General features: G+C 64.7%; 55 protein-coding genes, 4 tRNA genes and 1 pseudogene (1 of these 60 only partly in view). 36 read left to right on the top strand and 24 right to left on the bottom strand.

Translation table 11 applies throughout. The features are described 5' to 3' along the window. Window positions 1–632: the 3' portion of a GAP family protein gene (locus B4400_RS22850; protein WP_078312935.1), read on the top strand. It extends 43 nt beyond the left edge of the window; the window shows 632 of its 675 coding nt (coding positions 44–675); its start codon lies off the left edge, out of view; it ends in the stop codon at window positions 630–632. A 9-nt stretch (window positions 633–641) separates the two neighbouring features. Here B4400_RS22850 and B4400_RS22845 read toward each other — a convergent pair whose 3' ends face one another. Next, a complete protein-coding gene (locus B4400_RS22845; RefSeq protein ID WP_078312925.1) occupies window positions 642–1,499 on the bottom strand; it encodes an SDR family NAD(P)-dependent oxidoreductase in 858 nt (285 codons plus the stop codon). Window positions 1,500–1,538: 39 nt separating this feature from the next. Further along, complete coding sequence (locus B4400_RS22840) at window positions 1,539–2,036, bottom strand: anthrone oxygenase family protein (protein WP_078312924.1); 498 nt, start codon at window positions 2,034–2,036, stop codon at window positions 1,539–1,541. A 102-nt stretch (window positions 2,037–2,138) separates the two neighbouring features. On the opposite strand from B4400_RS22840, the gene B4400_RS22835 reads away from it, so the two are divergent. Beyond that, window positions 2,139–2,603 carry a DUF2269 family protein gene (locus tag B4400_RS22835; RefSeq protein ID WP_078312934.1) on the top strand — a complete coding sequence of 155 codons (465 nt, stop codon included), beginning with the start codon at window positions 2,139–2,141 and terminating at the stop codon, window positions 2,601–2,603. 50 nt (window positions 2,604–2,653) lie between these two features. Further along, the gene (locus B4400_RS22830) at window positions 2,654–3,556 is read left to right on the top strand and encodes a DMT family transporter (protein ID WP_078312923.1); all 903 of its coding nucleotides are present in this window, start codon (window positions 2,654–2,656) and stop codon (window positions 3,554–3,556) included. A gap of 7 nt (window positions 3,557–3,563) precedes the next feature. Here the strand turns inward: B4400_RS22830 and B4400_RS22825 are convergent, their stop codons facing one another. Then, window positions 3,564–4,526, bottom strand: a complete 963-nt coding sequence (locus B4400_RS22825; RefSeq protein WP_078312922.1) for an AraC family transcriptional regulator — start codon at window positions 4,524–4,526, stop codon at window positions 3,564–3,566. A gap of 111 nt (window positions 4,527–4,637) precedes the next feature. Between B4400_RS22825 and B4400_RS22820 the strand changes: the two genes are divergently transcribed. Then, window positions 4,638–5,333: an alpha/beta hydrolase gene (locus B4400_RS22820; RefSeq protein WP_078312921.1), complete on the top strand. Its 696-nt coding sequence runs from the start codon at window positions 4,638–4,640 to the stop codon at window positions 5,331–5,333. Between the two features lie 56 nt (window positions 5,334–5,389). Here B4400_RS22820 and B4400_RS22815 read toward each other — a convergent pair whose 3' ends face one another. Both B4400_RS22815 and B4400_RS22810 read right to left on the bottom strand, forming a co-directional pair. Then, window positions 5,390–6,676, bottom strand: a complete 1,287-nt coding sequence (locus B4400_RS22815) for an MFS transporter (protein ID WP_078312920.1) — start codon at window positions 6,674–6,676, stop codon at window positions 5,390–5,392. A gap of 69 nt (window positions 6,677–6,745) precedes the next feature. Next, window positions 6,746–6,821, bottom strand: a tRNA-Lys gene (locus tag B4400_RS22810). A gap of 140 nt (window positions 6,822–6,961) precedes the next feature. Here B4400_RS22810 and B4400_RS22805 point away from each other — a divergent pair. From B4400_RS22805 to B4400_RS22795, 3 genes are all read left to right on the top strand, one after another. Next, window positions 6,962–7,034 (top strand) — tRNA-Glu (locus tag B4400_RS22805). Window positions 7,035–7,064: 30 nt separating this feature from the next. Next, a tRNA-Asp gene (locus B4400_RS22800) sits at window positions 7,065–7,141 on the top strand. Window positions 7,142–7,175: 34 nt separating this feature from the next. Next, window positions 7,176–7,252, top strand: a tRNA-Phe gene (locus tag B4400_RS22795). A gap of 92 nt (window positions 7,253–7,344) precedes the next feature. Here the strand turns inward: B4400_RS22795 and B4400_RS22790 are convergent. The 3 genes from B4400_RS22790 to B4400_RS22780 all read right to left on the bottom strand — a co-directional run bounded on the left by B4400_RS22790 (window position 7,345) and on the right by B4400_RS22780 (window position 10,706). Continuing rightward, window positions 7,345–7,788: a DUF2628 domain-containing protein gene (locus B4400_RS22790; protein ID WP_078312933.1), complete on the bottom strand. Its 444-nt coding sequence runs from the start codon at window positions 7,786–7,788 to the stop codon at window positions 7,345–7,347. Between the two features lie 402 nt (window positions 7,789–8,190). Further along, window positions 8,191–9,651: a PPE family protein gene (locus tag B4400_RS22785; RefSeq protein ID WP_139361539.1), complete on the bottom strand. Its 1,461-nt coding sequence runs from the start codon at window positions 9,649–9,651 to the stop codon at window positions 8,191–8,193. 164 nt (window positions 9,652–9,815) lie between these two features. After that, complete coding sequence (locus tag B4400_RS22780; RefSeq protein WP_078312918.1) at window positions 9,816–10,706, bottom strand: alpha/beta hydrolase; 891 nt, start codon at window positions 10,704–10,706, stop codon at window positions 9,816–9,818. Between the two features lie 107 nt (window positions 10,707–10,813). On the opposite strand from B4400_RS22780, the gene B4400_RS22775 reads away from it, so the two are divergent. The 5 genes from B4400_RS22775 to B4400_RS22755 all read left to right on the top strand — a co-directional run bounded on the left by B4400_RS22775 (window position 10,814) and on the right by B4400_RS22755 (window position 14,271). Beyond that, entirely contained in the window at window positions 10,814–11,557 is a 744-nt protein-coding gene (locus B4400_RS22775) for a 3-oxoacyl-ACP reductase family protein (protein ID WP_078312917.1), read from the top strand. Between the two features lie 28 nt (window positions 11,558–11,585). After that, a complete protein-coding gene (locus B4400_RS22770; RefSeq protein ID WP_078312916.1) occupies window positions 11,586–12,023 on the top strand; it encodes an SRPBCC family protein in 438 nt (145 codons plus the stop codon). A 72-nt stretch (window positions 12,024–12,095) separates the two neighbouring features. Then, complete coding sequence (locus B4400_RS22765) at window positions 12,096–12,695, top strand: TetR/AcrR family transcriptional regulator (RefSeq protein ID WP_078312915.1); 600 nt, start codon at window positions 12,096–12,098, stop codon at window positions 12,693–12,695. Next, the gene (locus B4400_RS22760; protein ID WP_078312914.1) at window positions 12,692–13,462 is read left to right on the top strand and encodes an SDR family NAD(P)-dependent oxidoreductase; all 771 of its coding nucleotides are present in this window, start codon (window positions 12,692–12,694) and stop codon (window positions 13,460–13,462) included. Before B4400_RS22765 ends, B4400_RS22760 begins: the two co-directional genes overlap by 4 nt. Beyond that, entirely contained in the window at window positions 13,459–14,271 is an 813-nt protein-coding gene (locus B4400_RS22755) for an enoyl-CoA hydratase/isomerase family protein (RefSeq protein ID WP_078312913.1), read from the top strand. The genes B4400_RS22760 and B4400_RS22755 overlap by 4 nt, the downstream gene beginning before the upstream one ends. Here the strand turns inward: B4400_RS22755 and B4400_RS22750 are convergent. The 7 genes from B4400_RS22750 to B4400_RS22720 form a co-directional block, all read right to left on the bottom strand. Next, a complete protein-coding gene (locus tag B4400_RS22750; RefSeq protein ID WP_078312912.1) occupies window positions 14,268–14,912 on the bottom strand; it encodes a TetR/AcrR family transcriptional regulator in 645 nt (214 codons plus the stop codon). The two genes, B4400_RS22755 and B4400_RS22750, sit on opposite strands and share 4 nt — an antisense overlap. Further along, window positions 14,909–15,694 carry an enoyl-CoA hydratase-related protein gene (locus B4400_RS22745; protein ID WP_078312911.1) on the bottom strand — a complete coding sequence of 262 codons (786 nt, stop codon included), beginning with the start codon at window positions 15,692–15,694 and terminating at the stop codon, window positions 14,909–14,911. Before B4400_RS22745 ends, B4400_RS22750 begins: the two co-directional genes overlap by 4 nt. Further along, entirely contained in the window at window positions 15,691–16,845 is a 1,155-nt protein-coding gene (locus B4400_RS22740) for a thiolase family protein (RefSeq protein WP_078312910.1), read from the bottom strand. The genes B4400_RS22745 and B4400_RS22740 overlap by 4 nt, the downstream gene beginning before the upstream one ends. After that, the gene (locus B4400_RS22735; protein ID WP_078312909.1) at window positions 16,842–17,915 is read right to left on the bottom strand and encodes a thiolase family protein; all 1,074 of its coding nucleotides are present in this window, start codon (window positions 17,913–17,915) and stop codon (window positions 16,842–16,844) included. Before B4400_RS22735 ends, B4400_RS22740 begins: the two co-directional genes overlap by 4 nt. Continuing rightward, complete coding sequence (locus B4400_RS22730) at window positions 17,908–18,384, bottom strand: Zn-ribbon domain-containing OB-fold protein (protein ID WP_078312908.1); 477 nt, start codon at window positions 18,382–18,384, stop codon at window positions 17,908–17,910. The genes B4400_RS22735 and B4400_RS22730 overlap by 8 nt, the downstream gene beginning before the upstream one ends. Beyond that, on the bottom strand, window positions 18,381–18,836 hold the full coding sequence (locus B4400_RS22725; RefSeq protein WP_078312907.1) for a DNA-binding protein: 456 nt from the start codon (window positions 18,834–18,836) through the stop codon (window positions 18,381–18,383). Before B4400_RS22725 ends, B4400_RS22730 begins: the two co-directional genes overlap by 4 nt. Window positions 18,837–18,949: 113 nt before the next feature. Beyond that, entirely contained in the window at window positions 18,950–19,915 is a 966-nt protein-coding gene (locus B4400_RS22720; RefSeq protein WP_078312906.1) for an ABC transporter substrate-binding protein, read from the bottom strand. Window positions 19,916–20,144: 229 nt separating this feature from the next. On the opposite strand from B4400_RS22720, the gene B4400_RS22715 reads away from it, so the two are divergent. The 6 genes from B4400_RS22715 to B4400_RS22690 all read left to right on the top strand — a co-directional run bounded on the left by B4400_RS22715 (window position 20,145) and on the right by B4400_RS22690 (window position 26,214). Beyond that, window positions 20,145–21,131 (top strand): hypothetical protein, encoded by a 987-nt coding sequence (locus B4400_RS22715; protein WP_078312905.1) that lies wholly within the window; start codon window positions 20,145–20,147, stop codon window positions 21,129–21,131. Window positions 21,132–21,294: 163 nt separating this feature from the next. Further along, complete coding sequence (locus B4400_RS22710; protein WP_286151413.1) at window positions 21,295–22,146, top strand: hypothetical protein; 852 nt, start codon at window positions 21,295–21,297, stop codon at window positions 22,144–22,146. Next, on the top strand, window positions 22,143–22,907 hold the full coding sequence (locus tag B4400_RS22705; RefSeq protein WP_078312904.1) for a hypothetical protein: 765 nt from the start codon (window positions 22,143–22,145) through the stop codon (window positions 22,905–22,907). Before B4400_RS22710 ends, B4400_RS22705 begins: the two co-directional genes overlap by 4 nt. Next, window positions 22,904–23,938, top strand: coding sequence for a hypothetical protein (locus B4400_RS22700; protein WP_078312903.1), 1,035 nt, complete (start codon window positions 22,904–22,906; stop codon window positions 23,936–23,938). The genes B4400_RS22705 and B4400_RS22700 overlap by 4 nt, the downstream gene beginning before the upstream one ends. A gap of 43 nt (window positions 23,939–23,981) precedes the next feature. Further along, the gene (locus B4400_RS22695) at window positions 23,982–25,073 is read left to right on the top strand and encodes a CaiB/BaiF CoA transferase family protein (RefSeq protein WP_078312902.1); all 1,092 of its coding nucleotides are present in this window, start codon (window positions 23,982–23,984) and stop codon (window positions 25,071–25,073) included. A gap of 70 nt (window positions 25,074–25,143) precedes the next feature. Next, the gene (locus B4400_RS22690; protein WP_078312901.1) at window positions 25,144–26,214 is read left to right on the top strand and encodes an alpha/beta hydrolase; all 1,071 of its coding nucleotides are present in this window, start codon (window positions 25,144–25,146) and stop codon (window positions 26,212–26,214) included. On the opposite strand, the gene B4400_RS22685 is transcribed toward B4400_RS22690, so the two are convergent. From B4400_RS22685 to B4400_RS22675, 3 genes are all read right to left on the bottom strand, one after another. Continuing rightward, window positions 26,203–27,384 (bottom strand): pyridoxal phosphate-dependent aminotransferase, encoded by a 1,182-nt coding sequence (locus B4400_RS22685; RefSeq protein ID WP_078312900.1) that lies wholly within the window; start codon window positions 27,382–27,384, stop codon window positions 26,203–26,205. The two genes, B4400_RS22690 and B4400_RS22685, sit on opposite strands and share 12 nt — an antisense overlap. Window positions 27,385–27,406: 22 nt before the next feature. After that, complete coding sequence (locus tag B4400_RS22680; protein WP_139360435.1) at window positions 27,407–27,814, bottom strand: hypothetical protein; 408 nt, start codon at window positions 27,812–27,814, stop codon at window positions 27,407–27,409. Window positions 27,815–27,919: 105 nt separating this feature from the next. After that, on the bottom strand, window positions 27,920–28,354 hold the full coding sequence (locus tag B4400_RS22675; RefSeq protein WP_078312899.1) for a hypothetical protein: 435 nt from the start codon (window positions 28,352–28,354) through the stop codon (window positions 27,920–27,922). A gap of 216 nt (window positions 28,355–28,570) precedes the next feature. Here B4400_RS22675 and B4400_RS22670 point away from each other — a divergent pair, with 216 nt between their 5' ends. The 6 genes from B4400_RS22670 (at window position 28,571) to B4400_RS22645 (ending at window position 39,659) form a co-directional block, all read left to right on the top strand. Continuing rightward, window positions 28,571–29,779, top strand: coding sequence for an acetyl-CoA C-acetyltransferase (locus tag B4400_RS22670; RefSeq protein ID WP_078312898.1), 1,209 nt, complete (start codon window positions 28,571–28,573; stop codon window positions 29,777–29,779). 15 nt (window positions 29,780–29,794) lie between these two features. Continuing rightward, window positions 29,795–31,954 carry a 3-hydroxyacyl-CoA dehydrogenase NAD-binding domain-containing protein gene (locus tag B4400_RS22665; protein ID WP_078312897.1) on the top strand — a complete coding sequence of 720 codons (2,160 nt, stop codon included), beginning with the start codon at window positions 29,795–29,797 and terminating at the stop codon, window positions 31,952–31,954. A gap of 567 nt (window positions 31,955–32,521) precedes the next feature. Beyond that, window positions 32,522–33,913, top strand: coding sequence for a condensation domain-containing protein (locus B4400_RS22660; RefSeq protein WP_078312896.1), 1,392 nt, complete (start codon window positions 32,522–32,524; stop codon window positions 33,911–33,913). Between the two features lie 51 nt (window positions 33,914–33,964). Beyond that, on the top strand, window positions 33,965–35,164 hold the full coding sequence (locus tag B4400_RS22655; RefSeq protein ID WP_078312895.1) for a serine hydrolase domain-containing protein: 1,200 nt from the start codon (window positions 33,965–33,967) through the stop codon (window positions 35,162–35,164). Further along, entirely contained in the window at window positions 35,161–36,525 is a 1,365-nt protein-coding gene (locus B4400_RS22650; RefSeq protein ID WP_078312894.1) for a condensation domain-containing protein, read from the top strand. Before B4400_RS22655 ends, B4400_RS22650 begins: the two co-directional genes overlap by 4 nt. A 2-nt stretch (window positions 36,526–36,527) precedes the next feature. After that, entirely contained in the window at window positions 36,528–39,659 is a 3,132-nt protein-coding gene (locus tag B4400_RS22645; protein WP_078312893.1) for an MMPL/RND family transporter, read from the top strand. On the opposite strand, the gene B4400_RS22640 is transcribed toward B4400_RS22645, so the two are convergent. Next, a complete protein-coding gene (locus B4400_RS22640; RefSeq protein WP_078312892.1) occupies window positions 39,586–40,254 on the bottom strand; it encodes a TetR/AcrR family transcriptional regulator C-terminal domain-containing protein in 669 nt (222 codons plus the stop codon). The genes B4400_RS22645 and B4400_RS22640 overlap by 74 nt on opposite strands. Before the next feature lie 65 nt (window positions 40,255–40,319). On the opposite strand from B4400_RS22640, the gene B4400_RS22635 reads away from it, so the two are divergent. The 6 genes from B4400_RS22635 to B4400_RS22610 all read left to right on the top strand — a co-directional run bounded on the left by B4400_RS22635 (window position 40,320) and on the right by B4400_RS22610 (window position 47,738). Beyond that, entirely contained in the window at window positions 40,320–41,801 is a 1,482-nt protein-coding gene (locus B4400_RS22635; RefSeq protein ID WP_078312891.1) for an FAD-dependent monooxygenase, read from the top strand. A 1-nt stretch (window position 41,802) separates the two neighbouring features. Further along, complete coding sequence (locus B4400_RS22630; protein WP_078312890.1) at window positions 41,803–42,804, top strand: LLM class F420-dependent oxidoreductase; 1,002 nt, start codon at window positions 41,803–41,805, stop codon at window positions 42,802–42,804. A gap of 144 nt (window positions 42,805–42,948) precedes the next feature. Continuing rightward, on the top strand, window positions 42,949–44,694 hold the full coding sequence (locus B4400_RS22625) for a PA14 domain-containing protein (protein ID WP_078312889.1): 1,746 nt from the start codon (window positions 42,949–42,951) through the stop codon (window positions 44,692–44,694). Window positions 44,695–44,736: 42 nt separating this feature from the next. Beyond that, the gene (locus B4400_RS22620) at window positions 44,737–45,222 is read left to right on the top strand and encodes an SRPBCC family protein (RefSeq protein WP_078312888.1); all 486 of its coding nucleotides are present in this window, start codon (window positions 44,737–44,739) and stop codon (window positions 45,220–45,222) included. A gap of 23 nt (window positions 45,223–45,245) precedes the next feature. After that, the gene (locus B4400_RS22615) at window positions 45,246–46,595 is read left to right on the top strand and encodes a PA14 domain-containing protein (RefSeq protein ID WP_170915080.1); all 1,350 of its coding nucleotides are present in this window, start codon (window positions 45,246–45,248) and stop codon (window positions 46,593–46,595) included. A 27-nt stretch (window positions 46,596–46,622) separates the two neighbouring features. Further along, window positions 46,623–47,738 (top strand): acyltransferase family protein, encoded by a 1,116-nt coding sequence (locus B4400_RS22610; RefSeq protein ID WP_078312886.1) that lies wholly within the window; start codon window positions 46,623–46,625, stop codon window positions 47,736–47,738. Here B4400_RS22610 and B4400_RS22605 read toward each other — a convergent pair. After that, window positions 47,735–49,387 (bottom strand): DNA repair helicase XPB, encoded by a 1,653-nt coding sequence (locus tag B4400_RS22605; RefSeq protein WP_078312930.1) that lies wholly within the window; start codon window positions 49,385–49,387, stop codon window positions 47,735–47,737. The genes B4400_RS22610 and B4400_RS22605 overlap by 4 nt on opposite strands. Window positions 49,388–49,451: 64 nt before the next feature. On the opposite strand from B4400_RS22605, the gene B4400_RS22600 reads away from it, so the two are divergent. Continuing rightward, window positions 49,452–49,850: a DUF2628 domain-containing protein gene (locus tag B4400_RS22600; protein WP_078312885.1), complete on the top strand. Its 399-nt coding sequence runs from the start codon at window positions 49,452–49,454 to the stop codon at window positions 49,848–49,850. Window positions 49,851–49,868: 18 nt separating this feature from the next. Here B4400_RS22600 and B4400_RS22595 read toward each other — a convergent pair whose 3' ends face one another. Further along, window positions 49,869–52,094: a helicase-associated domain-containing protein gene (locus B4400_RS22595; RefSeq protein ID WP_139360436.1), complete on the bottom strand. Its 2,226-nt coding sequence runs from the start codon at window positions 52,092–52,094 to the stop codon at window positions 49,869–49,871. Window positions 52,095–52,157: 63 nt separating this feature from the next. Between B4400_RS22595 and B4400_RS22590 the strand changes: the two genes are divergently transcribed. The 5 genes from B4400_RS22590 to B4400_RS22570 all read left to right on the top strand — a co-directional run bounded on the left by B4400_RS22590 (window position 52,158) and on the right by B4400_RS22570 (window position 55,136). Beyond that, a complete protein-coding gene (locus B4400_RS22590; protein ID WP_099051525.1) occupies window positions 52,158–52,331 on the top strand; it encodes a hypothetical protein in 174 nt (57 codons plus the stop codon). Window positions 52,332–52,333: 2 nt separating this feature from the next. Continuing rightward, the gene (moaC, locus tag B4400_RS22585) at window positions 52,334–52,846 is read left to right on the top strand and encodes a cyclic pyranopterin monophosphate synthase MoaC (RefSeq protein ID WP_078312884.1); all 513 of its coding nucleotides are present in this window, start codon (window positions 52,334–52,336) and stop codon (window positions 52,844–52,846) included. Beyond that, entirely contained in the window at window positions 52,831–53,316 is a 486-nt protein-coding gene (locus tag B4400_RS22580; RefSeq protein ID WP_078312883.1) for a MogA/MoaB family molybdenum cofactor biosynthesis protein, read from the top strand. The genes moaC and B4400_RS22580 overlap by 16 nt, the downstream gene beginning before the upstream one ends. Further along, complete coding sequence (locus tag B4400_RS22575) at window positions 53,313–53,741, top strand: molybdenum cofactor biosynthesis protein MoaE (RefSeq protein ID WP_078312882.1); 429 nt, start codon at window positions 53,313–53,315, stop codon at window positions 53,739–53,741. Before B4400_RS22580 ends, B4400_RS22575 begins: the two co-directional genes overlap by 4 nt. An 87-nt stretch (window positions 53,742–53,828) precedes the next feature. Then, a complete protein-coding gene (locus B4400_RS22570; RefSeq protein WP_078312881.1) occupies window positions 53,829–55,136 on the top strand; it encodes a lipase family protein in 1,308 nt (435 codons plus the stop codon). Between the two features lie 2 nt (window positions 55,137–55,138). On the opposite strand, the gene B4400_RS22565 is transcribed toward B4400_RS22570, so the two are convergent. The 3 genes and pseudogenes from B4400_RS22565 to B4400_RS22555 form a co-directional block, all read right to left on the bottom strand. Next, a complete protein-coding gene (locus tag B4400_RS22565) occupies window positions 55,139–55,846 on the bottom strand; it encodes a class I SAM-dependent methyltransferase (protein ID WP_078312880.1) in 708 nt (235 codons plus the stop codon). Between the two features lie 5 nt (window positions 55,847–55,851). Next, on the bottom strand, window positions 55,852–56,646 hold the full coding sequence (locus B4400_RS22560) for a class I SAM-dependent methyltransferase (RefSeq protein ID WP_078312879.1): 795 nt from the start codon (window positions 56,644–56,646) through the stop codon (window positions 55,852–55,854). 126 nt (window positions 56,647–56,772) lie between these two features. After that, a pseudogene (locus B4400_RS22555) lies at window positions 56,773–57,099 on the bottom strand (transglycosylase family protein); the annotation flags it as partial.

The following is a 57,099-nucleotide window of genomic DNA, read 5'->3' as shown; positions in this document are numbered from 1 at the left end:
TCGGGCTGGTCATCGCGCTGTCGCCGATCACGGTCATCCCGGCGGTGCTGGTCTTGCAGGCTCCGAGGCCACGGCCGAGCGGTCTCGCCTTCCTGGCCGGGTGGCTATTGGGCCTGGCCGCGCTGACGGCGCTGTGCGTCGCCGCCACCGGACTACTCGGCGGGCTACACCGGTCGGCGCCGAACTGGGCCTCGTGGGTGCGCGTGGCGCTTGGCTCGGCGCTCATCCTGTTCGGTATCTACCGGTGGCTGACCCGGCATCATCACACCGACTCGCCGGGCTGGATGCGATCTTTCTCGACGATCGGCCCGGCGCGGGCGGCGATAACGGGGGCGGCTTTGGTTGTGGTACGGCCCGATGTCCTGTTCATTTGCGTTCCGGCCGGATTGGCGATCGGCGCCAGCGGGCTGGATATCGCAGATCGCTGGACGGCCGCGGCGTTCTTCGTCGCTGTCGCCGCATCGACGGTCGCTGTCCCGATACTGGCCTATGCGGCCGCGGGGCACCGACTCGACGGCACCATGGGCCGGCTCAAGGATTGGATGGAGAAAAACAACGCGGCCTTGATGGCGGCAATCCTGGTAGTGATCGGTGTGATGGTGCTGTACAACGGAATTCACGCCGTGAAGTGAGAAGGTCTGCTAGCCGCGCACCGGAAGCGGCTCGACGCCGACCAGCTCGCAGCTCTTGGCATACAGGTCATCCTGCGCCGCCAGCTTTTTCGTGTAACGCCGGACCGGGCTCGGCTTTTGTGCGGTGAGGTATTCCCCATTGTGCCCGCGGTGCTCCTCCGCCACCGCCATGTCGGTGATCAGCTGACTGGGCCGCTCCGGTGTGATCAGCGCCAGCATCACCAACGGCCGGATGGGCTGCGGTATCTCACGCCAGATCTCGGATCTGACGTTGCCGGGATGTAGCGCGTTCGAGGTGACTCCTTCGGGGAGGCGGCGGGCAAGGGCATTGCTGAACATCAGATTGCCCATCTTCGACTGGGCATAGGCGGAGAAGGTGAAGTAGAAACGCCGTCCACGCCAAGTCTTTTCATTGATCCTGCCCACGCTGTGGGCGACGGAGGCCAGGTGGATGACGCGGGCGTCGCCGGTTCGGGCGGCCTGCAGCTGCGGAAGCAGCAGGTGCGTCAGCAGGAAGGGCCCCAGATAGTTGGCCCCCCACTGCAGTTCGAAGCCGTCCTCGGTCCTGGACTGGCGCATTGGTGAGGCGCCGGCATTGTTGATCAGCACATCGACCTGGGGATGCTGTGCGGCTAGCTCACCGGCGAAACGGTGGATGTGCTCGAACGAGGACAGATCCAGCGACATGACGTCGACGGGAGCGCCGGGTGTTGCGGCCAGGATTTCATCGCGGGCTGCCTGGGCCTTCTGCTGATTGCGGCAGGCCATCACGATGGTGTGCCCATCGGCGGCCAGCCGGTGCGCCGTGGCCAGGCCGATTCCGGCGTTCGCGCCGGTGATGACCACTGTCCTTGGGGTGCTGGACATGCAGATCTCCTCGTTGAGACGTTCGGAACAGGGGAAGCTTCACACGGTGGCGGTCGGGTGTCGACCGGAGGACTGCCAGACGAGGCGCAGGGCTCTCATGGCGAACAGTAGCGCGATCGCGGTGAGAACCACGCGGACGAGGTTCAGCATGTTCCATTGCAGCGCGAGCTGATGTAGCTCACTGGGGGATTCGCCCAGAGCGCCGAAGAAGAGTGTCATGTTGAGCTTGACGATGACATAGACGGACAGGACGACGGCCGCGATCTCGACGAGGCAGGCCAGGAACAGCGAGAGTTTCTCGGGGGCTCTGCGCGGGGTGCGCACGAACCAGACGATCAGGGTGATGGCGGCGATCTGGGTGAGCGGGATGTAGTAGTAGACGGGATTGGTCACCTCGGTGAACTGCTGGAATGCCTTCAGCTGCTCCTTGGTGTCACCGGCGATGTTCGGTCCTATCACGATGGCCTCGTAGAGGTTTCCGAAGAACCACATCGCGATCCCGAACACGGTGAAGTACATCAGTATTCGACGGCCCATCGGCACATACTCCCAAGATTGGGGAAGGATACGGCCGAAAGTCGTCGAAATATGGCCAGCGGCGGGCTTTCGGCGCCGCGGCGGGACCGATACCGTCTGCGCGTGACCAAGGTATTGCTCTCGATCCACGTGCTGGCGGTGATTCTCGCGGTGGGCCCAATCGCCGTGGCAGCCAGCATGTTTCCAGCGTTCGCACGTCGCGCCGCGGCCTCGCCCGACGGCGCTGGTGAGTTGGGAAGCTTGCGCACCCTGCACCGGGTCTGCCGGGTGTACGCGGCGGTGGGGATCGCGATTCCGATGTTCGGTCTGCCGCTGGCAGATTTGATGGGTGTCCTGGGCACCCCCTGGCTGATCGCATCGCTGGTGCTCACGGGGGCGGCCGCGGCGGTGCTGGTGTTTGTGGTGTTGCCGCGACAGCAGCGGGTGTTGGCCCAGCTGGGCGAAGGTGAGTCGCTCGATGGGCGGGTGTTCGCGCGGTTAGCGATGTTCACCGGGATCTTCAACCTGCTGTGGGCGGTGGTCACCGTGCTGATGATCGCGCGCCCGGGGTCCAGTACCGGGGTGTGACGGCGGAAAACCGCTAGCGCTGGTGGCCGGTAGTCCTGTGCAATTGCCCGGTGGATACCGCGACCGTCGCTCCGGCCCGTAATCGCTGGCTCCCTCTTCAGTTCGCAGCTCTTGCCCTGGTGTGGGGCGCGAGTTTCCTCTTCATCAAGATCGGTCTGCAGGGGCTTTCGGCGCTGCAGGTGGCGGCAGCGCGCCTGGATTTCGGTGCCCTTACGCTCGTCTCCCTGGTTCTGCTGCTCCGAGTTCCGCTGCCGCGCCAGGTCAAGGTGTGGGGACATATCGGCGTGGTCTCGCTGACGCTGTGTGTTGTTCCGTTCGTGCTGTATCCGTGGGCCGAGCAGACCATCGACTCCGGGCTGGCGAGTATCTACAACGCGGCAACTCCCTTGATGACCACTGTGGTGACACTGGTGGCGCTGCGGGCCGAGCGCCCCGGCCGGATGCAGCTGCTCGGATTGGCGGTCGGGTTCGTGGGTGTGTGCGTGGTGCTGGCTCCATGGCAGCTGCTCGGTCACGGGGGCCCGGTGCTCGCACAATTCGCCTGTCTTGGAGCGACTCTGAGCTACGGGATCGGTTTCGTCTACATGCGCAAGTACGTCACGCCGCTGGGTCTGCCCGCGCTGGCGGTCGCCGGTATTCAGGTGGGTGTGGGGGCGGTGCTGATGACCGTCGTGGTGGCGCTCGTGGACCGTCACCGGATGGACGCGACTCCGGCGGTGGTGTTGAGCATGGTGGCGCTGGGGGTGCTGGGGACCGGGTTGGCCTACGTCTGGAACACCCGCATCATCAACGGATGGGGTGCCACCGCGGCCTCGTCGGTCACCTACTTGACCCCGGTGATCGGGGTGCTGCTGGGCGCCGTGTTGTTGGGCGAGCGCATCGGCTGGCATGAACCACTGGGCGGGGCGATCGTGATCGCCGGAATTGTGCTGAGCCGCAGGGGTAGTCGCTGACCTGAGGTCATTGAGGCCGGTGTCGCATGCGCCAGCGTAAGGGCGGCTCGCCGAATCGGCGCTGGAACGCCCGGCTGAAGGCGGCATCCGAGGTGTAACCGACGGCCCTGCCGACCTTGCTCACCGCCTCGGTGCTGAAGCGCAGAAGATGCGCCGCCCGATCGAGCCGTCGCTCGGTGATGTAACCGGCGGGCGGCTGTCCCAGCAGTGCGGTGAACCGCTGCGTGAAGGCCGAGCGTGACTGCTGTGCGTGCTTGGCGAGCTCTGCGATGGACCAGGGGTGCTCCAGATTGTTGTGTATCGCGGTGAGCACAGGGGCCAGGCGCGGATCCATGGCCGCGGTGAGCCAGCCGGGTTCGGCGCGATCGGAAGTCGACCACTCCCGCAGCGCGTGGATGAACAGGAGGTCCAGGATCCGCGACAGCATCACCCAGGATCCAGGGCTGGGCGTGACGACCTCGGCCAGCACGAGCTGAAGAGACAGGGAGAGCCATTCATGGCCGGGCTGGTCGGCCCGAACGACGATGGCCGGCGGCAAGACCGACAGCAGCGGATCAGCGGCTGTCTTTTCCGCGGTGAACCGCCCACTGATCCAACGGGTTGCCGTCGAGGTGTCGCGCGCATCGACGTGCCCGTCCGCCGCAGACAGGCTTCGCACGCAGCAGGGCTCGCCCTTGGCGAGGCGGTGTGCGGTACCGCGTGCCAGGAGCACCATGTCTCCGGCACCGAGGGTGTACTCAGGGTCTCCGTCGATATGCACGCGGAGCCCCGGGGTCTCCGCGATGTGGAGTACGCGATCGCTGGACGGAAGGGCGATATCGAAGGGCGGCTCGGAGGAGCAACGCATCACAGTTTCGCCCCTCAACCCGATGGCGGAGAGGACGCTGGAGAAGGCGTCGATATCTGTCGAGTCTGAGAACCAGCTGTGCGATTTTGGCCGATCGGCAAAATATTCAGGATGATCGGTCATACCACTTGCTCCATAGTCCAAATATGTTGGAGGAGCCCCGGTAAGTCAACAGTGCCGCCGACGGCGGACACGACGGGGTTGAGCTCGTCCAACATCTACTGAGAGGCAGATATGTCCAGCAAACCGGCCATCGTCCTGGTCCACGGATTCTGGGGTGGCGCCGCGCATTGGGGGAACGTGATCGTCGAGCTGCACAAGCGCGGCTACGAGGAGCTTTACGCGGTGGAGAACCCGTTGACGTCACTGGCCGATGATGCTGTCCGCACGCGGCGGATGGTCCAGCAGATCGACGGCCCGGTGCTTCTTGTCGGGCACTCGTACGGCGGCGCGGTGATCACCGAGGCCGGCGATCTTCCGAACGTGGTCGGCTTGGTCTATGTCGCGGCGTTCGCCCCCGATGCCGGTGAGAGCCCGGGGCAGCTGACCGAACAGCTGCCGCCCGCCGCCGCGGCCAATCTGGCACCTGACAGCGATGGTTACCTGTGGATCAAGCAGGACAAGTTCCGCGAGAGCTTTGCTCAGGACCTGTCCGAGGACGCGGCACTCGTCATGGCCGTCACTCAGAAGGCGCCGCTGGCATCGACATTCGGGGACGCCATCACCGCGCCCGCATGGCGGGTCAAGCCCTCCTGGTATCAGGTATCCACGCAAGACCGGATGATCAACCCGGAGAACGAACGCAAGATGGCGCAGCGGATCAACCCCCGCAAGACCATCGAACTGGATGCGAGCCACGCCTCGCTGGCGTCGCAGCCCGTTGCCATCGCCGATCTCATCTCGGAGGCCGCTGAGGAACTCGCCGGCTGAGAGATGGCGCGTGTGGGGGCATCGGCACATGCTGCCGGTGCCCCCATTGGCGTTCGTTAGGGGGCCAGGTCTTCGGTAAAGGCCTTGTCGGCAAGGTCTTCGAGCTCCTTGCCCTTGGTTTCGGGTCCCAAGAGGTATCCGATGATCGTCAGGATCCACAGGCCGCTGAGCGCCAGATAGGGCGTTTGGATTCCGTACTGCGTTATGGCCCAGCCCACCAGGGTTGGCGCGGCGATGGAGACGACGCGGCCACCGCCGACTGCGATACCGAATCCGGTGCCGCGCAACACGGTGGGGAAGAGCTCGGCGACGTAGGTATCGCCGACGCCCCACAGCCAGCCGAGCGTGGCGATAGAGATGGCGCCGAACACTAAATACTGCGAGAGCGAGTCTGAGGTGGCTCCCAATGCGGTGGAAGCGATTTCGATGACCGCGGCAAGGATGGCCGAGGGGCGTCGCCCTATCCAGTCGGCCAGGGCGGTGCCGATGAACACGAACACGGCTTGCAGCAGAAAGAAGATCAGGGCATAGCGGATCGCTTCTACCGAGGTGGCGTGGAATTTCTTGACGATGTAGGTGGTCAGGAAGAGTGTCATGCCCCAGTAGCCGACCGCGTTGGCGGTGTAAACCAGCCATCCGACCATGAGGCGCCGTCGCACGCCGGGCAGATGCCACAGCGTGGGTTTGGTGGCGCCACGTTCGACCTTGACCCGGGTCGCTGTGTAGCGGTGCGATTCCTTGATGCCTTGCCGGGCAAGGAAAAGCACGATCGCCGGGACGATCGCGACGATGAAGGCCGCCTGCCAGCCGAAGCGAGGAACCAGCACCAGGGCAACACCGGCGGCCAGGACGTAACCCAGTGAGAAGAGTGAAAAGATCACGCCACCAACGCCTATGGCTCGGGTCTTGGCCGGCCATACCTCGGCGGTGTAAGGGGCCCCCACCGCGAGCTCACCGGCCCCGCCGACACCCGTGAGAAACCGCAACCCGGTGAAAGCGGCGACGTTCGTCGTGAGACCTGCCAGGGCGGTCGTGATGCCGTACAGCAGGATCGAGGCTCCGAGGGTCGTTTTACGCCCCCACCGGTCGGCGGCGAGGCCGAATCCGATGGTGCCGATCGTGTAGCCGAGCAGAAAGATCGAGCCGATGTATCCGGCTTGGGCCTCGGTGATGTGCAGGGTCTTCTTGATCTCGGGCAGCACCAGACCGTAGATGTTCACCGCATACGAGTCGAAGCCGTACCCGAGCCCCGCCGTCACGGCGACGAAGAACGCCTGCCGGAACGTCACGGGCTGGGACTGAGGCGCTGCTGTCTCGGTGGTGCTCTGGGCCGTCGACGTCATTTTCCGAACGGTAGGCAGCGGGGGAGGGCCTGATAAGGCTCCTGCTCCCGCTGATCGCAACCGGCGCGCTGGTGCCCCCCGTAGGGCTCGAACCTACGACCTGCGGATTAAAAGTCCGTAGCTCTACCAACTGAGCTAGAGGGGCGTGCCGAGACAGAATACTGGTCGCAGCGGCGAGTCAGCACCGAGGTAATCCGGTTTGGGTTCTGGGGAGGTTGTGCCCTAAGCTAGGCGAGCTCCCAACGTGACCACGTTGACGAGTACCCCGGAGTGATTCGGACATGGGCCCCCATCGTCTAGTGGCCTAGGACGCCGCCCTTTCACGGCGGTAGCACGGGTTCGAATCCCGTTGGGGGTACGCAACCAGTTCATACTGGGAGCAGAGTAAGGCCCTGTGGCGCAGTTGGTTAGCGCGCCGCCCTGTCACGGCGGAGGTCGCGGGTTCGAGTCCCGTCAGGGTCGCCAGTACGGCGAGGCAGTTTCTGTGGATCTGCCGTCCGGCCAGGTAGCTCAGTTGGTACGAGCGTCCGCCTGAAAAGCGGAAGGTCGCCGGTTCGATCCCGGCCCTGGCCACCATGAGAGCCCGCTGGTGACAGCGGGCTTTTCCGTATTCGGGCACGCGCGTCCATGCCGGGGGCGTACACGGTCCCATTCCGCTGTGGACAGACCTACTTGCGGCGCTGCGCCCAGGCTTCGCGCATCTCACGGTTGAACCGCCAGCCGATGCCGTCGAGCGGATTCCACGACCGGCTGCCCTTGGCCCGATGCCGGTAGTAGGCCGGGCCCGCCAAAATCATGTACACGGCGCCGTTGGTGCCGAATCCTCCGAATCCCAGCCCCGGGAAGGCGAGGTACACCACCACACCAAGGAGTAGGCCTAGCAGCATGATGGTTACGGCTTTCCGCCACATGCCTTTCACGATGAAGTAGATGGGCCCGAAAAACAGTGCAGGCAGATTGATGGCCGACCGCATCCTGACCGCGAAGGGTCTGGCTTTCGCGGCGGCGACCGCTTCCGGCGTAAATCTCGTCCCGTAACGGTCATAGAAATCGAACTTCAGCCGCCAGTACGCCGACAGGTCGCTGCGGTCATCGATCGTTGCCACGGCCAGCAACCTAGCAAATTCGTAAAGGCGGTGTTGCATAGTGCCGCGCGCTGCCCCTGACGCGGGCGCGCCGACTCGGGTCAATTAGCCAAGTCCAGGTTGGCCGTCGTGCGGAATGCCCATAATTCCGGTGCCTTTTGGCATGACCCAGACCAACGATGTTTGCTGTTGCGTTTGAGTGAACTCGGTGACGGTATCGAGCTCGCAGCGCGGGGCGCCATGCCAGTAACCGTCGTGGAGTTCGATGGCTCGATGAAGCGGTTCTCGGAGCCGGTGTTCGCGGGGATCGCTGCGCCTGGAGCCGTTGCCGGGGCGCTGAGCGTGTGTGGGGTGTCTCGTGGCGGCTGCGATTATCGAGACTGTTCCGCCACGGATCATTCTCAATGGCCGCGGCCGCGTCGATGGTAGTCAGCGCGGATCACTGCCATCCGGATCCCAGGTGTTCGGAATCATCGGCGTACGAGCCCCCTCGCTGAGATCGTCATTGCGACCCAATGTCGCCAATCCCGCTGCCGCCGTGTCTTGTCTGGATGCAGTACCGGTGAACCCCATCGGTCCGGCACCGCGTCGTGAAGCCGTTGCGGAAGGCTCGTCCCCAAAGGTCGCGGTGGCGTCCATATCCATGTATTCGACAGCGCGGCCTTCGTCCTTGCTCCGATCCCGTCGTCGGCGTGCCTGCCGTGCTGCCGCTGTCGCGGCCGTTGCTGCCCGTTCTGATGCTGAATTCCATGCTGTAGCGCTCGACCTCGTGCGAACCCGGCTCGTCAATGCCAATCCCGCGCCGATGCGGGGTCCGCCACCCACGGCATACGGGAAGGAGAAGCCTGGGTCGCCGACAGGCGGCGGAGGCGACGGCGCGGGCGCAGTGCTGGTGACGGTAGGCGCTGGTGCACCGGAAGGGGCCGATGCCGGAGCTGACGGAGATGGACTGCTCGTCGGTGCCGACCCTGCGGCCGCCGCTGTCGGAGGCTCCTGAATGGGATCCGGTTCCGCGGCAAGAGCATCAGGAGATGGTTGAATCCCGGACAGGCCGGCGAGCCCGGCCACCGAACCCAGGCTGGCGATCGCCAGAGCCAGCGCGGGCTGGATCAAGGCGGGGGCGAACTGGCCGATTGTCGAAGCCAGTTGTGCGGCATGAAAAGCCACGTCCGCCAGCACCAAAGGAAGGTTGGTCAGCAGTGCGGCCGGATCGGTCAGCAGGTTGTTCCACAGCAGCTCAATATGCTCGACCATCTCACCGGCGACGTGCACCCACCACTCCGGGTTGGTGGGGTCCAGGTCCCCGTGACCGTGGTCTTCGCCGTGCTCGTGGTCGTGGTCGTGATCGTGGCCGTTCAGGATCGGCGGTGGCGGCGTAGCGGGCGGTGTGGACGCCAGTGCGACATCGGAGGCCGTTTGGTACGTCGCCATCGTGGTGGCGGCCTGCACCCACATGCGGACGTAGTCGGCCTCGGTGGCCACGATGGGAATGGTGTTGATACCAAAGAAGTTTGTGGCCATCAACGCCGCGTGTGTAGCGTGATTGGCGGCTAACTCGGCAAGGGTAGGCATGATCGCGAGTGCCGAGCTGTAGGCGCCCGCCGCGGCCCCGTGCTGAGCGGCCCGGCCACTACTTTCGACGGCACCTTGGGTCAGCCACTCCAGGTATGGAACGTGCGCCGCCACATACATGTCCGCGCTGGGGCCCTGCCACGCTGCGGCATGGGTAGTGGCCAGAATTGCGCGAAGTTCGTCGGCAGTGGCGGTGTAATGCGCACTCAGCGAAGACCATTCGGCAGCGGCTGCGAGTAGCGGTCCGGGGCCCGGACCTCCGCTGAGCAGGGCCGAATGCACCTCCGGCGGAGACGCCATCCACACCGGCATAGCCATTCCGCACCCTCCGCAGCACTAATGACAACGATAACGATATTCATTTACATTAGCGTGTGGGGTTCTAGGTCGTGCCGGTACCCCGTAGGCGTTCGGTGCATTCGGTGCACGCTCGACAATATCGACGCCTCAGAATTCGGAGATATGTTCTCGGCGAACGCAGTTCAGATGAGCGCATGCTGCAGGCTGCGGCAGGCCCTGGCCACGAAGTCCTTCGATACCTGCGCCCACGGCGCGAATCTGTCGAAACCGTGGAAGGCGCCCTCGACCACTTCCAACTCGCACGGCACCCCGGCGGCTTGCAGGCGTTCGGCGTAGGCGAGGTCTTCGTCGTGGAACAGGTCGGCGGTCCCGATGCCCAGCCATGCCGGCGCCAACCCCGCCAGATCGGGGCGGCGGCCCGGCACCGCGACATCGGGGTCTGCGTTGCCGAGATACGAATCCCAGCCGAACCGGTTGCTTTTGTTGCTCCACATCCGCAGCGTGGTTTCGTCGACATCGGTGCGCGCGGCGGTGCGGTCATCGAGCATCGGATAGACCAACAGCTGCATGGCGGGGGCCACCTCGCCGCGATCGCGTGCCAGCAGCGCCAGTGCCGCGGTCAGTCCACCGCCGGCGCTGGCACCGCCGATGGCGATGCGGGTCGGGTCGATCCAGCCCTGCACGGATAACCAGCGCAGCGCGGCATAACAGTCCTCGATGGGGGTGGGGTAGGGATGTTCGGGCGCGAGGCGGTAGTCGACGGACACGACGGGAAGTCCCGTCTCCCGCATCACCTTGCGGCAGAAGAGATCGTCCTGGCGGGCGGTGCCCATCACATAGCCGCCGCCGTGAATCCACAACAGCGCTGGGGACGGTTCGTTGAGGTTCTTGGGAACGTGTGCGCGTACGGTCACGTCGTCGTTGACTGCCATGGTCCGTATCCCGAACCTTGGGAGCAGCCCCGAGGCGCGGATAACCGCGCGCAGCGTCGACAGCGTTCGCGGAAGGCCGACCTGCCGTGGAAAAACCTTGGCGGCCAAGCGGAGACTTGGATGAATGTCAGCGGACGACACACAGCGAGTATGCCGGGGGTACGGGCATACCGTGCGCGAATCGGACAGGTGGGAATGTTTCGGACCCCGGTCCCCTTGTCTTCTGAGTACCGACCGAAGGGATTGACATGACTCAGCCACTCACGGGCCGCCGCGCGTTCGTCACCGGTGGATCGCGCGGAATTGGCGCGGGCATCGTGCGCAGGCTTGCCGCCGACGGCGCACGTGTTGTCTTCACGTTTTCAAGCTCAGCGAAACAGGCCGCCGATGTGGTGGCTGATGTGAAGGCAGCAGGTGGGTGGTCGCTGGCTATCAAGGCCGATGTCGCCGACCCCGATCAGCTTGCCGCCGCCGTCAACGAGGCGACGGAACACCTTGGGGGACTGGATATTCTGGTCAACAACGCCGGGATTGCCAGTTTCGGCGATGTCGAGACAGCCAGCCTGGAGGACTTCGACAAGATTGTCGCGGTGAATGTGCGCGCCGTCTTCGCCGCGATCAAGGCGGCCTCCCCGCATCTGCGGGATGGCGGCAGGATCGTCACCATCGGAAGCATCAACGGTGACCGCTCGCCCACGGCCAATGCGTCGCTGTACTCGATGTCGAAGGCCGCCGTCGCCGGCCTCACCCGGGGGCTGGCACGCGAGCTCGGGCCCCGCGGCATCACCATCAACAACGTTCAGCCGGGCCCGGTGGCCACCGATATGAACCCCGAGGACGGCGCGCTGGCCGAGATTCTGCGTCCCAACATCGCGGTCGGACGCTATGGCCACCCGCGCGATGTCGCGAGCCTGGTGAGCTACCTGGCGTCCGAGGAGGCGTGGTACATCACGGGAACCGCCATCAACATCGACGGGGGATTCACCGTCTAGCAGTAGGAGGGTCGCTAGGGTCAGATCCATGGCCACTAGCGACAGCCGGGAAATCGTCATCGAAGCGACCCCCGAACAGATCATGGACGTCATCGCCGATTTTGGGGTGCTGCCGAAATGGTCTTCGGCGCATCAGAGTTCGACGGTGTTGACGACGGGGGCGGACGGGCGTCCGCATGAGGTGAAGATGAAGGTGAAGACGGCGGGTATCACCGACGAACAAACCGTTGCCTACAGCTGGGGTCCCGACACCGTCAGTTGGACGCTGGTGAAGGCCAGCCAGCAGCGCCGTCAAGACGGCAAGTACACCTTCACGCCCAAGGGCGACAAGACGCACGTCAAGTTCGAGCTGACGGTCGATCCGCTGATCCCGCTGCCCGGATTTGTGCTGAAGCGGGCCATCAAGGGTGCCATGGAAACCGCGACGGACGGGCTGCGCAAGCAGGTTCTCGCCACCTATCGATAGGGCCTTCCCTCCACCGGGGCCGCACTAGTATCGTTATTTTCAATATCGAAACTAAAAGGGGACGGTCGGAGAGTGGATAGACGCCAGGGCGGACGCCCCCGCGACCCCGACAAGGACGACGCGGTCCGTGAGACGGTGCGCCAGATGCTGGCCACCGAGGGTTATCAGGGCACCACTATTCCGGCGGTAGCGCGCGCCGCCGGAATCGGTGCACCCACGATCTACCGGCGTTGGCCCACGCAGGCCGACATGGTGGAAAGCGCGATCGCCGACCGCCCCTGGCCCGCGGCGCTGGCCGAGCCTGCCGAATTTGAGGACCACCTGCCGGTTGTGGTGCGTTCCGTGGTCGAATACTTCGCCGATCCGGCCACCCGTGCGGCGATGCCGGGACTCCTCGTCGAGTACTACCGCGAACCCAGCCGGTATACGGTTCTGGTGGAGCGCACCGAAACGCCTCTGCGCGAGACATTTCGGGCGGCACACACCGAGGCTGTCGCAGTCGGCCGGTGCGCGGGCCAGCCGGGGGCAGACGCACTCTTCGACACGATCGTGGGCATGGCCGTGTACCACGGCGTGCTGCGCGGCACCGCCGACGACGCGCTCATCGAACAGATTCTTGGCGTGGTGCGCGCCGCGAGTTTTGTGGACCAGCGAAAAGTGAGGGAACGATGAACCGGGAAGCCTTCTCCAGCCTGTTCGACCTCACCGGGCGTACCGCGATCGTCACCGGCGGCACCCGTGGGATCGGACGCGCACTCGCTGAGGGCTATGCCTGCGCGGGTGCCAATGTCGTTGTCGCAAGCCGGAAACCAGATGCCTGCGCCGAGACTGTCGAGCACCTGCGCGCGCTGGGTGGGCGGGCGCTGGGCGTATCGACACACACCGGTGACATCCAGTCCCTGGAACATTTGGTGCGAGCCACCGTCGAAGAGTTCGGCGGTATCGACATTGTGGTGAACAACGCCGCCAACGCCCTCACGGAACCGGTTGGCGCCTTCACCGTCGACGGCTGGGACAAGTCCTTCGGTGTGAACCTGCGCGGTCCGGTCTTCCTGGTGCAGGCCGCGCTGCCGCATCTGGTGGCGAGCCCACACGCCGCCGTGCTCAACGTGGTCTCAGTGGGCGCCTTCATGTTTGGGCAGGGTGTCTCCATGTACTCGGCGGCCAAGGCTGCCCTCGTCTCCTACACCCGTTCCGCAGCGGCCGAGCTCGCCGCGCGGGGCGTGCGTGTCAACGCACTGGCGCCCGGCGCGATCGACACCGACATGGTGCGCAAGACACCACCCGCGGAGGTGGAACGCATGGCGAACGCCAACCACTTCAAACGGCTCGGGCTCCCCGACGAAATAGTGGGCACCGCTCTGCTTTTGACATCCGATGCGGGTAGTTACATCACCGGTCAGACCATCATCGCCGACGGCGGGCTGGTGGCCCGATGATCCGTACCGAGCAGCGAGAGAACGGAATCCTGGTCGTCACCATCGATCGCCCGGAGCGCCGCAACGCGTTGGATCCGCAGACCGTGGCTGAGCTGCATTCGGTGATCGAGAAGGTCGATGGCAACCCAAAGATCCGTGTGGTGGTCCTCACCGCGGTCGGCGCATCCTTTTGTGCCGGTGCCGATCTGAAGTCGCTGCCCGCTGATTTCACCAATACCGGTGTCACCTCGACGGCCGCGCTGCTCGGTGCGGCCGATTCGGAGCTGGTCCGCACCCTTGCGGCCCAGGAACTCATGGCTTCGCTGTTTGAACGAATTCACCGGATGCGTCAGCCAGTCATCGCGGCCGTCAACGGGCACGCGGTTGGTGGCGGATTCGCGTTGGCCCTGGCCTGCGATATCCGGTTTGCCTGTCCGGAAGCATCTTTCGGTGCCGTGTTCATTCGTCACGGGGTGTCTAACTGCGATATGGGCACCAGCTATCACCTACCGCGGCTGGTGGGTGCGAGCCGCGCCGCTGAGCTGATGCTGACGGGACGGGTATTCGGTGCCGACGAGGCCCTGCGGATCGGCCTGATCTTCGACGTGGTGCCTGCCGAGAACCTGCTGTACGCCGCACTGGCTAAGGCCGAAGAGATCGCGGTGCACTCACCCTTGGCAGTGTGGATGACCAAGGAGACGATGTGGCAGACGGTCGACGCGCCGAGTCTGCGACACGCACTCGATCTGGAGAACAGGACGCAGGTGATGTGCACTGCCACAGGGGAATTGCGCCGGTCCTTCGACGCATTCCGGGAGGGGCACGCCTAGTCCTCGCTAGGAGGTCCGGCCAGGATGGCGGTCACCATGTCGACAAGCTGCGCGTTCATTTGCCCGTCGTCAAGGTAGGTGCCGCTCAAGGACATCAGACGATTGGTGTGTGGGATATCGCCGAGAACCACACAGGTCAGCGTCACCGCGTGGGTGACGCCGAAACGGATTGACGGTAGTGATGCGTTCGGACGTAGCCGCACGATGAGTTCCTGGAGACGCGCGGCCTGAGGCTGGAAACTCACACTCATCGGGATCAACGCGGGATGGCCGCTGATGAGCAGCTTCCCCAAGGTGGATAGCCATGCGGTTCCGCCTTCTTCACCGATCTCTGCCAGCGGGACGACGATCGCCTCGGCGATGGCGCGCAGTGTGCCGGCCTTTTCGGCGACATCCAACAACGCGAACCGGCGCCTCTCTAGCTGGTTCAGGTACTTGTCGAGCAGCGCCTCGATGAGACGCTCCTTAGATCCGAAGTGATAGTGCACCGAGGCGACGTTGGTGCCGGCCGCCGCCATGATCGCGCGCAGAGATACCGCGTCCACACCGCGCTCGGCGAATAATCGCTCGGCGGCACCGAGTAAGCGCTGATCGGTGGAATCGTGGTCAATACCAGTAGGTTCTGCTGCGGTGTTGGTCATTGCCCGGTGAACCGTGCCTCTCGTTTCTCGCGGAACGCGGCCAATCCCTCGCGCGCGTCGGCGGAGGTGATCACCTGCCGGGTAAGCCGAGCCTCGATGGCGCGGGCGTCTTCCTCGGCGATCCATCCGCTGCGCACCACGGCCTCCTTGGCGTTGCGTACGGCCAGCGGGCCGTTGCGGACCACGCGCTCGGCGAGGCCGCGCGCCTTGTCCAATGCGGTGCCTGCCGGTGCCACGTGCCCCACCAATCCGAATTGGTATGCCTCCTGGGCGGTGAGTGGATCGCCGGTGAGGATCATCTCCATGGCCTTGGTGTAGGGAATCTGGCGCTTAAGCCGGACCATGGACCCTGCACCGGGCACCAGTCCGCGTTGTACTTCCGGAAGACCGAAGGTTGCGTTCTCGTCGGCAACACGGATATCGGTCTGTTGCAACATCTCACAGCCGCCACCGAGGCATGCCCCGTTGACCGCCGCGATGAGTGGTTTGGTCAGGGTATGGGTGAGCAGCAGACCCTTGCCGATGGCGGCGGGGTCCAGCGGCAGCGCTGAGCCGTCGCGAACCATCCAGCCGTCACTGAGATCGCCCCCTACGCAGTAGGCGGCACCGGCGCCCGTCAGGATGGCCACCCGGATTCCGTCGTCTGCGTCGATCTCGTCCCAGGCCTGAGCGAACTGCCGGACCATAATGGTGGACAGTGCATTCCGCCGATGCGGACGGTTCATGGTCACGATGACGATGGGGCCGTCCCGCTCGACGAGAAGTTCTGGCTCCGCGTTCACGGCCTCTCGCTTCCCACTACCCAGAGTGCGTGGAACTGCGATGCTCCGCCCATGGCGTGTCCTATCGCGCGTCTGGCGCCGTCGACCTGATGTTCCCCTGCCAGTCCGCGTACCTGCAATGCCGCCTCGGCGAACCGTAGGAGACCCGTCGCACCGGTGGGGTTGCCCGAGAGCACACCGCCTGACGGGTTGATCGGATGCCTGCCCTCGAACGCGGTGTGGCCCTCGTCCACGGCGCGCCAACCCGACCCTTCCGGGGCCAGCCCGATGTTCTCCATCCACATCGGCTCGTACCAGCTGTAGGGGATGTAGAGCTCGGAAACATCGACCTCGTTGGCGGGATCGGTGATTCCCGCCTCGCGATACGCCTCGGCAGCGCACTCCTGTCCGGCGCGTGGATTCACCTCATCGCGGCCTGCGAAATGACCTGTTTCGGTGCGCCATCCGGTGCCGTGAATCCAGGCCGGCGGTCGCGGGGCATGCGTGGCCAGCAACTCGGAAGAAATGACGACGGCACATGAGCCATCCGATGACGGGCAGGATTCCAGGAATCGGATCGGATCCCACAGCATCGGGGAATTGCGCACTTCCTCGACGGTGATATCGGGTTTGTGGATGTGCGCGTACGGGTTCCGGGTGGCGTTGAGGCGATGATTCACGGCGACCTGCCAGCCGATGTGCTCCGGCGCCTGCGAGCGGCGAATGTACTCGCGGATCACCGGTGCGAAATGCCCGCCCGCGCCCGCGCCCAGCTGGACGCTGAACGGCAGTGGCCGTGACAGTGCCCAGGTGAAATTTCCTTCTGACTCCTTGGAATACGCGACTACCAGTACTCTGCCGGCGAGTCCGGCCTGTACCAGGTGCGCGGCGTAGATGGCCGCGTGCCCGCCCACACTGCCGCCGGTGAACACCCGGGTGACCGGCAGGCCACGCGCGCCCATCGCGTCGGCGAGGTACAACTCGGGATTCATCACCCCGTCGAAAAGATCAGGGGTCTTGGCGAGCACGATCGCGTCGATATCCCCGAAGGTCAGCTCCGCATCGGCCAGTGCGCCGTCCACTGCCTCGCGGACCAGTGCCGCGATGCTGACATCACGCTTCTTGGCTTGCTTGCTTTGTCCGACACCGACTACCGCAACCCGGGTGCTCACGTACTCGCCTCCATCAGGCACACCAGGTTGTGCTGCAGTGCGGGCCCATTGGTGGCGTGGGCCAGTGCTCGGGTGGCCCGCCCCTGCAAGATGGTGCGGGCGGATTCACCGATGCGGATCAATCCGGTGGCGGTAGCGGGCGCACCCGCCAGCGGCCCTCCGGATGGATTGACGAGCGTGTTGTTGTCGATGCCAAAGGTCTTGGTGAGCAACGTTTCCGCGTAGCTGTATTCGGTGTGCAGCTCGGCGACCTCTACACTCGAGGCCGTAAAACCGGCCATGGCGGCTGCCTTCTCGGCGGCGATCCGGGCCGAATCGAGCACCGCGAGGTCCCGCGAGCCGGGATGGTGCGTATCCATCCGATGATCGATGGCCCGGATCCACGCCGGTCGCCGGACCAGTCGCCGTGCCACGTCGCCGGTGGCCAGGATGAGCACCGCCGCGCCGTCCCCGACCGGTGCCGCATCGTGCGGGCGCAGCGGTGCGGCGATGTACGGCTCATCCAGCAGGGTTTCGACCCCTGGGGCACCGGCCTTGAGCGCAAAGGGATTTGATAGGGCGTCGGTCAGTGATTGGTTCACCACATCGGCCATCGCGCGCTCCGTGGTGATACCGGCTTCGATGACGGCGGCCGCCTGCAGCCCGGCGATCGCGTGCCGGTGCGGATGCAGGGGAGCCAGGTAATAGGGATCCAGCGAAGAGGGAAAGACCTGATCGAGGTCGGCGGGTAGCGCTCCCCGGCCGACGCCGTAGATCAACGCGATATCGCCGTGGCCCAATTGGAGCCATGCCCATGCCTCGTAACACGCCCACGCGGCGTCCATTTCGACGTGGGATTCCGATATCGGTGGCCAGGCGCCGACGGCGTCGAGGGATTCGATGTACGCGAAGGTGCGGCCCTCGAAGAAGTCATGGCTGCCCGAGGCGTAGAAGTCGATATCCTCGCGGCGCAGCTCCACCTGCTCAAGCGCTTCGCGAACCACGGGAAGAAGGATCTCGGCCATATCGTCGCGGAGATTAGCTGCAGTACAAGGTGATTGAGCAAAAGAGACGACGGCGACCTCACGCATGGGCGGCCTCGTTCGGTACCGGGCGGAAGTAGCGGATGCTCTGCATGGTGGCACCGAGATCCTCGTCGGATACCCAGACCGGCTCGACCGTCATACCGATGTGAACGCTGCTCGGCTCGGTGTCCCCGATCATGTGCATAAGCCTGGTATCGGCGCCGTGCAGCTGGATGTGTGCGACCGCGTACGGCGGGGTGAACACCTGCCCCGGAAAGGGAAAGCTGACGATGCAGAAGGTCTGGACCGTGCCGGTTCCCGCAAGTGGGTACGGTGCGCCCAGTTCGCTCAGGCATCGCGAACAGAATTGCGGCGCAGGACAGTACACGCGTTCACAGTTCGGGCATTGGCGCGCCAGCAGGCGGCGCTGCGTCAATCCGCGGAGGAAGACCGAACGGCCGATTCCGGCGACGTACGTGTAGTCCATGTGGAACGGACTGGCGATCGAGGTGACCGGTTCGGGCAATGTGGTCACGGCTGACCGATCGGTTCGAAGCAGACGATATCGGTGATGGCGCCGACGCGGTCGGTGCGCCAGCGTGGGGCGACCGGAAGGCCGGTCCTCATCACCGCGAGGTTTCCGCCCACATCGACAGCATGAAACATCGAGTTGGCGGTTCCGTTGATGCGGATGAGCGCCCACGCGAAACTCGTATCGATCTCATCGGCCGGCCGCGGAGATACCCAGGTCCATTGCAGCACAATGCCCTTCGGCTCAAGCTCTATCAACTCGCCGGTTGCGCTGGCATCCGTCGGATCGAACTCGAGCACCGGGCACAACACCTGGCCGTGGGCCGTCCGCACTCCGAACAGGCGCGCGTCGCGCAGACCGCCGAGGAAGGTGCCGATCTTGGGGCCGACCGTGCGTTCAAATCCGAACTCGATCGTGTACGGAGCGCGCAGGGACTCGGCGGATTGGTCGGTCACAGCCCTCCCGACAAGGTGTCTATCAGTTGATTCAATCGAGCGATAGGACCGTAACACGGCGGTGATCGAGGCCACAGACCTTCGTCGACACCGATGCGAGGGGGAGGCGGCGCTTATCGCGGAGGAGGTGGTTTCAATGCCTTTTCGAGCTGGGGTGTCAGTTGTTCAAGGGCATAGATCCGAGCCAGCGGGCCGCCGAGCCGAAGCGCGTTCACTACTGGGCTGTCCGCCGGGATGTAGACCGCGCGCCCCTCGGTGACGGCACGCAGATCGGCAAGGCCGCCCATGGACTTTGCCTGCTGCTCGGTGGCTCCCACCACGACCAGGAGGTCCTGATCGGCTTTTGCCTTCAGCTCGCTATCGGGCACCGGGCCGGAGTATCGCTGGCTCAGGAACCCCAGCCCGTCGAAAACCGCTCGGCGCGGATCGCGGAAACCCACCAGGAAGGTGCCCTGTCCGTCGGCGACCCAATCGACGACGGCGGTGCGGTTGACCCAATGCTGGTGCCCGGTGCGTATCTGGTTGTACCGAGTGCCAACCTCTTCGGATCGCATGCGTGCTTGATCGGACTTGCCGAGGGCTCGCCCGATGGTGAAGAGCTGTGTATACCAAGGGGTTTCGGCACGGTCCAGGCGGTCTTCGGAGACCACGGTTGGCGCGATCTGGGCCAGCCTGTCGTAGGTGGGCCTGTCGATATCGGCGCCGGTAGCCAGAATCACATCGGGCTTGGCGGCGGTGATGGCCTCGAAATTCAGCTCCGTGCCAGAGACGACGGCCGGATACGAGACCTCCGGAACCACCCAGGGGTACATCGGGTATTCCGGCAGTGTGGACCGGACGCCGACGGGTTTGGTGCCCAACGACTGCACGAGGTCTTGGTCATTCCATCCGAGTGTGACCACGCGGTTGGGTCGCGTCGCGAGGAACGCGCCGCCGTACCTATGCGGGATGCTGAGGGGGAAGCCGTCGGGAGACAGTGTCGGCGTGGTCGCAGGCGGCGGACTGTGATTGCGGGAACATCCCGTGAGCGCCAGCAGCATCAGGAGCGCGGCAATAATGCGCCACCCGGCTGTTGCCATGCCGAGCAAACTACCACCGGCCGGTGACGGCAAACGAATGTGACCCCCAATCGGCTCGGGGTGAATCGAACGGCCGACGGTTGGGTTGCACGTCCACCACCTGCGGGAACGCCACCAGGCGGGATGTCATTTGCTGGGCGTTGCCATTGACGCCTGGTCGGGCCCTTCATACGTTTGCGCCGTTCCCAGCTCGTGCTACGGGTCAGAGCAACAGTGCACTAGGAAGCCGATGATTAAGCATCTCACCCGCCGCGCGACGGTCGCCCTCGTCGTGGCAGCCGCGGCGATGTCGCCTGCCGCCTATCCGGCGGTGGCCGATACAGCGACGCCGCTCAACGGCCTATTCGCGTTGGCGCCGGGAAGTTGCGCGGAGGGTCGCGCCACGGGCTCCTATTTCCGCATGATCTTGCCCGCCGGTGATGCGTCCGGCCCATACCTCGCCAACGGCGATTCGACGTGCTCGGACAACACGGTCACTCTGCTGGCGCCGGGTACCGACGGTGGCCTGAAGTCGGGCGAGTATCAGCCGCAGCCTGGCAACGCATTCGATGGAAACGGAAATGCGGTGTCCGGCAGTATCACTCAGCCCGTCAAGTTCTACGGTGTGGGGTTTGCCACCGCGTCCAACCAGACCGATCCGCAGACGGGTCAGGGCACCGCGACTCCGCAGATCACGGTAAGTGGTAACAAGCTCGGCGGTGATCTCAGCGCCTTCGGAGTGACCTGGAACAACCAGGTGTTCAACCAGGGATCGCCGAAACCCGGTGGCGCATTTCCCGGTAAGACCACGCCGGTGACCGGCACCTACGACCGCAACACCGGGGCCTTTATCGTCGAGTGGACCAGCCAGATCGTGGGCGGTCCGTTCAACGACTTCACCGGGCTGTGGCACCTGGTCGGCAAGGTCGGGGGCGGGCCCGGTGGCGCAGCAGTGGCCGAACCGCCACCCCCTCCGCCGCCCGGTGCGCCACCAGCGGCGGATGCACCGCCCGCCGTGGCCGCGCCGGCGGCCCCCGGGCAGGTTGTTGTGCAGGCTGGGCAACAGCTGGCGGCACCGCCACCGCTGTCGGCCGGCCAACAGCTCATCGCGCTGCCCGTTGATGACAATCCCCGCACGATAACTCCGCCGTGGGTCATCGCACTGCTGGTGTTCGTGGCGATCGGTGGCGGAATCCTGTTCGTGGTGGGGGAGCGGATCTTCAGCCGTGGCCGCTGAGCGGTTGGCTGAGACAGCTCAGTCGGCCCTGCCCTCGTATGCCGATATCGTCGGTGAGGAAGCCGTCGTCGCCGAGGCCGCAACGGCCCCCAGGCCCCGGTGGCCGTTTGTCGCACTCATCGCCCTTGGTGTGCTGCTGTTCGTACTGCCGGTGGTCACCGGGATGTTCACACGTGCCGCGGGCGGTCAGCAGATGCTCACCGAGTTCCGCCCCTTCGTATCGTCGGAGGTGCTTGCCAAATTCCGCGGTTACCTCGATACCATTGATGCCGCTCGTGCCGATGTGCAGGCGACCCGGCCGGTTGCGGGCGGACATTACGAGCGACTGGATGTCTTTGTCGCGCAGTATCCGTCGATTCGGCAGGATATGAACGGCCTACTCGATGCGGTCGGCGGTCAGGTGAACAACTACGGGCAGTTGCGCGCCGTGGGACCGTTCGACGTCTTGCCGTTTCTGCTGGCAGTGCCTGGGCTGATCCTGCTCGGTGCGGGTGTGTGGGGCCTTCGGCGAACCCGTGATGGCGAAAAAGCACTTGGAGCAAGGATTCTCGCGGTTCTCGCGGCGGCGGTGCTGATCGCGGTGCCGTTCGCGGACGGACTTTTTTCGCGTGCCCCGGCGGGTGCCCAGCTCATTGATGCGTTCACTCCGATCATGACCCACGAGCGAGTGGCTGCGGTGCAGCGCCATTTCGTGGTGCTGGTCGCCGCGGAGGGGGAATTGGACACACAGTTCCTGGGAGATCTGCGACAGCATGATCCAGCGCGCGCGGTTCCGGGTATTGACGCCTTCGTTTCCCAATGGCAGCCCATGACAGCGGATTTCGCTTCGCTGATCGGAGTGATGGCCGACAACGTGGATAACTTCGGCAGGGTGGTGTCGCTCGATCGGATCACCGCCCCCCTCGGATTCCGATCATTCGACTATTTCGGGTGGTTTTTCCTCGTGCCCGGTGCACTGGCGGCCGCTGCCGCTATTGACGTGAAAGGAGCCGCACGGTGGCCCAGAAAACGATGACGCGCAGCACTCTCTGTGCGGCGCTGGCGGCGGCGGTGCTGGTGACGGCTCCGGCCTGTGGGTCCGAGAAGCCGGCCGAGTCCCCACTGACCGGGCTGCTGGCCTTGCAGCCCGGCACGATCGACGGCAACAAGCTCAGCGGCACCTGGTTCAAGATGGTGCAACCGGGCGGCAATCCCCAAGAGGGTCCCTTCATGCCGAATGCCAATTCTCCTGTGCCGCAGGGGGCCGCAACACTACTGGCGCCGGGCACGGATGGCGGGCTGGTTCTGGGCGACTACCAGGGCGAGCCCAATCCCGCGTTTGACGAGGCCACCGGCTACTCGCTGGCCTCCCGCGTAACCCAGCCGACGAAGTTCTTCAACATCGAATTCGGCATCTCCACCAACAAGATCGACCCGCAGACACAACGTGAGCTCTTGGCGCCGTCGGCCACGGTATCGGGCGACAAGATCTCGGCCGATGTGTCCGCATGGGCCGCCTCGTGGAACCGTCAGGAGTTCAATCAGGGCGCGCCGAAGCCGAAACCCAAAGAGCAGGCGCAAATTCCGGGAGAGGCACGTGCCAAGCAGGTGTGGGAGTTTGTCGCCGGGCGCTGGGTCGGCCGCGATTCCGTGGACGGCGAAAGCCCCAAGGCCACCGGTACATACGACAAGGACACCAAGAAGTTCACGCTCGATTGGACCAGTCTCATCGTGGGCGGCCCGTTCAACAGCTTCACGGGCGTCTGGCACCTCGAAGGCGTGGTGAAAGACCGATGACTACGACCCCCGCAGAAGAGACGGCTCCGCTTGCTTCCGCTCACCGGAGGCCTACGAAGGAACGCGTATTCGGTATCGCGGTAAGGACGTTCGCCGCGATTACCGTGATCGGCAGCGTTGCCGCCATTACCCAGCTGTCGTATTCGCCCGCGCGCGCACCCATCGTCGGGTACCAGATCGTGAACCGGGACGGATCGATTCCCGAAGGCGCTATCCCGATCCCGGTGCCGCCACCGGGGCCGCAGTTGATCGCGCCGTTACCGCGTCCTCAGGTGCCCTCGCATCCACCGGGTCAGGCCGCAGGACCATTTGGCGCACTGCCCTCGGTGACCGACCGTGGGCTTCCGATCTCCGTCGCCCAGCCTTGCCCCTTCGGCTGGCCGGCACCAGGCCCGGACGAGCAGGGCGGGTTGGCCTCGCTGATCGATGTGGCGCCGGCGGCCGGCGTGTTCTCCTCGGAGGCCTTCGCCCCGGCGACGGCCTATGAACCGATCCTGAAGATGATGGGACCGGTACTGGCCCGCATCTCTCCGCTGCTGTCCCGCCATCCGTGGGCGATCGACCAGTTCGTCACCCGATTCCAGACCGTCATGGTGCGCGTCCTCGAAGCGATCCTGCCGTACTACGGGCCGTACCGGAACGATGTCCTCAAGGCCGAGGGTGACCTCGCGAAGGCGTTGACCCCCTTCCTGGAAAGCCTGTACAACACGCCAACGGCGCAATGCCTCGTCGCGTGGGAGGCGCAGCGTATTCGGGACGCGCGGGGAGGCCGTCCACCGGCCCTGCGGCTGCACGATCTCGGCAAGGTGATCGACCTGTATCGCTCGACGCACTGGCGTGAGGGCGATGACGATCCGCCACCCGCTCCGCTGCCTGCCTACGAGTTCACGCCACCGCCTGCGCCACCACCGGCGTCGGACGCTCCGGCGGCACCGAGCACGTCGCGACCGGTGATCCCCAACTTCCCGACCCCGACACCGGCTCCGGCACCCGCGCAAACCTCGTCACCGGCCATCTCCTCGTCGCTCTAGCCACACTTCCCAACCAACGGGTTGACTGGTTAGGGTGACCCCCATGGCTGACACTGGCGTCAAGACAGGGCCCCTTGCGGGCGTAAAGGTGATCGAGCTCGGTGGCATCGGCCCCGGGCCGCACGCGGCGATGATGTTGTCCGACTTGGGTGCAGACGTCATTCGGGTCCGTCGCCCCGGCGGGCTCGCGATTCCCGCCGAGGAGACCGATCTCTTCCATCGCGGCAAGCGCCTGGTCAACCTGGACGTCAAGAAGGACCCCGAAGCGCTGCTGGCGCTCGTCGACAAGGCCGATGTACTGCTGGACCCGTTCCGGCCCGGCGTGTGCGAGCGCATCGGAATCGGCCCCGAGGAGTGTGCCAAGCGCAACCCACGGCTGATCTTCGCCCGGATGACCGGCTGGGGCCAGCACGGCCCGATGGCGGAGCGCGCGGGGCACGACATCAACTACCTGTCGCTGACCGGCGCCCTGGGCTCGATGGGCTACAAGGACCGCCCGCCGATGCCGCCGATGAACTTGGTCGCCGACTTCGGTGGTGGCTCAATGCTTTTGGTGCAAGGCATCCTGGCCGCGCTGTATGAGCGTGAGAAGTCGGGCACGGGGCAGGTCATCGATGGCGCAATGGTCGACGGTGTCAGCCAGCTGGCTCAGATGCAATGGACGATGTACAACAACGGTCTGCTGTTCGACGAGCGTGAGTCGGGTCTGCTCGACGGCGGGGCGCCGTTCTACGGCACCTATGAGACCTCTGACGGCAAGTACATGGCGGTGGGATCGATCGAGCCGCAGTTTTTCGCGATCCTGGTACAGGGCCTGGGACTGGATCCCGAGAGCGTTCCGTTCCAGCTGGACAAGGCGCGCTACCCCGAGATGCGCAAGATGTTCGACGACGCGTTCAAGACCAAGACCCGCGACGAGTGGACAGAGATCTTCATCGGTACCGACGCGTGTGTGTCACCGGTTCTCACCTGGGGCGAGGCCAAGCAAAACGGGCATTTGCGTGATCGCGCCACCATCGTCCACGTCAACGGAGTGACACAGGCCGCGCCGGCCCCGCGCTTCTCGCGGACGCCCAGCGGGCCCATCGAGGCGCCGCCGAAGGACACCACGGAGCTCTCCGATATCGGCTGGTGATTTAGCCGAGATTGCTAGTACTAGGTACTGGTAGTCTCGCTCCAAAGCAATGACGCTATGAGGAGGCTCGATGACCAGTGCCCGACATGCCGCCGAATCCCGGTTGGCCGACGTCACCTATGCGGGACCGGAGTGGATGGGCAAGGCCAATTGGCATTCGGTGGCCGAGACGTACCTGTTCAAGGCGGTGGGTAAGCCGGGTCTCTACGCGCTGACTCGGCTGATGCTGGCCGTCAACCGTCGGTTCCCCGATGCCCTGCTGAATCGGCGGTATGACGGGCTCGAACGTGTCATGGGCTGGGTGCCGGGAGTGTCCGGAACCCGCACCGAGCGTGTTCAGCTGCCGAATTGCGAGGCCGAATGGACCTGGAACGCCAAGAACGAGCCGGGTCCAGACGCCCCGGTGGTCATCTACTTCCACGGGTCGGCATTCATCGCGTTGGGAATCAACAGCCACCGGCCGTTGGTGAGCCATATCGCGCGTGATTCCGGTGCACGGGCGCTGAGCGTGGGCTACCGGTTGTGCCCGCGCAACCTGGTCGAAGATGCCGTCGCCGACGGTGTCGATGCGTACCGCTATGTGCTGAGTCAGGGTGTCGATCCGGACAACATCGTGCTCGCGGGAGATTCGGCCGGAGGATTCCTGGCAGCCATGACCGCTATCGCGGTGCGGGATGAGGGCTTGCGGCCGCCTGCGGGGTGTGTGCTGATCTCGGCGGCCACCAACAACGACATGGAGCCGAAATACGCTGCCGCCAAACGCATCGGCGATGCGATGTTCCCCGTGAACTTCCTGAAGATGATCAACGACGTGTTCGTGCTGCGCAACGGCGTGCGCGTGCCGGGAGCGTGCCCGGCCGACTCCGACCTGACCGGACTGGGCCCGTTCCTGCTGCAGGTGGGCTCGCAGGAGGCGCTGCGACCAGACTCCGAACTGTTGGCGGAACGGCTTGTCGCGGCAGGGGTTCCAGTACGGCTGCAGATCTTCGACCGCGCGATTCACGTGTTTCAGGTGTTCGCGGCGACGAACCCGGACGCCCGGCGTGCGGTGGGAGAGATCACCGAGTTCATCAAGATCCTGCCCGGCCTGGCCAGGGCGCGTCAGCGCCCGGGCCCCGTCGCGACGGGCCTAACCTCCTAGTCGGGCCAGGCGGGATATCGCCTCGTCGATCACCGCGTCGCGTTTGGCGAAGGTGAACCGCACCAGGTGATTCCACTGATCGGCCGTGGCGGTAGTGGGATCGCAGAAGGCGCTTACCGGAACCGCGGCCACGCCCACGGTTTCTGGCAGGCGCCGACAGAGCTCGGCGCTGTCGCTGAATCCCAGTGGCCGCGGATCCGCGCAGACGAAGTACCCGCCCTCACTGCTGTGCACTTCGAACCCCAGGTCGGTGAGTGCCTCGGAGAGGCGATCGCGCCTGCGCTGCAATGACTCCCGCAGGTTCTTTACCCAGACCTGTTCGGTGTCCAGGGCCACCGCCACCGCGGGCTGAAACGGCGCACCGCCGACATAGGTCAGGAATTGCTTGGCGGCGCGTACACCCGTGACCAATTCCGCTGAGCCACAAGCCCAGCCGATCTTCCAGCCGGTGCAGTTGAACGTCTTGGCGGCGCTGGAGATCGTGACCGTGCGATCGGCCATCCCGGGCAGGCTGGCCATCGGGGTCTGCGTGCGCCCATCGAAGAGCAGTCGCTCATAGACCTCATCGGAAATGACCAGCAGATCGCGCTCGACCGCGAGCTCGGCGACCCGTGCCAGCTCGGCGTCGGTGAATACCTTGCCGGTCGGGTTGTGCGGGGAATTGATGACCAGAGCCGCGGTCCGGGGTGTGATGGCGGTGGCGAGCGCCTGGGTATCCAGCGCGAAGCCCGCACCGTCGGGGACAAGCGGCACCGGGACGCGGACGGCGCCTGCCATGGCCACCACGGCCGCATATGAGTCGTAGTACGGCTCGATCAGAATGACTTCGGAGCGGGGTTCGACGAGGCCCAGGAGCGCACCCGCGATCGCCTCGGTGGCGCCGACGGTCACCAGAACCTGTGTCTCCGGGTCGAGCTCCTCGCCGTAGCGGGCGAGCCGATCGGCGGCGATGGCCCGGCGCAGTTCGGGTGTGCCGAGCCCGGGCGGATACTGGTTGAGGCCGGAACGGATGGCCTGCTGCGCCGCATCGAGCATGGACGCGGGGCCGTCTTCATCGGGGAATCCCTGGCCCAGATTGATCGCGTCGTGGCGGACGGCGAGTGCCGACATTTCGGCGAAGATCGTTGCGCCGAAAGGGCGCAACCGGTTGACGGTCTTCCCCGGCTTCATGCCGGGCAGCCTACCGCTGGACTTAGCAGCTGGGCGGTTCGAAGGACAGGTCGGTGTCCGGGATGGGGCAAAAGTAGTGACTGAGGCCGGGATTGTCCCGGTTACGGCTGTCCACGAAGACCTCCACGTCCCGGTCCGCGCGGTACACCCGGTAGTACGTGGTGGTGTCCTCGAGGAAGAAGTTCGCGATCGTGGTCACCAGTTCGGCACCGGTGCCAGCGGCGCGGGCCTGGCGCATGCAGGTCAGATAATTCGGGGGGATCTCGTGTGATGGCGGCAGCATGCGCAGCCTGCCGCAGTTCTGCAGCGGTGGCCGTTGCTCGAACGCGATGTCGGGGTTGAGCGGTTCCGGCTCGGCCTGTGCCAGCGGCGGGGATCCTGCCGCGATGGCAGTCAGGATGACCGACGCGGTGCAGAGTCTTTTGAGCATCGCTCCAGACTTGCCGCCTTCGGGTCGACCGCGGAAGATTTCGGGGAAATCTCGTCGAAAAGCACCGCAAAGCGCACCTTGGACTGGGGTCTGACCCCAGGAGGGCTATCGATCGCGCGGGTCTGCCAGGGATGCGCAGCTGGGGTCGGGTGGGTAGTTGAGCGGAACGGCCCAGCAGAAGAAGTGACTCCAGCCAGTGTTGCCGAAGCGGTCCGTACTGGAGTCCACGAAGACCTCAACCCGCTGATCCGGGGAGAACACCCGGTAGTAGGTGGTGATGGGATCACCCTCGATGGTGGGCTGGACGACCGTCAGTTCGCCGCCGAGGCCCGAGGCCCTGCCGTTGTTCATGCAATCGCGCTGGGCGGCGGGTAGCTCCTCGTGGAAATGCTTATGCGTCCCGCAGTTCGGGAGAGCGGCCCGTTGTGTGAATGAGATGGGCGGGGGCGCCGGCCTGCGGTGGCCCGGACCGTCGGTGGTCCAGTTCCAGGCCCACCACACGGCGAATACCGTCAGGGTTGCAATAGCCCCGATGAGCACGCGTCTTAGCGGTCGAGACCGAGTCCACAGCACACTTCGAGCGTACCGGCACCATATTCCCAACCAACGGGTTGGGAGGGCTGCTTACCACGGGGGCGCCACCCTGGTCTAACGTAGGGCTGTCTCGGCGAAACTGACCCGGAGTCAACCCGGATTCACAGGCCGCGGCGCTTGCACCACATGCCCCATACGCACCCCCTATAAGGACGTATACCCATGACTGAAGCATTCATCTACGAGGCCATCCGCACGCCTCGCGGTAAGCAGCGCGGCGGCGCCCTCAACGAGGTCAAGCCGCTGAACCTGGTGGTTGGCCTGATCGACGAGATCCGCCGCCGCTTCCCCGACCTGGACGAGAACCTGATCAGCGACGTCGTGCTCGGCGTCGTGGCACCCGTTGGCGACCAGGGCGGCGACATCGCCCGCACCGCGGTGCTGGCGGCCGGCCTGCCCGACACCGTCGGTGGCGTGCAGCTCAACCGCTTCTGTGCCTCCGGCCTGGAAGCCGTCAATATCGCGGCCCAGAAGGTCCGTTCCGGTTGGGACGACCTGGTGCTCGCCGGTGGTGTGGAGTCCATGTCGCGCGTCCCGATGGGCAGCGATGGCGGCGCCTGGGCCTCGGACCCGGCCACCAACTACGACGTGTCCTTCGTGCCGCAGGGCATCGGTGCCGACCTGATCGCCACCATCGAGGGCTTCACCCGTGACGATGTCGACGCCTACGCCGCCCGCTCGCAGGATCGTGCCGCAGCTGCGTGGTCCGGCGGTTACTTCGCCAAGTCCGTGGTGCCGGTGAAGGACCAGAACGGTCTGCTCATCCTGGACCACGACGAGCACATGCGTCCCGGCACCACCGCCGCGGACCTGGGCAAGCTGAAGCCGGCTTTCGAGGGCCTGGCAGCTCTGGGCGGGTTCGACGACGTGGCGCGCATTAAGTACACCTACGTCGAGAAGATCAACCACGTGCACACCGGTGGCAACAGCTCGGGCATCGTCGACGGCGCCGCTCTGGTGCTGGTGGGCTCCGAAGAAGCCGGTAAGTCGCAGGGTCTGACCCCGCGTGCCCGGGTCGTGGCGACCGCCACCACCGGTAGCGAGCCGCTCATCATGCTGACCGGCCCCACGCCGGCCACCCAGAAGGTGCTCGACCGCGCCGGACTGACCGTGGACGACATCGATCTGTTCGAGCTCAACGAGGCCTTCGCCTCGGTGGTCCTGAAGTTCCAGAAGGACCTGAACATCCCGGACGAGAAGCTCAACGTCAACGGCGGCGCCATCGCCATGGGCCACCCGCTGGGTGCCACCGGCGCCATGATCACCGGAACCATGGTCGACGAGCTGGAGCGCCGCGGCCTCCGTCGCGCCCTCATCACCCTGTGCGTCGGCGGCGGCATGGGTGTGGCCACCATCATCGAGCGAGTGTAGGGAGAACCAGAACCAATGAGTGCAAACACAATTCAGTGGGAAAAGGATGCCGACGGCATCGTCACTCTCACCCTGGACGACCCCAATGGCTCGGCCAACGTGATGAACGACGACTACAAGCAGTCGATGGCCGCGGCCGTCAAGCGCCTTGTGGAAGAGAAGGATTCGATCACCGGTGTAGTGATCACCAGCGCCAAGAAGACCTTCTTCGCCGGTGGTGACCTCACCAAGATCATTCAGATCCAGCCAGAGCACGCTCAGGAGGCCTTCAACGAGGTCGAGGAGATCAAGAAGGATCTGCGCACGCTGGAGACCTTTGGTCGCCCGGTCGTGGCGGCCATCAACGGCGCCGCCCTCGGCGGTGGCCTGGAGATCGCGCTGGCCACTCATTACCGGATTGCCGCCGATGTCAAGGGATCTCAGATCGGCCTGCCCGAGGTATCGCTGGGTCTGCTGCCCGGCGGCGGCGGTGTCACCCGGGTTACCCGCATGCTCGGTATCCAGAACGGCTTCGTCACCGTGCTGGCGCAGGGCACCCGCTTCAACCCGACCAAGGCCAAGGAAGTCGGCCTGATCGACGAGCTGGTTGGCTCCGTCGACGAGCTGATCCCCGCGGCCAAGGCATGGGTCAAGGCCAACCCCGAGGCCGTGCAGCGCTGGGATGTCAAGGGCTACAAGATTCCTGGCGGCACCCCGGCCACCCCGGCGCTGGCGGCCATCCTGCCGTCGTTCCCGTCGAACCTGAAGAAGCAGCTCAAGGGCGCGCCGATGCCGGCCCCGCGGGCCATCCTGGCCGCCGCGGTCGAGGGCGCCCAGGTGGACTTCGATACGGCCAGCCGTATCGAGAGCCGCTACTTCACCAGCCTGACCACCGGCCAGGTCGCCAAGAACATGACGCAGGCGTTCTTCTTCGATCTGCAGACCATCAACGGTGGCGGATCACGTCCGGACGGCATCGCCAAGCGGGAGATCAAGAAGATCGGTGTGCTGGGTGCGGGCATGATGGGTGCCGGTATCGCGTACGTCTCGGCCAAGGCCGGATATGACGTCGTTCTGAAGGACGTTTCGCTGGAGGCGGCTCAAAAGGGCAAGGCCTACTCGGAAAAGATTGAGGAGAAGGCTCTTTCGCGTGGGAAGACCACCGCGGAGAAGTCTGCGGCGCTGCTGGCCAAGATCACCCCGACCGCCGATCCTGCCGATCTGGCTGGCGTCGACTTCGTGGTTGAGGCGGTCTTCGAGAACACCGAGCTCAAGCACAAGGTGTTCCAGGAGATCGAGGACATCGTCGAGCCTAACGCGCTTCTCGGCTCCAACACCTCCACCCTGCCCATCACCGGGCTGGCGTCGGGTGTGAAGCGTCAGGAAGACTTCATCGGTATCCACTTCTTCTCGCCGGTCGACAAGATGCCGCTGGTGGAAATCATCCGCGGTGAGAAGACCTCCGACGAGGCGCTGGCCCGGGTGTTCGACTACGTGCTGGCCATCAAGAAGACCCCGATCGTTGTCAACGACAGCCGTGGCTTCTTCACCTCGCGCGTCATCGGCACCTTCGTCAACGAGGCCGTCGCGATGCTGGCCGAGGGCATCGAGCCCTCGACCATCGAGCAGGCCGGCAGCCAGGCCGGATACCCGGCTCCGCCGCTGCAGCTGTCGGATGAGCTGAACCTGACGCTGATGCAGAAGATCCGCAAGGAGACCGTCGAGGCCGCCAAGGCCGAGGGCAAGGAACTGCCGGACGATCCGGCGGGCCGTGTCATCGACACGCTGGTCGAGGCGGGCCGTCCGGGCCGCCTGGGTGGCGCTGGTTTCTACGATTACGTGGACGGCAAGCGCACCGAGCTGTGGCCCGGCCTGCGCACGACGTTCAACACCCGTCCGGGATCCGACGCGGCCAACCCGCCGCTGCAGGACCTCATCGAACGCATGCTGTTCGCGGAGGCCATCGAGACGCAGAAGTGCTTCGACGAGGGCGTGTTGACCTCGACCGCTGACGCCAACATCGGCTCGATCTTCGGCATCGGCTTCCCGCCCTGGACCGGCGGTGTGCACCAGTACATCGTCGGATACGAGGGTCCCGCCGGTAAGGGCAAGGCCGGGTTCGTGGCTCGCGCAAAGGAATTGGCCGCCAAGTACGGCGACCGCTTCAACCCGCCCGCGTCGCTCCTGGACGCGTAAGACAGGGCTCGAAAACACCTCAGCCGCTCACCCTTCGGGGTGGGCGGCTGAGGTGCGTTGTGGGGCCGAATTTTTCGTGAGACTCGGGTGCCGACACACCCCGCTCGGTGTCAACAACCGTTGAACCCCTAGCGAATTCGGTAGTTTTAGAGATAGCAGCCAGAAATGTCGCCGCGCGCCGCGTGGCGTACGCCACAGTGTGGGTAGCCGAGGGTGGTAGCCCACAGAAATTGTGAGCCATCACGTAGGTTCTCTGGTGACACTACAAACATAGTTATTGGTACTTCGCGTAACCAGACATGTATTGCCTGGTCATAGGGTATTTCGATACGGTAGTTATATTTGCTGGAATTGGTTTACCGTAAGACTTTCAAGAAGTTGCTGAAATAAGGCGTAACGCGACGTTACCCACAGTTCACTCGCTATTTCTTTGATGGAACGTACCTTTGCGAGATATTTGTTCGCTACGCTGCCCGCAATGAGTAAAGTCTTTGCCACTCGCATTGTGGCGGCTAGGTCGAATTTGGTTCGGCTCGTATTCAAGATCGCTGAGCAGGGATAGGGACGATGGTTGCACTCGGAACGATCCACGATTGGCGCCCTAAGCCGGGAACCGTCATCTCCTGGAGTGCTTCGCCACGCGCCCGCCAGGTCGCTGCGCAGGCGCCCGCCAGCCTGGTCCCGCCGAGCTATCAACAAGCCCAGCACGTGCGCTCATACCGGGATCTGGCGCGCCGGGACCGTGAGATGGCACGGTTGGGCATCGGATCCTGGGATGTTCCCGGTGTCTGCGATATCGATGCGATGACCGCGGCGATCAACGCGCACCTGCGTCGGCACGACACCTACCATTCATGGTTCGAATTCGACACGGCTGACAACATCGTCCGGCACGCGATCGAGGATCCGGAGACCATCGACTTCGTGCCGCAGGATCATGGGCTGCAGGGGCCCGATGAGATCCGTGCACACCTGCTGCGCACGTCGGGCACTCCGCTCTCGTGGGACTGCTTCACCTTTGGGGTGATTCAGCGCGCGGACCACTTCACGGTGTACATCAGCGTCGATCATCTGCATACCGACGGCATGTCGACGGGGATCATCTACGTCGAGATCCAGTTGATGTACGCCAGCCTGGTGCACGGGTCAGCACTGCAGCTTCCACCTCCCGCGGGTTATCTGGATTTCTCCGCCCGCGAACGTGCGCACAACCAGGCCATGACCCTGGATTCCTTCGAGGTGCAGACCTGGCTTCGGTACGCGCGGGACAACGGCGGCACTCTGCCGGACTTCGTTCTGCCGCTCGGCGACCGCTCCGTGCCGCACGTCGGTGGCATGGTCGCTGCTCCTCTACTGGACGCCGAGGAGACGGTGGCGTTCGAAAAGGCTTGTGAACAGGCGGGTGTGCGCTTCAGTGGTGGCGTATTCGCGTGTACCGCACTGATCGACCGCGAGCTCACCGGCGCCGATACCTTCTATGGCATCACCCCGTACGACACTCGCGGCACCGCCGAGGAGCAGATGTCGGTGGGTTGGTACGCGAGCTTCATTCCCTTCGTGGTTGATCTCTCGGAGGCTTCCTTCGCGCGGGTCGCGCGGTCCGCCCAGAAGTCGTTCGACGAATGCCAGCCGCTGGCGAAGGTTCCCTTTGAGCGTGCATTGGAGCTCGCGGGTCCGGAGTCGGGGCTGACCGCCCCGGACTACGTGGTCCCGATGGTGTCCTTCTTGGACGCGCGCAAGATCCCGGTCAGTGCCGAATGGGATCGTATTAATGGCGGAATCTACGGGGACAGCCGTTCTTCCGATCAGGTGTGCATGTGGGTCAACAGGTTTGAGAACGAAACCAACCTGACGATCTCGTTCCCCGACAACGCCGTCGCCCGTGAATCTGTGTCGCGCTATCTCGAAGTGGCCCGCATGGTTTACCAGCGTGTCGCGCAGTCACAGTTCGTTTCCTGAAACCGCGGCATCGCGGCCGCACTCGAGCAGCAGTGAAAGGTTGGGATTGTCATGAGCACAAGCCTTGACATCGCGGTGAATGGAACCAGCTCACCGGATTTCGACAATGTCCGGCGCGCATTCGCACTGAATTTCCTGGAGAACGACGAGCTGGGCGCCGCGGTCGCGATCTGGGTCGACGGTGAACTCGTCGTCAATCTGTGGGCGGGCTGGGCCGATGAGGCGCGCACGCGTCCCTGGACTGAGGACACCTTGGCGCCGGTCTACTCCGGGACCAAGGGATTGATGAGCACCTGCGTCCACATGCTCGTCGAGCGGGGCGTGCTCGATCTGCATGCGCCGGTCGCACGGTACTGGCCCGAATTCGGCCAGGCCGGTAAGGAATCCATCACGCTGGCCATGGTGCTCGGGCATCGGTCGGGCGTGATCGGACCACGCACCCGGCTGACGCCGGAGCAGGCCGCCAACTGGGATGAGGTGTGCGAGCACATCGCGAGGGCGACGCCGTGGTGGGAGCCCGGAACCGCGCAGGGTTACCACATGGCGACGTTCGGCTTCATCCTGGGCGAGGTCGTCCGCCGGACCACCGGTCAGACGCTCGGGCAGTTCCTGCGTACCGAGATCGCCGAGCCGTACGGGCTGGACGTACATGTCGGACTGCCGCACAGTGAGCACCACCGGTGCGCGGAGTTGATCAACAAGCCGTACTTGCGCGACGTATTCCGCGGTGCTCCTGGCGAATTCGATTGCATGAGTGATCACCCACTGGCGGGCCCACTCATCTCAGGTGATTTCATCCCCGACGACGAAATTGCCCGTAAGGACATTGCGCTGTGGCGCGCGCTGGAATTCCCCGGGACCAATGCCCACGTTTCGGCGCTGGGTCTGGCCACCTTCTACAACGCGATGGCGCTCGGCAAGCTGCTCAGCCACGACCACATGGATGTGGTGCGGGTGTCGCAGGGCGGGTTCGATCCCGATGTCGTGCTGGGCCCCCGGGTTGCCAACCACGGATGGGGACTGGGCTACATGCTCAACCAGCGCTGCTATGCCGGGCCCAACCAGAAGACGTTCGGGCACGGGGGGTCTGGTGGTTCGTACGCCTTTGTCGACCTGGAGCACCGCATCGGCTACTCGTACGTGATGAACCAGTTCGATGTGACCAAGGCGGATGCCGATCCTCGTAGCGTGCGGCTGATCAACGAGCTCTACAGCACGTTGGGGGTGTCGCCGGCGGGAGAGTCGCTGTGACGGCGACGATCCCGGAGGTGCACGCGCCGCCGCGCACCACAAACCTGCCGATCCCTCATTTGGACTTCGTCGATCAGGCGTCCTTCCTGGGGCTGCGCGCCACCGAGCTGTCCACGCTGGGACAGATGGTGTGGGTGTACGAACGCGATATCGACACCGACCGGTTACGCAGATTCCATGCCAACCTCGGCCACGGACTGCTCGGCCGCCGAATCGAACGTTCCCGGGTGCCTTTTGGCCGTCATCGCTGGGTGCTCGATCCCGCGTGCCATCCCATCGATGTCGAGCTCGCGCCACTGCCGCGGGCCGAACTGCAGGATTGGGTGCACCGGCATGCCCAGCTCCCCATCGATCCCGAGCACGGTCCGTCCTGGCGACTTGGTGTCACCCGGTTCACCGATGGTGCCACCGCGGTGAGCCTGGTGGTCTCGCACAGCATCGCCGACGGCGTGGGCATGTGCCGGGCCATCGCCGATGCGGTCAACGACGCGGCAGTCCCGCTGGGCTACCAGACACCACGGGCACGCAAGCGCTTGCATAGCGTGCGGGAAGACTTGCGGCGTACCAGGCGTGACCTGCCCGACACCGCACGGGCCTTCCGTAAGGCCACCAAGATGTTGAGCGCGCGGCGCCAGGACATCAAACACGCGGGCCGGCCCGCGGCCGAGGTGCACATCGAACAGATCCCGGCGGTGACCGTGTATCTGGACGAAACCCATTGGGACACACACGCGCGTGGTCGTGGCGGTACCAGTAACTCGCTGGTCGGTGCGTTTGCCGCTCAGCTCGCCCTCAAGGTGGGCAGGCTCGGCCCGGATGGCCGGGTGACTCTCTCCATGCCCGTCAATGAGCGTACTGACGGTGATTACCGTGCCAACGCCATGACCTCGGTGATGTTCGCGGTCAACACGGCGGATCTGACCACCGATCTACGCGGAATCCGCAGTGCCACCAAGGAGGTGCTCTCCGGCCTGCAGGACGCACCCGACGAAAAATGGGCGCTGTTGCCGCTGACTCCATTCATCCCCAAGGCTGCCGCGCGCCGATTGGCCGATGTGGCACTGGAATACGGTGACTATCCGGTGGGGTGCTCGAATGTCGGGCCCCTGGATCCCGATGTGAATCGCCCGGACGGGACCCACGCCGATTACGCCTACTGCAGACTGGCCGAGCAGCGGGTGCGGCCGGACAAGGTGCTGAGCACCTACGGGCAGCTCTTCGTCGCATCCGGGAGAGTCAACGAAAGGATCTTCCTGGCAGTTGTCGCGTACCAGCCCGGTGTGGTCGAGACACGCGCTGATCTGACCAGCTTGCTGACCGAGACGCTCGACGATTTCGGTATGCACGGGGTGATCGAGTAGTCGTGGCGGACAACACAGGTGGTATCTACGGACTGATCGCTCGGATCGTCCGGAGGGCCCCTGTCGCCGTCATCGGGGTATGGATCGGCCTGGCCGCCATTTTGGCGCTCACCGCGCCCTCGCTGCAGAAGGCCATCGAGGACCACCCGGTCGATCTGCTGCCCAAGGATGCTCCCGTCATGGAGACCACGCGGCAGATGGTCGAGTCGTTCCAGGAGTCCGGTGCGCAGAACATCCTGCTGATCGTCCTCACCAACGAGAACGGGCTGACACCCGCCGACGAGCAGACCTACCGGGTTCTCGCGGCGCGAATGCGTGAAGACACTCGCGATGTGAGCATGGTGCAAGACTTCATCACCAAACCGATGCTGCGCGAGATGATGTCGAGCACCGATGGCAAGGCCTGGTACCTGCCGGTGGGATTGCAGGGCGAGCTTGCCACCCCCGAATCCGGTAAGGCGTATGTGGGGGCCCTCAAGATCATCAAGGACGCCACCGCGGGCACCACGCTAAAGGCCTTTACGACGGGGCCGACCGCCACCGTCGGCGATTTGACGGTGGTGGGAGAGCGTGACCTGCACAAGGTCGAAATAACCACGGCTGCTTTGGTTCTGCTCATCTTGCTGATCGTCTACCGCAATCCGGTGACGATGATGCTGCCGCTCATCGTGGTGGGTGTCTCGCTGGGCATCGCCCAGGCGGCCGTCGGGGGACTGGCGCAGATGGGTCTGAGTATCTCGAATCAGACGCTGACATTCATGACCGCGATGATGATGGGTGCGGGTGTCGACTACGCGGTCTTCCTCATCAGCCGGTATCACGAATACGTCAAACAGGGTATGGATTCCGACAGTGCGGTGACCGCTGCACTGGAATCCATCGGCAAGGTGGTCGCGGCATCGGCGGCGACGGTGGCGGTGACCTTCCTGGGCATGGGCTTTACCAAGTTGGGGATCCTGTCCACCATCGGTCCGGCGCTGAGCGTGTCCATCCTGATCGCATTCGTGGCGTCGGTGACCTTCCTGCCGGCGGTGCTGATCCTGGTGGGACGCCGCGGCTGGGTGAAACCGAGAAAGGCTTACGCCAACAAGATTTGGCACCGCTCGGGAATCAACATCGTCAAACGTCCGGGTACGCATCTGGCGGTCAGCCTGGTTATTCTGATCATCCTCGCCACCTGCGGAGCGATGGTGAAGTTCGGATATGACGACCGCAAGAACCTGCCCTCCTGGGCCGATAGCAATCAGGGTTACGCCGCGATCGAGAAGCACTTCCCGGTGAATTCAACGCTGCCGCAATACCTCTACATCAAGTCGCCTCATGATCTGCGCACCCCGCGCGGGTTGGCCGACCTGGAGCAGATGGCCGCGCGGGTGAGCCAGGTGCCCGGTGTCGACAAGGTGCGCGGTATCACCCGGCCCACGGGTGAACCGCTGGAGGAGGCCAAGCTCTCCTACCAGGCCGGTGAGGTCGGCGGGAAGCTGGGCGATGCGTCGAACCTGATCGATGCCCGCACCAGGGACTTGGACAAGCTCGCCGCGGGCGGACACACGTTGGCGGACAAGCTTGGTGAGGTCCGCGACTCGGTGAAGAACTCGTTGGGCACGGCGCGCGCACTGGTCGAGGTGCTGGCCCAGCTGCGGGGCAGTGGGAGGACGGGTACCCTCGCGGATCTGGACTCGGTGGACAAGCTGGTCACCAGCATGCATTCCCTCGGCGATGCCATCGAGGCCAACGCCCAGAGTGCCAGTGAGGTGTACGGCTGGATCGAACCCGTCGCCCGTGTGTTGGTCGGCAACCCGGCCTGTGAGATGGACCCCGCGTGCCGCTCCTCGCGAGATGAGATGAACAAGTTCCTGGAGACCAAACAGGATGGCACCAGGGACAGAATTGTCGAGCTCGGTCGTGAGTTGAAGTCCGTCGACAATGACAAGCAGATCAGCTCGACCATTGCCCGGCTGCGCACCGCGCTGAACGCCATCGACACGAACCTGCGCCGGTTGGGTCTGTCCGACTCCTACGGTATCCAGCAGAAGTTCGCCGAAGTCCTGACCGGAGTCAACTCACTGGCCGATGGCAGCGCACAGCTGGCCGAGGGTGTGCAGATGCTGGTGGACCAGACCAAGCAGATGGGCGGCCAGTTGGGTGATGCCTCAACGCTCTTGGTCGCCGCCAAGCGTGACGCGGCACCCGGATCGATGTCCGGCTTCTACATACCGCAGCAAGTGCTCACTCAAGATTCCTTCAAGACCGCTGCGGCAGCGTTCGTTTCGGCCGACGGGCATGCGGTGCGCTATCTGGTACAGAGCAATCTGAATCCGTTCAGTCCCGAGGCGATGGATCAGGTCCGCGCCATCCAGGATGCGGCGCACAGCGCACAACCCAACACCACGCTGTCCGATGCGTCCATCTCGATGGCCGGGTTGTCGGCGATGTACAACGACATCCGCAACTACTACAACCACGACTTGCGGTTCATCATCGTGCTGACGGTGATCGTGGTGCTGCTGATCCTCGTTGCGCTGCTGCGAGCCATCGTCGCACCGCTGTATCTCATTGGCTCGGTGATCATTTCGTATGCGTCGGCGGTGGGCATCGGGGTGATCGCGTTCCAGTTCATCGGTGGACAGCCGTTGAGTTGGAGTGTGCCGGGTATGGCGTTCATCGTGCTGGTCGCGGTGGGCGCGGACTACAACCTGTTATTCATCTCGCGCATTCGCGATGAGTCACCCGATGGCATCCGCTCCGGGGTCATCAAGACGGTCAAGTCGACCGGAGGTGTGATCACCTCTGCCGGAGTGATTTTCGCGGCGTCGATGTTCGGCTTGCTGATCGGCAATCTACAGTCGATGGTCGAAGCGGGCTTCATCATCGGGATGGGCCTGCTCCTGGACACCTTCCTGGTGCGCACCATCACCATTCCCGCTTTGGTGGTGCTGTGTGGGCAGGCCAACTGGTGGCCCTCGGCGATCGTGGAACCCTGGTTTCAGAAACATTTTTCGCGGTCCAAGGCCGACATTCCGGATGCGGCGTCTGAGGACGTGGACGAGCCCGATTGTGCTAGCGGCGATCCGTTACTCGAGGAGCCGCTGATTTCCGTTTCCCGAGAAGCCGAGCTCGCAGGCCGTCGATGACGATCGCGAGTCCGTCCTCGAAGTCGGCATCGAAGTCGGGCTCGTAGAGCTCCGAGAAGACCTCCAAGATCGCGGGATACTTCTGCAGATCGAGCTTGGCGATCAGATTTTCTTCGGTGTAGGGATTGGGCCCTGGATATTCGGAGCCATCACGGGCCTGCTGCTCGATGGTGAATCCGATGGTGTAGTGGTGGATCACGGGTGACAGACGGGCCGCTTCGCGAACAGTGAACCCGGCAGAAGTCATGGCATCCAACATCGGTTCCAGCATGTCGGCGGCATTGGTGACGAAGGTGCCGGCCAGGATTCGGGCACCCTGGTGGTAGCGCAGCATCGCCCGCCGCAAGGCGCGAGCGCCGTTGGCCAGGAAGATATCCCATGGCGCAGCCGTATCGACGAAGGCATCATAGGCATCGCTCATGATCGCCTCACCCATGAGGTCGATGAGCTCGCGCCGGTTCTTCACGTGCCAGTACAGGGCCGGTGCCTGTACCCCGAGAGATGCCGCCAGTGCACGCATGGTGAGGCCGTCGCTGCCCTTCTCGTCCAGCAAGGCCAGGCCGGCGCGCGCGATGGTTTCCCGATTCAAAATCACATTGACACCTTAACATTGTTAAAGTAATTATTGATGCAATGCCAATAACAACGTTAAGGAGCACTATGACCGAGCATGCAGTGGTCATCGCGGGCGGGGGCCCGACCGGACTCATGTTGGCCGGTGAGCTGGCCCTCGCTGGTGTCGACGTTGCGGTGTTGGAACGTCGGGACAGCCACGAAGAGGTGGGATCTCGTGCGGCGGGAGTGCATTCACGCACGATCGAGGTGTTCGATCAGCGAGGGATCGCCGAGAGGTTTCTCTCCCAGGGGATGACCGGTCAGGTGACCCACTTTTCAGGCATTTTCATGAGCATCGAGGACTTCCCGACCCGTCACCCGTACGCGTTGGGTCTGCTTCAGCATTACACCGAGAAGACGCTCGCGGCCTGGATCGCCGAACTCGGGGTACCGATCTATTACAGCGCCGAGGTGGTCGGATTCACCCAGGATGACTCCGGTGTGGACGTGGAGCTTGCCGACGGGCGCGCGATGCGCGGGCTGTACCTCATCGGATGCGACGGCGGACGCAGTGCGATCCGCAAGGCCGCGGGGATCGGGTTTCCCGGCCATGACCCGTCCTGCTCGGCGATGCTGGTCGATGCCGAGATCACTGAGCAACCGCTCGAGTTCGGACTGCTGCGCAAACCCGGTCAGGCCTTCCTGGCCATTCTGCCGTTCGAGGAGGGGTGGTGCCGGCTGGTCTTCAGTACCGACCTCTCCCGACTCGGCGCCGAACCGACCCTGGAGGAGGCGAAGGAAGCGCTGATCGCCATCGCGGGTACGGATTTCGGTTTGCACAGTCCACGCTGGATGTCCCGGTTCTCCGATATGACTCGCCAGGCCGACCGGTACCGTGACCGGCGCCTGTTCCTGGCGGGCGATTCCGCCCATATCCACTTCCCGTTCGGTGGACAGGGACTCAACACCGGTGTCCAGGATGCGGTGAACCTGGGTTGGAAGCTTGCCGCGGTGATCAAGGGAGAAGCCCCGGACGCACTGCTGGACACTTATCACTCCGAGCGTCACCCGGTGGCGGAACGGGTGCTGCACAACACCATGGCCCAGACCCCGCTGTCCGAGGCGAGCCCGCGGATCGATGCGTTGCGTGACATCATGTCCGATCTGCTGGCCATGGACGAACCGCGCAAGCGCATCGCCGGCATGATGAGCGGCCTGGACATCCACTATGAGGTAGGTGGGCATCAGGGCACGGCGCATCCACTGCTGGGTCGCCGCATGCCGGACCTCGACCTGGTGACCGCGGAGGGGCCGACGCGCGTCTACCCATACCTGCACACGGCCCGTCCGCTGCTGTTCAACTTCGGAGAGTCGCAGAGCCTGCACATCGACGGATGGACAGACCGAGTTCAGCTGGTGGACGCGAAATACTCAGGTGCATGGGATCTTCCGGTGCTGGGCGAGGTGACGGCACCGGATGCGGTGCTGGTGCGCCCCGACGGCCATGTCGCCTGGGTGGGCGAGGGCTCCGACGCCGGCCTTATCGAGGCCCTCACCCAATGGGTGGGATCGCCCGTCCCGGCGTAATGTGGCGCGGGTGGCCGAGACACTGGAGTTCGGAGTCTTCATCCCGCAGGGCTGGCGCCTGGATTTGGTAGGCATCGCGCCCGAGGATCAATGGACCGCCATGCGCGATCTGGTCCAGTACGCGGAGGACGGTCCGTGGGACTCGGTATGGGTCTACGACCACTTCCATACCGTTCCGGTGCCCACCGACGAGGCGACCCATGAGGCGTGGACACTGATGTCCGCTTTCGCGGCCGTGACCTCGCGGATCAAGCTGGGGCAGATGTGTACGGCCATGGGATACCGAAACCCGGTGTACCTGGCCAAGATCGCTGCGACAGTGGACATCATCTCGGGCGGGCGCACCCAGATGGGCATCGGCGGCGGATGGTATGAGCACGAGTGGCGCGCGTATGGCTATGGCTTTCCCGGTGCCGCCGAGCGCCTCGGCAGGCTGCGCGAAGGGGTGCGCATCATGCGCGACGCCTGGCGCGACGGGCGCGTCTCTTTGGACGGCACCTATTACCAGGTCGATGACGCCATTGTCGCTCCCAAGCCCTTGCAGTCCAAGGGAATTCCGCTGTGGATCGCGGGTGGCGGCGAGAAGGTGACATTGCGGATCGCGGCGCGATATGCGCAATACACCAACTTCGGGCAGTCTCCCGAAGAATTCGAGCACAAGTCGAAAGTGCTTGCAGCGCATTGCAAAGACATCGGCACCGATTTCGGCGCGATTGTCCGGAGCGCCAACATGAACATCGTCATCGGAGCCGATGGCGCCGAGGTGGCCGATCGGCTGGCGGCCATCAAGGCGCGGCTGGTCCCGGTCATCGGCGAGGACGTCGCCCAGGTCACGGTCGGGAACCTTGCCGAAACGGCGGGAACCCCGGAACAGATCGCCGAGCGTCTGGCGGAGTTCCGCCGACTGGGGCTGGGTTACGCGATATGCAATTTCCCGGAAGCTGCCTATGACCGTTCTGGAATCGACTTGTTTGTTCGCGAGATAGTCACCAGCAGTTCATAGTTGAGCCTATTGGTCAGTCTGTCTATTGCAGATTCATCGCCGGAGAATATCGCTTGAACGAATGCCCTGGTGAATTGATTCAACCCGGGAGTATTTTGCGCGTGAATCGTTTTGCGTCTGCTATCGGACAGGGTATTCACGCTCATGAGAGTTCTGCGGTTCTTGGCTGCCGTGGCCGTCCTAGCGGCCATGGGGATAACATTTCCCTCTGTCTCCCAAGCAGATACGGCCATCGAAGCGGAGTCGATGTCCTACTCGAGCGGGGGCGCGGGCACCTGGGCGGACGCCAGCGCATCCGGCGGAACACTGTTGGGTCTGTATGGCCAGAATGCGGTTGCTACCCACACGGTGTGGCTGCAGGCCTCGTCGAGAATTGTCATTCGGGCACGCGGGCAGCAATGCCTGGGTGCACCGGCGATGCGCGTCAGCGTCGACAATGCCGCGGTGGGAAACTTCACGGTATCGGCAAATGCTTTGACCGAGTATTCGGTGGATTTGTCTATCGCTGAGGGGTCGCATTCCATCACCATTACCAACAGCGCGGCATACAGCACGTTCCTCTGCGGGCGAATGCTGGTGCTGGACAAGATGACGGTGGTGTCGACCGCACCCACCACGATCCCGACGACCCCACCGTCGGATTGCGCCGTCAATGAGTACCAGGTCAGTTACTACAACAACACCGCGTTGAGCGGATCCCCGGCGGTGCGACAGTGTGAGACATCGGTGGGTGGCAACTTCCGAAGTGCCGCACCGGTATCCGGTGTCAATACCTCGAACTGGGGCGCCCAGTATGTCGGGACAATCCACTTTCCTGTCAACGGGAACTACGTGTTCAGCGCGGACACCGGAAATATGGCGGTGCGCGTGTGGCTCGACGGACAACTGGTCATCGACAAGGGGACGGTGAGCTGGGGCCGCAATCTGGCCGCCAAGGACGTCGCCGCGGGCGATCACACGGTTCAGGTCGTCTTCTGGAAAACGTCGGGCGATTCCTTCGAGTTCTTCTCGGTCTCACAAATGGGGCCGGGCACGGCCAGTACCAACGGCAACTACTACTCGGCGGACTCCTTCTGGAACACGCCCATCCCCGCCGATGCCCAGATCGATCCTCGCTCCGACGGCTGGGTGACGATGCTGGGAAATCAGAACGGCATCTCGCTGAACAGCAGCACGTGGACCCAGCCCATCTACGTCGCGCCGCCCGGCACTCCCACCCGTGCCATCCGGATCACCAACTCGAGTAAGTACCTGACCGTTCCCTATCTGCCGTCCTACAAGGCGAGCCCTGACGGCGACAGCGCGCTGATCATCGTGGATCAGGCGAAGGGATGCGCGTACGAACTGGAGATGTTCAACAATTCGTCTTCGGCGGTGGCCTCGGCCTCGTATCACGCGTACACGGGCACCGGTGGGCATACGTCGGGGCCGGCTCACGCCGGCGGCGAGCTGTCCTGGCTTGCCGGGCTCATCAGATCGGCCGAGGTGAACGCGGGCGGCATCAACCATGCGCTGCGATATGCGCTGCCCATCGGCTCACCACGATTCGCGTATCCGGGCACCCGTTCCGACGGCAGCACGCCCAATGGAATTCCGCAGGGAACGAGAATGCGGCTGGATCCGAGCCTCAATCTGGACCAGTTTGGGCTCACGCCTTTCCAGCAGATGGTGGCCGTCGCGTTGCAGATCTACGGCGGCTACAACGCCGACACCGCGGGAGTGCTCGCCGTCGCCACGGAGAACACCGCGGCCTCGGCGCCGTTCAACGTTGCCCTCGCGGGCCTGCCGCAGTCCCTCATGCAGCACCTGCAGTTCCTCAAACCGACTGTGGCGTCGACGGACATCCGGCTGGACGAGCAGGCCGATCAGACGTGCGCCCAGCAGCAGTAGGGCCCATTGTTTACGACCCGACCGATACCGTAAGTTACGGGAATGCCTTCGCTTGACGCAGTCGATGAAGCCTTCCTGTCCAGCGCTCCCGTGAGAGCGAGCCACACCATCTCCGTACCGGTGTCCGCCGACACGGTGTGGCGTGAGCTGACCAACGACACCACGTTGCGGTGGTTGGCTCCGGGTATCAGGGTCGTGTGGGGTAACCCGCGCGCCGGTGTGGGTGCTGTCCGCAAGATCGGGCCCGCTGTGGGACCGAAGGTGAATGAGCACTACTTCCTCTGGGAAGAAGGGCGGCGGAAGGCGTTCTACGTCACGAGCATGCCGGTGCCGGTGCCTGGCCTGCGTGCCTTCGCCGAGGACTATGTGGTGACGCCGACGGATCGCGGCGCCGACTTCACCTGGGCATGGGCCATCGACGGCACCGGACCGATTCGCAATGCCACCCCCGCGGTGAGTGCCATCGTCGGTTTCTCGATGAAGCGCACCCAGAGATACTTCGACAAGATCGCCGCCGCCGGAAGGTAAGCGTTCGCCCGTACAGTGAATCCGTGCGCACGCTCGCCCTGCTTACGGTGATCCTGCTGGTGGCCGCCTGTGCGCCCGCCCGGAACGAGACGGATGCGGCGGCCCAGAACCCTTGCGATGTAGGTCAATACTGGACGCGCTACTACAACAACACTGATCATTCCGGCACTGCGGTGCTCGCCCGATGCGAGTACTCGGTCGGCGGGAACTTCGCGGCATCTCCAGCGCCGGGTGTGCGGTCCGACGGATTTTCGGTCGATGCCGTCGGTTCGCTGCGATTCCCCGTGACGGGCGAGTACCAGATTGCCGCGATGAGCGGTGGCGTTGTCGGGCGGGTATGGCTCGATGGCGAGCAGATCTTCGATCACGCCAACACCCGTGACTGGGGGGCCGATCTGGCCACGCGCACCGTCCAGGCTGGTGTGCACGCGGTCCGGGTCAGCTACTCCAGTGCGAGTGGCCCTGTGGTACAAGAGTTCTCGGTGTCTCAAGTCGCGCTGGGCCCGGAGTCTGCGAACGGCAACTTCTTCGCGGCTAACTCATTCTTGAATCAGCCGCTGCCGCCGAACCCGGCGATCGACCCTCGGTCGGCGAAGTGGATTGCCGCGCTGATGCATCACCCCGACGTCAAGGCAATCGACGTCAACGAGGACATCTGGACTACCGCCGTCTATCACGCACCCGCGGGCACTCCCACCCGGACAGTCGCCGTCCGCAACAGCGGGAAGTCGATCGACATCCCGTATCTGCCCCATTACCTGCCCACGCAGGACGCCGACGCGCATCTGGCAATCATCGACGACACCAACGGGTGTGAATACGAGTTCCAGTCCTTCAGACCGGATTCGATGTCGGCGATCGCGCAGGCCACCTATCGGGTAAACACGGGATCGGGCGGGCATGTCAGTGGACCCGCGCATTCGGGAGGTGAGCTGTCCTACCTCGCGGGGCTGATCACGCCGGAAGACGTACAGGCCGGAGTGATCGATCATGCGCTGCGGTTCGCGATCCCGATCAACGCACCCACCTATGTGTACCCGGGTACGCGGTCGGACGGCACGAATCCCGATGGGGTGCCCGAGGGGATCAGAATTCAGCTTGATCCGTCCCTGGACTTGCGAACGTTGAACCTAACGCCCTTCCAGCGGATGGTTGCGGCGGCGCTGCAGAAGTACGGTGCGTTTGACGCCGACGTCGCGAAGACCTTCTCGCTGACCGCGCGCAGCGTGATCGACGGCACCCGCTATTCCACCCGGATCGACGATCTGCCGCGGGAGCTCATCGGACATATTCGGTTCCTGACGCCCTCGATCAGCTCCACGGATATCCAGCTCGACACCGCCGCGGATAACGGATGCCGGCAGCAACACTGATCTGGTAACGCTGATACCCTTCTTTCGGTGTCGCGACGGGCTGTGGCTGCTTACGAATCGTTTCTCGTCACGAAGAAGTTCGGGGCGCTGGACGGCTTGCGGGCACTGAGTGTCCTGGCGGTGATCTGGCACCATACGTCCGGAACGCCCGGTCCAAGGATCTCGCACAGCGGATTCATGGGCGTCGACTTCTTCTTCGCGATCAGTGGCTTTCTCATCACCACTCTTCTTGTCCGCGAGCGTGATCGCACTTCCGACGTATCGCTGCGAAACTTCTACGCACGCAGGGCATTACGCATCTTCCCGCTGTACTACGCGGTGCTGGCCCTGTACGTCCTGCTGGTGCTCGTCACCGAACGCGATACGCCAAAGGGCGAGCGATTCTTTGGGGACTTGCCGGCATTCTTGACCTATACCGTCAACTGGTTCGTGGACCTGTCCACGGGCGCGTCGGTGCCGTTCTACTTTTCCTGGTCGCTGTCCACCGAGGAACAGTTCTATCTGTTGTGGCCGCCGCTGTTGGTCGGGGCCCTGGTGTTGAGCAAGGGAAAGGTCTGGGCACCGTTCGTGGTGCTCTTCGTACTGGTAGCGGTTTCGACCGGAACCGGCGTCTTCTTCGATGCGCGGGTATTGCCCTGGCGCGTCCTGGCGAGCTTGTCGTTGCCCATCCTGCTCGGCGCGGCTTTCGCGATCGTCGTCAACACCCGCCGTGGCTACGCACGGGTCGCCGCGGTGCTGGGCTGGTGGTGGTCGGCCCCGGCGGTGTTCGCGGCGATGATTGCCGCGTTGTGGTTCGGTGCGCCACCCTGGTCGATCCAGGTCCTCATGGTCGTCACTGTCGTCGCCGTCTCCATCCGCGAGGACACCCTCATGCACCCGGTGCTGAGCTGGAGACCCCTCGCGTTCATCGGCGTGATCAGCTACGGCATCTACTTGATGCACATGTTGTGCGCCAACGTCGTACGCCGAATAGCCCATGAGGAGCAGGGGCTGGCACTGTGTGCTGGAACGACGATCCTTGTCATCGCCGTTGCCTACCTGAGCTTTCGATACTTCGAGACGCCCCTGCTGCGCATCAAGCGCCGCTTCGAATCATCCCCGGAGCGGGCCGGAGACCAACTCTCCAGGGTCTCGAACGATTAACCGATCGCGGGTCCGAGAAGATCGTCGGCGTCGGTGATCCGGTAGCCATAGCCCTGCTCGGCCAGGAACCGCTGCCGATGTGCCGCGTACTCGGCATCGAGGGTGTCGCGGGATACCACCGAATAGAAGTAGGCCTGTCCGCCGTCGGCCTTCGGGCGCAATAGCCGCCCAAGCCGCTGCGCCTCCTCTTGGCGTGAGCCGAATGTTCCCGAAACCTGAACCGCTACAGCTGCTTCCGGCAGGTCGATGGAGAAGTTGGCCACCTTCGAGACCACCAGTGTGGCGATCTCGCCGCGCCGGAATGCGTCGAAAAGTGCTTCACGTTCGGCGTTCTTGGTGGAGCCCTGGATCACCGGGGCATCCAGCTCGGTTCCCAATTCGTCGAGCTGATCCAGGTAGGCGCCGATGACCAGAGTCGGCACGCCGGGATGGCGGGCGAGAATCGACTTCACCACGTTGATCTTGGTGTGGGCCGTCGAGCACAGTTTGTATCGTTCGTCGGCCTCGGCGGTGGCGTAGATCATCCGCTCGTTGTCGGTGAGGGTGACCCGCACCTCGATGCACTCGGCGGGGGCGATCCAGCCTTGGGCCTCAATGTCTTTCCATGGCGCGTCGTAGCGTTTGGGGCCGATGAGGCTGAAGACATCGCCCTCGCGGCCGTCCTCCCGAATGAGGGTGGCGGTGAGCCCGAGGCGGCGCCGCGACTGCAGATCTGCCGTCATCCGGAACACCGGAGCGGGCAGCAGATGTACCTCGTCGTAGACGATCAGGCCCCAGTCCCGGCTGTCGAACAGTTCCAGGTGGCGGTACTCGCCCTTGGTACGCCGGGTGATCACCTGGTAGGTGGCGATGGTGACCGGCCGGATCTCCTTGCGCTCACCGGAGTATTCGCCGATCTCTTCTTCGGTCAAGGAGGTTCGCGCGATGAGTTCGCGTTTCCACTGCCGCCCCGCGACGGTGTTGGTGACCAGGATCAGGGTGGTCGCCTGTGCCTTGGCCATCGCGGCGGCGCCCACCAGGGTCTTACCGGCCCCACAGGGCAGCACCACCACGCCGGAACCGCCCGCCCAGAACGAGTCGGCCGCCATCTGTTGGTAATCCCGGAGCTCCCAGCCATCCTCTGCCAGGCTGATCGGGTGGGCTTCGCCGTCTACGTATCCGGCGAGATCCTCTGCGGGCCAACCGATTTTGAGCAGCATCTGCTTGACGCGGCCACGCTCACTGGGGTGCACCTGCACGGTGTCGTCATCGATGCGGGTGCCAAACATGGGGGCGAGCTTTTTGTGTCGCAGGACCTCTTCGAGGACGGCGCGATCCAGGCTCACCAGCGTCAGGCCGTGCGCCGGATGTTTGATGAGCTGGAGGCGCCCGTAGCGGGCCATGGTGTCGACGATGTCCACCAGCAGCGGTTGCGGTACCGCGTAACGAGAGAAGGTGACGAGGGCGTCGACCACCTGCTCGGCGTCGTGCCCGGCGGCGCGGGCGTTCCACAGCGCCAGCGGGGTGATGCGGTAGGTGTGCACGTGCTCGGGGGCGCGTTCGAGCTCGGCGAAGGGGGCGATAGCCTGGCGCGCCGCATCTGCCTGGTCGTGATCGACCTCCAGCAGCACGGTCTTATCGGACTGGACGATCAGCGGTCCATCGGTCATTCGGTCCAGGATAGTGACCCCTGCGGACATTGGCGGGTGCTGTGTGTCCTGGTAGATTGCTGCGGTGACGACACCTCAAGACCGCAGCACCCTGGCCGAGATCTGGCAGCGCCGGTTCGCGTTCTACGACCACTACGCCGCGGCGCCGACGAAAGAAGAGGCGAATGCCATCTTCCGTGCGGGGTCGTTTTGGGAACGTATCCGGTTAACCAGTAATTTCCTTGCCTTTTTCTTTGGTCCGATCTACTTCTTCGTCAAGGGAATGTGGCGCAAGGGCCTGGTGCTGCTGGGGATCAGTGTCGGTCTCGGCGTCGTGCTGGGAGTGGTGGGCGCCTCCGACAGCGTGACGCGCGCGTTCTCCTTCGGCTTTGCTGCGCTGTTTATGGGGATCGCCAACCAGGCCTACTACTTGCACTGGGTTCGCCATAGCGAGTCATGGAATCCGTTCGAGGGCGTCCGCTGACGCGGAGCTGATCGACGGTCAGGACGGCGGCGAGACCGCGGTGATGCGGTGAATCGCGAAGTCGCGGATCCGCCCCGCCGCGGTGTCGAAGGCTGAGAGCTGCCCACCACGAACGCTGATCGGATTGACCACTCGCGAGGACGCCACCCCGGCCGGGTCCACGTACCCGATGAGCACGCTGGTCTGGGCCTTGGCGGACTGCTGCAACAGCGCTACCGCATGCGACGGCTCGATGCGGACGCCGTCGTGATCGCCCGCCGCGCGCAATGCCTTGACCACCGCCGCCGCCGCGGGCTCACTGAGCACCGGTGGCGTCCAGCCCATCCGGTGCGGCTGGGGAGTCACCCGGGCGCGGTGTGCCCGGAGTTCCACGATGGTTCCGGTGGCGTCCTCGGCGGCGGGGGCGAAGCCCGCCGCGCGCAGCCCAGCCACCAACTCGGCCAGCGGGGCCAACGACACCGCGACGGTTGGGGCCAGTAGCCGCAGCCCCAGATCCTCCGCCAGAACCGACGCCATCACCTGCGTCAGCAGGGCCACGTCATCGCAGCGCAGGAACGAGCTGGCCACACCGGCCCGGAGCTGTCCATGCCGTCGCGCGACATCGTCGATGAGATAGGTCAGCGATTGGGGGACAGGGGTTTTGGAGCGCGAACCGAAGAAGCTGTGCAGCGAGGTGGCGGTCCGCCCCGAATCCAGCGCACGCCGGATACTGGCGTCGCTGACCCGGAAAACACTTGCCGCCCCCGCTGATTCGAGGTCCGCCATCGCGGCCAGCTCGAGCTCCACGTCGCGTATCAGTGGGCCGGGTGCGACGACCGTCAGATCGGCCTGCACGAGGAAGTGGTCGATAGGAGCGGGTAACGCCTTCTCCATCGCGGTCAGCGTGGCCGCCTCGTCGCCACTGCTGTCCAGGAAGGTACGCACGTGTGTCGTCAACGCGCCACGCCCGATCACACCCAGCGTCGTCGCCTCGAACAACAGTGCCGTCACCGGCTCCACGCCCAGCCGTGCGCCCCAGCGCGGACGGCGCCACCGCATCACCCGGGATGTCTCTTCGGCCCGCAACCCCTCGCCGGGCTTCAGCTCGCCGAGGATCTCCAAGAGCAGCTTGCGGTCATGGGGCGCCGCCGTCGACCGTAGCGAATCCGAAAGGGCCGCTATCGGTTTGTCCTCGCTAGTGCGCTTTCCGATCAGATCGGGACGGGCCGCCAGCATCAACCACGCCGACATCAGCCGAAACCAGCGGGTCGCGGTCGGCAGTTCGGCGAAGCGGTCGGCCTGCGTGGTCGGCGCCCAATGCCAGCCCTCGGCGTCTGTCTGCACATCGGGGTCCCCCACTGCGATCAGCTCGGCGGCCGCCAGCACCTCCAGCAGCAGCCCCATCCGGGTGTCATCGATACCCGTCGCCTTCGCCAGTCTTTTGACCTCGCGCACGCCCAGGCCACCGCTGCGCAGCTGAGGAGCGGGGTTGACCCCGAGCTCATCGAGAAGTAGGCCCACTTCACGCAGCAGATCAAGTGCCGCCCCCGCGGCAGCGGCGTTGGCTTCGGCCTGGGTGGCCGTCGTCGTCTCGGTGGTCGGTGGCTGCAGCCGGTCGGGCTCCTCACCGCGGAGCAGCTGTGCCACGAACCGGGGCAACAGCACCGTCTCGTCGTCGATCCGCTGCAGCAGGCCGGCCGCGAGCAGCCGCTGTACCGGACGATCAGCCGGGGCATCGGGTGCGGCGTCCCGGGTTCGGCCGATGGGAGATCCCGTGATGAGGGCCTGCAGCAGCTCCATTCCGCGCTCGTCGGTCGCCGCCAACGCGGCGCGGGCCGCGTCGTAGGACTCGGGGGTCTGCTCGCTGATCACCTGGCCGACCACCCAGGGCAGCCCCAACCGTGTCTCTCCCGCCAGGTGCAGCTCGCGATTCCCCCACACCAGTGCCAGCTCGCGCAGCCGGTCCAGGGTGGCACGCACCTGCAGTTCAGTGGCGCGACCATCGACCTGGGCGAGCACCTCCGAGATCGGAGTGCCGGTGACGTCTGCGCGAGCCACTAGCAGCGCGTCGAGGACTGCCAAGGTCAAAAAGTCCAGGTTGTCGGTGGCCGCGCGTACCGACTGGCGCGACAGCGCCCGGCCCGCGAGGGCCGCCAGTGACCCCGGAGGTGGCGAGGCCAAATCGGGTCGCAACCGGACCAGCCGCACCAACTGTTCATCGGGCAGCTGGCGCAGCCAGGTAGCCAACGCCGCATCGTCACTCATCAGACACCAGCGTAGAGGCGGGTTGGGTTCGCCGTCGTGCTCCCGGCCTGCCACAATGGCTTCGTGGCTGACAAGAAGCAATACGTCGACAACGGCTGGCCCGCACATGTGGACGGTGAGCATGCCGTCTCCGAACTCGCGGCCGACCGTACCGGAGCCCTGTCACCCTTCGGCGACATCGAGTTCCCGGTGCAGTCCGTGCCCTATGTGCACCCCGTCACCGTCATCAACAAGTAACGGTGTCCGACGGTCTTCGCGATAGCGGCTCATCACCGCCTGACCGTCTCTCTCATATCGACGAGCACGGGTCCGCACACATGGTCGACGTCTCGGCCAAACAGGCCACCGCCCGCGAGGCGGTCGCGGCCGGACGCTTCGTCACCACTCCGGAAGTCCTGAAGCTGTTGGCCGACGGCACGCTGCCCAAGGGCGATGCCATTGCCACGGCCCGGCTGGCTGCCATCATGGCCGCCAAACGCACCAGCGAGCTCATTCCGCTGTGTCACCAGATACCGCTCACCGGTATCGACGTGGACTTCGAGATTGAGGCCAGCGCAGGATCCCTTCAGATCACCGCCACCGCGCGCACCAACGACCGCACCGGGGTCGAGATGGAAGCGTTGACCGCCGTGACGGTCGCCGCCTTGACCTTGCACGACATGGTCAAGGCCGTCGACCCGGCATCGCGCATCGACGACGTCCGAGTGTTGCGCAAAGAGGGCGGCAAGACCGGAACATGGACCCGACCCTGAGGTCTGCGCGGGTGATCGTGGCCTCCACTCGGGCGGCCACCGGTCAGTACCCCGACAAGACCGGACCAGTCATCGTGGAATGGCTTGGGGCACAAGATTTCCGTGTGGAGAAACCGATCGTCGTGCCCGACGGCGGCGCGGTGGGAGCGGCGATCCGCGCCGCGGTTTCCGACGGAGTTTCGTTGGTCATCACCACCGGCGGTACCGGGCTTTCACCCACCGATGCCACACCCGAACAGACCGCTCCACTGCTGGATTACCAGATTCCCGGGCTGGCCGATGCCATCAGACGCTCCGGGCTGCCGACCGTGCCCACCAGCATCCTGTCCCGGGGCGTGTGCGGAGTCGTCGGCCGCACCCTGGTGGTCAACCTGCCCGGCTCCACCGGCGGGGTGCGTGACGGACTTGCGGTGCTCGACGGCGTGCTGGGCCATGCGCTGGACCAGATAGCCGGGGGTGATCACGTATGAGCGCTAGCGTCTCCCGTGCGCTGCTGACCGCGGAACGCATCTCGCTGATTGAGCACGAGCAACTCGTCGATCACGAATCTGCCGGGGCCACGGTCGGATTCGTGGGCAATGTGCGTGACCACGACGGCGGCAAGACGGTGCTGCGGCTTGAGTATTCGGCACATCCGTCGGCCCAGCAGGTGTTGACCGACGTGGTAGAGCGCATCGCCGCCGAAGCAGAGGATGTGCGCGCGGTGGCGGTGAGTCACCGCATCGGCGCCCTGACGGTCGGAGAGGCGGCCTTCGTGGTGGCGGTCAGTGCCGACCATCGACGGCAGGCATTCGTCACGTGCCAGCGCCTCGTCGACGAGGTCAAGGCGGCGCTGCCGGTATGGAAGCACCAGTTCTTCGCCGACGGCAGCAACGAATGGGTGGGGTCGGCCTGAAAAATTCGGGCCCCGATTGGGGTCTGGTACCTAAAAACCCAGATCAGGGCGTTGGGGGTGCCGTGTGTGCGTTAGCTTCCTTAGTTCATGAGCACTTCCGTGCAACCGAAACACCGCGCCGCGGCGCCGGCGCCGCAGATCTTCCCGCACCCGGGTAAGCGCCCGGCACATCCCGCCGGTGATCCCTTCCACGTTCCGCCCGTCGGCTTCGAGGATGCGGCACCGGGAACTGTTCTGCATGCGCGCCCTGTGGACATCGGATTCTTGGGACTGCAGCGTCAGCGAGTGACCGCGTGGCAGCTGCTCTACCGGACTACCGATCCGCATGGTGTGCCAGAGGTTTCGATCACCACCGTGCTGGTGCCCGCCGGGCATGATCCGCGCTCGCCACGTCTGCTGGCGTACCAATGTGCGATCAACTCGAGCGAGCGATCCTGCTTTCCTTCCTACTGCCTGCTGCAGGGTGCGCGTGGACCCTTCGCCAACCCGCAGATCGAACTGCTGCTGATGGCCGCCGCGTTGCGCCAGGGCTGGATCGTGAGCGTCGCCGACCACGGCGGGCAGCCCGGGCGTTATGTCGTCGCGCGCCAGCCCGGTTACCACGTGCTCGACGGTCTGCGGGCCACGCTACGGTTCGCCGAACTGCGGCTCCCTGCCGATACGGCGATTGGATTGTGGGGGTACTCCGGTGGCGGGCTTGCCAGTTCGTGGACCGCGGAGATGGCACCGGACTATGCCCCCGAACTCAACATCGTCGCCGCGGCGTTGGGGTCGCCGGCCTCGGACCCCAGCAAGATTCTGCAGAGGGCCGACGGAGGGTTGTTCGCGGGGCTGGGCATCGCTGCGATCTCTGCTCTGCGCGGAAGCTATCCGGCATTGGATTCCGTGCTGACGAAACACCTTACGCATCAGGGTGAAAAGATCATGGCGACGGTACGGGGGCTCTCGACGGGTCAGGCCGTTGGGCGGTACGCGATGCGCAACTTCGATCGCTTTGTGGACCTGCCGATCGCCGAACTGATGGCGCTGCCCGATGTCGCCGCGATGAGCGAGGACCTCCGCTTGGGCAAGGTGGCGCCAACGTGCCCGGTGTACATCTACACCGCCATCCACGACCAGCTCGTCGGCATCGACGAGGTGGATAGGCAGGCTGACTTCTACGCCACCCACGGCACCGACGTCACGTACCGGCGTGACAGGCTCAGCGAACATCTATCACTGGTGATACTGGGCGCACCGGCCGCGCTGCGGTGGCTGGCGCAACGCCTCGAGGGCATGGCACCCGAATCCGGCACCCGCACCGTGAGATCCATGCTCGGCTCCACGCCCGCGCTGTGGACCATGGCGGTGATGTCGGCGGCGGCGGCCCGCGTACTCGCGGGCCGCCAGCTATAGTCCTACGCCCGTTCGGCGATGACCGTGTACACGGGGATGTAGAGCAGCGGATCGTCGAGATCCTGTTCCAGTCGCTCTAGCCGCTCGGGGTCTCCGCGGTAGGTGCCGCGAATCGCGTTGAGGAACTCGGCCTTTGGTGCCGCCATTGTCGTCGGGTTCAGCTGCAGCACCGTCCATCCGTTGGCGGGCAGCGCCTCTTCGATTTCCTCTGCCTGCTGTGCGTTCTGGAACGGGGTCGGGATGCCGTGCACGCTGGCCTGAGCGAAACACCATATATACCAACGTGCTCCGGGGCGTGCGGCCCGGTGCAGCGCGCTCGCGTACTTCGCGTGTCCCTCGTTGTCGAAGCAGTGGTACACGCCGCTGTCGATCACGGTGTCGAACCGTCCGTCCCAGCCATCGAGCTCGGTGGCGTCGGCGACCTGGAAGTCGACGGTGACGCCGGCTGCAGCTGCCCGGCCCTTGGCCTGTTCGATCGCCGAGGGGGCGAAGTCCAGTCCGGTGACGTTAAAGCCTTGCTGAGCCAGGTAAATGGCGTTGTCGCCAAGGCCGCATCCGATATCCAGGACGTCTCCGCGGATCGCGCCGAGCAGGGCCAGCTCCTTGATCCGTGGTTTGGCGTCCTTGGAATCCCACGGGATGATGGGCCCGCCGTCCTTGACGCTCTCTCGATAGAGATCCTCGAAGATGTTCTGGGTTGGTGCGGTCATGATGTTCAGACCCTTTCCGCGATGATGTTGAAGAACGGCATGTGGATGATGTCGTCGTCTAGCTGCTGGAGACGCTCAAGGGTCTTCTGTGCTTCTTCGGCCACGCCCGGCCGCTGATAACGCTCACGCATATCGGCGGGCATCTGTTCCGGATCGATGCCGGCCAGCGCGGCGCCGACGAATGCTGTCCGGGATCCGAGATATGTTGTCCGGCCGAAGTATTGGATGTTCCAGTTGGCTTCGGACAATACGCTGTTGATCTCTTCGGGATCTTGCACGCCGAACGGCATCGCGATGCCGTTCACGGTGCCATCGCCAAAGCAGGCGATGAACCAGCGTGCCCCCGGCCGGGTGGCCCGGTGCAGTGCCTTCGCGTACTGCTGATGGCCGGCGTGGTCGAAACAGTGATAGACGGCGCTGTCGATCACGGTGTCGAACTGCGCGTCCCAGCCGTCGAGCGTGGTCGCGTCGGCCACCTGGAGGTCGACTGTCACACCCGCGGCGGCGGCGCGTTGCTTCGCCTGCTCAATGGCCGAAGGGGAAAAATCCAGGCCGGTGACCGAGAGGCCTTGCTGGGTGAGATAGATCGAGTTCTCGCCGAGACCGCAGCCGATATCCAAGATGTCTCCGCGCAGCGCGCCGTAGGCGGCGAGCTCTTTGATCCGCGGTTGCGCGTCCCTGATATCCCAGGGCACGCCCGCCGCGGGAGCGCCTTCGAACATGGGTTTGCCGTTGTAGACCGCTTCGAATGCTTCGTGACTGGGAACGTCCGGGGGAGTGGTCGGTGCCGTCATGACCACCAACGTACGCCTCGAAGCCGGGACGTCAACCCCCTTGACAAGGGGCCTACACTTCCTGCCGAAAGGGTTACCCCGCAACGACAATCGCCCCGGCCGTGAGGGCCGGGGCGATTGTCTAGGTACGAGTTAGCGCTGTGCCAGGGCGAGGATTGCGTCGCTGGCCTTGACATCCTGCGTCTGCATGGCGAAGACGATGTCCTTGAGGTAGGACACTCCGCGACTGTCCTGAGGAGTGACATCGGTGGTGCCGGGAGGCAGGTTGTTGGGATCGGGCAGATGCCGCACCACACCGGCGACCGCATCAGGGTTCAGCGTCCCATTGGAGGCAACCGGACCGGCGTCGAACGCGGCCTTGCCGGCGGCAAATCCGATATCCGCCGCGTCCGGGACACCCGCGGGAAGCGGGATTTCGGGAGCTGCCGCGGCGGGTGCCGGGGCAGGCTCGGGGGCGGG

This window comes from Mycobacterium sp. D16Q13 (assembly GCF_002013375.1).
Taxonomy (GTDB): Bacteria; Actinomycetota; Actinomycetes; order Mycobacteriales; family Mycobacteriaceae; genus Mycobacterium.
The sequence above is the reverse complement of the archived record's forward strand: the minus strand, read 5'-3'. Positions and strand labels throughout refer to the sequence as shown.

Coding starts and splice junctions, on each gene's coding strand:
- B4400_RS22720 (WP_078312906.1), bottom strand. CDS start 19,915: ATGGCAACAGCCGGGTGGCGCATTATTGCCGCGCTCCTGATGCTGCTG.
- B4400_RS22680 (WP_139360435.1), bottom strand. CDS start 27,814: ATGCTCAAAAGACTCTGCACCGCGTCGGTCATCCTGACTGCCATCGCG.
- B4400_RS22775 (WP_078312917.1), top strand. CDS start 10,814: ATGACTCAGCCACTCACGGGCCGCCGCGCGTTCGTCACCGGTGGATCG.
- B4400_RS22735 (WP_078312909.1), bottom strand. CDS start 17,915: ATGCGTGAGGTCGCCGTCGTCTCTTTTGCTCAATCACCTTGTACTGCA.
- B4400_RS22715 (WP_078312905.1), top strand. CDS start 20,145: ATGATTAAGCATCTCACCCGCCGCGCGACGGTCGCCCTCGTCGTGGCA.
- B4400_RS22760 (WP_078312914.1), top strand. CDS start 12,692: ATGAACCGGGAAGCCTTCTCCAGCCTGTTCGACCTCACCGGGCGTACC.
- B4400_RS22635 (WP_078312891.1), top strand. CDS start 40,320: ATGACCGAGCATGCAGTGGTCATCGCGGGCGGGGGCCCGACCGGACTC.
- B4400_RS22845 (WP_078312925.1), bottom strand. CDS start 1,499: ATGTCCAGCACCCCAAGGACAGTGGTCATCACCGGCGCGAACGCCGGA.
- B4400_RS22670 (WP_078312898.1), top strand. CDS start 28,571: ATGACTGAAGCATTCATCTACGAGGCCATCCGCACGCCTCGCGGTAAG.
- B4400_RS22625 (WP_078312889.1), top strand. CDS start 42,949: ATGAGAGTTCTGCGGTTCTTGGCTGCCGTGGCCGTCCTAGCGGCCATG.
- B4400_RS22595 (WP_139360436.1), bottom strand. CDS start 52,094: ATGAGTGACGATGCGGCGTTGGCTACCTGGCTGCGCCAGCTGCCCGAT.
- B4400_RS22785 (WP_139361539.1), bottom strand. CDS start 9,651: ATGGCTATGCCGGTGTGGATGGCGTCTCCGCCGGAGGTGCATTCGGCC.
- B4400_RS22565 (WP_078312880.1), bottom strand. CDS start 55,846: ATGACCGCACCAACCCAGAACATCTTCGAGGATCTCTATCGAGAGAGC.
- B4400_RS22815 (WP_078312920.1), bottom strand. CDS start 6,676: ATGACGTCGACGGCCCAGAGCACCACCGAGACAGCAGCGCCTCAGTCC.
- B4400_RS22690 (WP_078312901.1), top strand. CDS start 25,144: ATGACCAGTGCCCGACATGCCGCCGAATCCCGGTTGGCCGACGTCACC.
- B4400_RS22750 (WP_078312912.1), bottom strand. CDS start 14,912: ATGACCAACACCGCAGCAGAACCTACTGGTATTGACCACGATTCCACC.
- B4400_RS22840 (WP_078312924.1), bottom strand. CDS start 2,036: ATGGGCCGTCGAATACTGATGTACTTCACCGTGTTCGGGATCGCGATG.
- B4400_RS22580 (WP_078312883.1), top strand. CDS start 52,831: ATGGACCCGACCCTGAGGTCTGCGCGGGTGATCGTGGCCTCCACTCGG.
- B4400_RS22575 (WP_078312882.1), top strand. CDS start 53,313: ATGAGCGCTAGCGTCTCCCGTGCGCTGCTGACCGCGGAACGCATCTCG.
- B4400_RS22655 (WP_078312895.1), top strand. CDS start 33,965: ATGAGCACAAGCCTTGACATCGCGGTGAATGGAACCAGCTCACCGGAT.
- B4400_RS22665 (WP_078312897.1), top strand. CDS start 29,795: ATGAGTGCAAACACAATTCAGTGGGAAAAGGATGCCGACGGCATCGTC.
- B4400_RS22820 (WP_078312921.1), top strand. CDS start 4,638: ATGTCCAGCAAACCGGCCATCGTCCTGGTCCACGGATTCTGGGGTGGC.
- B4400_RS22825 (WP_078312922.1), bottom strand. CDS start 4,526: ATGACCGATCATCCTGAATATTTTGCCGATCGGCCAAAATCGCACAGC.
- B4400_RS22755 (WP_078312913.1), top strand. CDS start 13,459: ATGATCCGTACCGAGCAGCGAGAGAACGGAATCCTGGTCGTCACCATC.
- B4400_RS22660 (WP_078312896.1), top strand. CDS start 32,522: ATGGTTGCACTCGGAACGATCCACGATTGGCGCCCTAAGCCGGGAACC.
- B4400_RS22685 (WP_078312900.1), bottom strand. CDS start 27,384: ATGAAGCCGGGGAAGACCGTCAACCGGTTGCGCCCTTTCGGCGCAACG.
- B4400_RS22710 (WP_286151413.1), top strand. CDS start 21,295: ATGTTCACACGTGCCGCGGGCGGTCAGCAGATGCTCACCGAGTTCCGC.
- B4400_RS22695 (WP_078312902.1), top strand. CDS start 23,982: ATGGCTGACACTGGCGTCAAGACAGGGCCCCTTGCGGGCGTAAAGGTG.
- B4400_RS22705 (WP_078312904.1), top strand. CDS start 22,143: ATGACGCGCAGCACTCTCTGTGCGGCGCTGGCGGCGGCGGTGCTGGTG.
- B4400_RS22570 (WP_078312881.1), top strand. CDS start 53,829: ATGAGCACTTCCGTGCAACCGAAACACCGCGCCGCGGCGCCGGCGCCG.
- B4400_RS22700 (WP_078312903.1), top strand. CDS start 22,904: ATGACTACGACCCCCGCAGAAGAGACGGCTCCGCTTGCTTCCGCTCAC.
- B4400_RS22605 (WP_078312930.1), bottom strand. CDS start 49,387: ATGACCGATGGACCGCTGATCGTCCAGTCCGATAAGACCGTGCTGCTG.
- B4400_RS22770 (WP_078312916.1), top strand. CDS start 11,586: ATGGCCACTAGCGACAGCCGGGAAATCGTCATCGAAGCGACCCCCGAA.
- B4400_RS22620 (WP_078312888.1), top strand. CDS start 44,737: ATGCCTTCGCTTGACGCAGTCGATGAAGCCTTCCTGTCCAGCGCTCCC.